Source organism: Candidatus Gracilibacteria bacterium, from assembly GCA_028687475.1.
In the GTDB taxonomy this organism is placed as follows: Bacteria; Patescibacteriota; Gracilibacteria; order BD1-5; family UBA2023; genus STC-74.
This window is the reverse complement of record JAQUAB010000002.1, coordinates 1-57,671: the sequence shown is the minus strand read 5'-3', so window position 1 is coordinate 57,671 and position 57,671 is coordinate 1. Positions and strand designations below refer to the sequence as shown.

Here is a 57,671-nt window from a genome sequence, read left to right as displayed (position 1 = left end):
TCCCCTTGTTTTATGTCTGAAAAAATCGAGAACATCGCCGATTATACCGAAGCTGATAGTGTTGCTCATGAGCTCATCGAGCTTGTTTCGGAGTACATGAATATCGACAAGCAGATTATCCATGACCGTATATGGAATACGTATATGTTCGCGAAAGAGGCGCATCATGGACAAGTGCGAAAAAGCGGAGAGCCGTACATCATCCATCCCCTTCTCGCAGCAAAACTTCTCCTCCATCTGAAGCCAGATCTCGTGACAATCCAGTCGTGTATTCTTCATGATGTTATCGAGGATACGGATCGGACAAAAGCAGATATTGCAAAGGAATTTGGCGACGAGGTGGCACTTATTTGTGAAGGACTCTCGAAGCTTTCTGCTATCAAGTATCGTGGAGAAGAGCGAAGTATCGAGAGCCTCCGCAAGATGTTCATCGCGATGGTAGAGGATCTTCGTGTTATCATCGTGAAGCTCGCAGATCGTCTCCATAATATGCAGACACTTCAGCATCATGCCGATCCTCAGAAACGTGAACGTATAGCACTCGAGACGCTCAATATCTATGCGCCGATTGCAGATCGTCTCGGTATCTTTCATATGAAGGAAATGCTTGAGACAGAGTGTTTCCATGTATTACACCCAAAAGAATTCGCAGAGATTACACGAGAACTTGCTGAACTTCAGGAAGAACAGGAATACTTTCTCTCGAAAGCGAAAACAATCATTCGTGAGATGATTCCAGAATCTGTTCCGATTCGGGATATTAGTTACCGTATCAAAGCGCCATACAGTATCTACAAGAAGATTTTTCGCAAGGAATATTCCTATACGCATGCGCGTGATCTCTATGATCTGTTCGCGATTCGTATCATCACCGATACGATTCCTCGATGTTATGAGATTCTCTGAGTGTTGCATAACGTCTTTGTTCCGATGCCGAAGCGCTTCAAGGACTATATCGCACTGCCGAAAGAAAATGGATATCAATCGCTGCATACGACCGTTGTCGGACTGTTTCCAGAGGTTCGTTCACAGCCGACAGAGATCCAGATTCGTACTCCAGAGATGCATATTCAGGCAGAGATTTGAGTGGCGGCGCATTTCGAATATTCGGAGAAATGAACTTCCGCGAAGTCTCAGGACAGTTATTGGGTAAAAACCATCAAAGGAATCGTCGAAAATGTGATCGAAGGAAAAGAATTCATGAGCGAGATGAGTGTGAATGTTTTTTCTGACCAGATTTTCGTCTTCACACCGAAGGGTGATATTATCACGTTGCCGAAGGGTTCGACGCCCGTGGATTTCGCATATGCGATTCACTCGAAATTCGGAAATGAACTCACAATCGCGAAAGTGAATGGACAAGTGGTTCCACTCGATTATACGCTTCGGAATGGAGAAAGTGTCCAAATCGTCACTGATGTTCATCGCAAACCGAATCCTATCTGGCTTTCTTTCGTGAAAACTGCGAAAGCCAAGGAACATATTCGTCAGTTCATGAATCGTGAGGAACGTGGATTTTTTCTCGAAAAATGACGATTTATTCTGAATTCGTATCTCGAGAAAAACTACGGAAAATGACTCGATAAAGAGCTTTCTCTTCTGAAAAATATGGATGGACATATTCTCGATACGAAGCAAAAAGAAGATGTGCTCGTACAGATAGGAAATCTGTCTCGAAAACCATCGAGTGTACTCAAGGCAATTCATGATGATGTGATTCTGGAAATGCTTGGTACGGAGAAAAAAATCGAAACAAAAGATGAGCCAATTCCGAAAGAAAAGAAATCAAGAATACATAATTCTTCCGATGAAGAAATCACGGTTCTTATCGGACAAGAACGCGATATTCCGTACAAATTTGCTCAGTGTTGCAATCCGGTTCCTCCAGATAAAATCATGGGATATATTGGAATGGGTGAGATTACGATTCACCGTTTCGATTGTCCGAATATCGAAAAAATTCAACCAGATCGTCGCATGCCAGCGCAGTGGAGCAATGCACAGACTGATGGTGTGACACTCGAAGTTGAATGTATATTTCACGACAAAATGGGATTATTACGACAAGTTACCGATATTCTCTATCAGGCAGGTGTCAATATCGAATCTCTCACGACGAGCAAGCTTCCGAATGGGGATGTTTCGGATAGATTTATCCTTCACTCTGATGAAGAAGACTATTATCTCTATGATCGATTAGTGGATCGTTTTCGTTTCGCGATTCCAGAGTTCATCGAGATGCGACTCATTTCTATGGGTTAGCTTTTATTTTCCATTCACGATAGTAGGATTCTGTACTTTTCCATTTGTATTGTCGAATGCACCAAAAGGCCATGCAGCACCGACTGCCACGAATCCCATCCCGATGAGGGTTATCGCGAGCACGGTTCCATTTCCTCCGAGGTATTTGAGTGCCCAATCCCAATCTCCAGTGAAGTTGTATATCTGGTAGCGATATCGCATGATCGCAATCCCGATAGCGATGAAGAAGAGTCCGATGAGAATTTTCATAGAAGAATACGATAAAAAAGAGAAGAATTTCCTTTCAGAAATTTGCATTTCCCGAGAGAATATGAGAGAATTATAGGGAAATATTTATTTATGCAAATATGCCACGTCAAATGGCTCTCTGGTGAGAGTGATACAATCCTGAACCGAAAAATATAACCTGAAATGAATCCATTAAACAGGTTGTATGAAAAAATACGGAGGAAGTTTTGGATAGGAAATGAAAGAACTTCAGAGATACTATAGAAACATTATCTGGGGTTTTTACGGTTACTTTTGATGCAAAAAAACTTTCTAGAAATCAAAATGGAAATATTACATATCTTGAATTGCAGATAAAAGATCCTCAGAATAAATTCCTTGGAAAGTTTACTGTATCTTTGGATAAATATGAATTCCAATCATTTCATGATGGTCCTACGGGCATTGAGTATCGGGTTATCAAAAATATGAAAATCAAGAGTATTACAAAAACAGATAGAGGTAATGGTGGTTGGAGGTATAAAAATGTTTCTGGTGATGATATTAACTCTTTCTCTTATTTTCGATACTGTCTCGGGAATGAAATTGTGGAACGCATGTGAAAGTCACTCAAGAATGCCATTCTATACTTCTCTGCAAATGAAAAAGAATAAAAAACTTGAAAAAATTCTGTTTTTCTCTATTATCCCGATGTTTTTCGTCTATTGGGATATCGCCAAGTGGTAAGGCTCCGGACTCTGAATCCGGCATTCGTAGGTTCGAATCCTACTATCCCAGCCATCACATCTCTCAAAAATTCCCCTCAATTTGAGGGGAATTTTTATGCTTCATCTTCGAGCAGACGAATGGTTGTAATCATATTTCGGATAACGAAGTCCACTGGCGGAGTTGTTCACTGGTACTTTCCTACCTTCCCTTCCACGGTTCCACAGAGGATGATACTCGGGATATTCTCATCCTGCACCATCTCGATGCTTCCCTGAATGTCAGAAGGGGCATAGATATCTGCTTCGTATACCAGCATGAGTTTCGTCATGAGTTCGTCGTTCATTTTTTCTGGAGCATTTTGTACGATGATTCCTCCGACTGAGAGCCCGAAATCTTCCACATAATAATCCTTCTGTTCTTCCAGGTGTGTGAGAAATTGTACTCATTCCATGAGGGAATCTCGGTTTTCTTCTGATATTTCTATGGATTCGATTCTCGGATTGTAGGAGAAAAATACATTCGGAACAATGATATCACCGACTTCGTGCATCACATCGATCGATGTTCCAAAATACGGAAGATAGATGCGATCAGGAATGTATGAAGAAGTGATCCAGTCGAGATCATCTTTTGAGAAATTTTCACGGAAGAAGATCAACACCCACTTCCCTTTCTGGTACATGATTTTTGTTGAAGTGTCTTCGACTTTTTCGAGAGAAAGCGCATTCGCGAATCCATCGCGCACGCGGACATCGTTCGTACAGATAACTGATATCATAATTTGATTTTTAGAGATGGGAGGATAATATGGAAAACAACAGATTAGTAAAGCGGGAAATAGTTATAAATAATTCATTTTTATCATGGAGATTCAGTATATTATTATCGGAACGGTATTCGGATTATTTCTTGGATTTTTTCTCGCGAAGATTGTTTTTCTCGGTCAGAAGAAATCCTTCCAACGCGATGCTATCCGAGGTTCGCGCAACAGTATCACGTGAGAAATATATGAGAAAATTCTTCCAGCACTTCCTGATTTTCCCTATACACCGAAAGATATGGTATTTATCGGGAAAGGTACGGATTATATTATCTTTGATGGACTCTCAGAATGATCTCTTCGAGAGATTATTTTTCTCGAGCTCAAGAGTGGCAGAGCCGTATTGAATGCGAATGAGAAAAGTATAAAAAATATCATTGCCCAAAAACGTGTGCGATTCAGTGAGTATCGTATTGGAAGTGTGAGGAATTAGATTCTTGCATTCTAGAGAGAAGTATGGTAGTATTTACCTGTATTATTTATTCTTTATTTTATGGAAGATATAGAAGCTCTTTATGGGAGTATTCCTGACGAAATCAAGAATGCACTCGAATCTGTGATAGGAATACAGGAATTACCCGCAAAGAATCCAAGGCTTATTGATTATAAGGCCTCTCTTTCAGGGGAACAATTTCTTTGGCTTTTTCTTCATGGGGAACAAAAAGATTGGCAATACTATTCGAATATGGATGCGAAGACAAGGGTACGAGATATTGATGATTTATTGGAGGAATTATATGCTTCTTTTGAGAATGCTGAATATAGAAGTGATAAAGATGGATTAAGTAAGGAACAATGAATGCTTTATGATTATATAATATCTCAATTATTAGATAATACTGAATCAGCTATGTCTCGAACTGAAGCTCGTGCCATGAGGACTCTGGGGGTATAGATACTTCATAAAAAAACCTTGAGGAAATTCCTCAAGGTTTTTTGTATATTATTCACTGATTTTTCTTTTCTTTCGTTCAGAGAATTTCCTTTTTATTTTTGTCCATATGGATTCGTGTTTCGCAACGTATATCTCATAGTAGATTCCCTTCACGACGAAGAGAGTGATAGCGGATGCGGCGATGATACCGAAGATGATCGTGAATCCCATACCAGACCAGAACTTATCACGAAGTGCAATCGGAAGGATACCGAGTGCGGTGGTCACGGTTGTGAGGAGCATTGGTTCGAGACGGCTTGATCCTGCCTCGACAAGTGCTGTTATTCATTCCATTCATTTATTCAGATTCTCATTGATAGCAGAAATCAGGATAATACCATGATTCACAGCGATTCCTGTGAAGGCAATGAATCCAATACCAAAAGGAAGAGAGAATTTGTTGTCTGTCAAAAGGAGTCCTATCATCACAAATGGTATCGACATGATGACTGAATAGAGGACAATCGCTGGTTGAGAGAAACTATTGAATTGGAGCGTGAGAATCGCGAATATGACGATAAGTGCGATGAAAAATGCTGACACAATCGCAAGTACGAGTTCACTATTTGACTCATTTTCTCATCCACTCGAATAGGTAATTCATTTTGGAAATGGATATGATTTCGCGTATTCTATGAGTTTCGCTTGATTCGTCACGGTATCGAGTCATTGTTCGAGATTGGCTTCCGCGGTTATCTGGATATCACCATCTTCTCGAGACACCACCGCTGTAGCATTGGTGATGGTGGTGTCTACAAAATCTCGTACCATATAACTCGATGTTCCGACGGTGATCGGAATAGAAAGTATGTCTTCCATTTTCACATCGTCTCAGAATTTGCTGGATCGGATTTTGATATCCATATCCTCATTGTTGTCCTCGATGGAACCTACAGTGATACCATTCACTGTCTGGGTAATCTGAGAGTATATGAGTGCTGGACTGATTCCATATTCTGCGAGGAGATCTTTTTTGAGCTTGAAGATGAATTGTCACGGGGTATCATTCGAAGATCGTCCAACATTTTTGGTTCCTGGCATTTTTTTCAGGAATGCCTCGAAATCTTTTGATACATTGATGAGTGTTGGAAGTCCATCAGTATTCTCTGCTAGGAGCTTAATACCGATTGCTTTCGATCCTGGAGGTCCTCATTTGAGTGCTTCGATGGCGACTTTGTATCCCATGGCTTCATATATCTTGAATTTTTCTCCGATGACTTTTTCGAAAGCAAAAACATCCATTTGGTTTTTGCTATCGCGAATCTTCTTTTTCTGGAGTTGAATACTGAGAGTGGCTGTATTATCTTGGATACTGACACTTGCATAGTCGACTTCGTCATATCCAGAAAGAATATTACTCATCCCAGAAAGTGCTTTTACGGTTGTCTCTGTGCGTTGTCCCACGGGTCATTCTATAGTTCCATTGAGGATGTTATTATCTGAAGCTGGGAAAATATCCACCCCAATTTTTGGTGCGAAAACAATGAATCCGAAAAAGAGAAATACAACAGGAGCGATAATTGCGGTTCTTCTGAGGTACGTGTGTTCGAGAAAATTTCTCAGGATTTTTTTGTACCATTCGGTGATAGTATGGATTATTCGGATTCGTAATGGTGCTCATTTTTCTGCAATTCTTGCTTTTCCGTCACGTTCAATAAGGAGAAGTTCTTTCTCTTCATCGGTGGCATATTCGAGCGCATGTGCATCATCGACATAGGTCTTTCTTTTTTTGACGAACAGGAGATAGAGTGCACTATTGACAGTCAGTGCGAGCACGAGTCCTGTAGCAAGTACTCAGAAAATCGTGACAGGAATATAGGCGAGGAATTTTCCGATAATTCCTGGAAGAGTCATCATCGGAATAAACACCACAATAGTCGTCATCACACCAGCAATAATCGGCACTGCATATTCTCTGAGAGCGAGCATGATGGCAGATTCTGGATTATATCCGACGCGGATTTTTGCACTTGCAGCCTGGACGATCACGATAATCGTATCTACTGCAATACCGAACGAGAGGATCAATGAAAAATTCGTCAGAAAATTCATCGTGTATCCGTTGTAATAGAGGAGCAAAAATGTCGCCAGAAATGCAAGTGGTAGGGTGATGGTTGCGAAAAGTGAATCCTTGAACCCAACGAATAAATACATCGCTACGAATACGAGCGACAGTGTGATCATCGCCTCATGTAACAATTCCTGATAATCATCATTGATTGTGTCGGCGAGGTCATTCCCATAACTGTATCAAAAACCAGAAAAATCCGAATTCTTGAAAGTATCTTCGATGACCTGTTTCGCATTTTTGCTCGCAGTAAAAATACTAGCGCTATCTGTTTTGTTCACTGTGAGTCCGACATATTCGTATGATTGAACTTCTCCTGTTCCTCAGAGAACGAGATAGTTTGTAGCATCACTGATATATTTTCTTTCTATACTAGCGATATCGCCGAGGAGAATAGTTCCTCATTTTGGGAGAGAAATAGGAATCTGGAGAAAGTCAAAGCTTTCCTTGTTCTTCCCTTCTATGCGGAAATCATAATTCTTGTCTCAGACAGAATAATTGCCTATCGGTTGATCTCGATTGTATCACTGAATGATACTCGCTATTGTGCCAATATTGAGTCCGAGATTACTGAGTTTCTCATCAGAAATAATAATATCTACATCATAGCTTGAATCATTTCCACCACCTCATACACCGACTGATTTTTGTGTACTTCCTGCAGAGAGATTCACTTTATTCACGCCACTTGCTTTCTCGATAGCATGTTGGAGTTGTATGGCACGATCATAGAGGAGAGCCTTGCTTGTATTCGGATTTTTCGAATAGAGAAAAACGGAAAATGTGCTATTAGTATCAGTTTCTATTTCGGTGATGATTGGTGTTTTGGCATCAGCAGGAAGTTGTACGCCACTCACTTTATTTCTGATATCATTGAGGAGATCTTTTGTATTCGCATCAGTACGAACGTTGACCAAAATGTTTGATGCTCAGAGCACAGAGTTCGAAGTGATAGTATCGATTCATTTGATATCTTTGATTTTTTTGTAGATCTTGTCTGTCACGAGAGAATCCATATCGACTGGACTGGTTCCAGGATAGAGAGTCATGATTGATATCATGCCGAGATTGACGGATGGACTCGATTCTTTTGGGATTTTGATAATGGCGATCATCCCCATGATGATGAGTGCAATGACAACCAAATAGGAGATTCGAAACTGTTTCACCCAGAAACCAAAGAATCCAGTGTTCAATTTTTCCCGTATTTCTTGATGACGATTATTCATAGTATTTTTGCATTATTTTATTGGAGCGTGAGTGTATTTCGGAGTTCATCATAGTTGCTTATATCTGTCGTTATGATAGCATCATTGATATTGAATTGTCCGAATACTTCGATGCTTGTATTGTTGACTTGCCCGAGTGTGACCGTTTTTTTCATGAGACCAGTTTCCGGAGAGAAAAGAGAAATTTCTCCTTCTTCTTCTGATATGATCTTCACGGCGTTAATAGGAAGAAGTATAGAACCACTATTATTGTTTGCTATAGAAGTGAATCTTATAGAAGCACTTTTTCCGATATATTTCTCTCCATCCTGAACCGCGATTCTGATAGTAGAAAGGAGGTTCGCATTCGCAATATGAGAAACGGCAGTTACTGTTCCTGTGAGAGTTGTATTGTCTACAGAAATATTCACTGTATTGCCAATTCCGAGTGAACTCGCGAGAGACGAATCAACATCGACGACAATCTGGGGTTGTTTTCCAGAAAATTCTGCGATAGCACTTCCTGCGTTCACGGTCTGTCCGACATTTGCGATCATCTTTGTCACAGTTCCATCGACCGGTGCTGAGATAGAGAGTTTGGCATAGTCACGACGAGCTTGATCGAGTGCGATCTGGGAATTTCTCTTCGTTGCATCGAGTTGTGTGAGAGTTGCTTCACGAGACTTGAGAGCATTATTATATGCGAGTTGCGCTTGATCGAGAGAAAGTTTTGCGTTGGTAATCTTGTCTTTGAGATCGATTCGTGCAGATTCATAGTTGACACGTATATCGGTTGATCCATTTATGATTGCATTTTCTTCTGCTGTGAGATTGCGCGAGAGGCTTGCGAGAGCGAGTTTCGTCGCGAGTTCACTATTCTGATAGGATTTGAAAAACACAGTTGTCTGTGATTTCCAGCCATTGAATGTTGCTTCTCCCGATTGAACCAATCACTTGTAGGTATTCCATGCAGTGACCCATCCACTCTGAAGTTCAGTAGAAAGCCCAGCTCCTATGAGATTATTCTGTATCATTAGAATCATAGCATCTGTGAATTTCTGAAGTTCAGTATACCCGCTTCCCACGAGTTCCAGATCATCATTGATTGTCTGTGTTTGGAGATAGGCACCTTTCTCCATTCGTGCACGAATCGCTCCGCGAACTTCATACATTTTCCCCCATTCTTCTTTTGCGAGTGCATAACTATCACCATTATGTACTCCGAGGTAGTGCTCCCAATTGTCATTCGCATGCTCATTTGTGGTAGTGATTCCGAGGATTTTGTCTCCTTCGAAAAGGAGTTGTGTCATCAGACGATCAACATCGGAAATATAACTCTTGTAGTTCTGGTTGTAGGCATCGAGAGTTTTACCATTGCTATTCACGAGTGTATCATACTGAATCGCATTTTTATCTGTGAGGGTGTCGTATGATTGCTGAGCACGTTCGAGTCCAATTCGAGCATTTTCGACAGCCTGATCGAGATTGATTTTCGTAGTTGCGATAGTTGCATCCTGCATCGTCACTGTATTTTCTGCCTGAGCGAGTCGAAGGTCGAAATTATTGATAGTATCTTTGAGAACAGCAATCGTCGTTCCAGCTTTTATTTTTTGTCCTTCTTTCACGAGAAGTTTTCCGATTTCTCCTGCTCATTGGCTCGTGAGTGTGAGGCTCGAACTCGCAGTGATACGACTCGTTTTTTCGACCTCTACTGTTCCGAGAGTATCAGAGACTTTTAGAGTGGATATGAGAAATGGAGTTTTGGTAACTCCTGTTCCTGTTGATCCAGAAAGCGTAGTAGTATCAGTAGTGTCACTTCAGCATGAGCTCAGTACGAGGCTCAATAATATGCCGAGAATAAAAATATTCTTTTTCATGATAAATGTTTCTAAATAGTAAAATCGTTCTATATGTTACACTCAGATTTGAGAAGTTCGATGAATTCTTCCATATCTTCCGCCTTGATGAATCCGACGAATTTTCCATATTTCGTCATCGTCATGAGTGTATCGCCTTCACCTATTTCGAGCATATCGCGAACATCTTTCGGGATAACGATCTGTCCCTTAGTTCCGACAGTGACAGAACCATGCATTTTGACTCCGATGCTTGCTTTGGCTGGAACTTCTTTTTTGGCTTTACCGAACATAATATGAAAAGTTAGAAAAGTAATACAAGTAGGATAATAAGGAATGATGCAATAAAATCAAGTTGATTTTTCATAGAAATTCATACAATGTATTCGTGCTCCATAAATGATAATGTTGTACCAATGTAAAGATAAGCAATCCTTATTTAATCTATAAATTATTCATACATATGTTTACCTATATCAAACGTATTTCTCTTTTTCTTCTCACGAACTTGGCAGTCCTTGTACTTCTTGGATTCGTCATGTCTGTGGTGAATTATTTCTATCCGAATCTTCTCACGGCATATGGTGACTTCACGAGTCTTCTTGCCTTTGCTGCGATATTCGGGTTCGGTGGAGCTATTATTTCTCTTCTTCTTTCTCGATGGCAGGCGAAGAAAATGTATGGGATAATTCTCCTGGATTCTGCTACTCTCCATCAGGAAGATGCTCGTCTCCAGCTCGTCTATCAGACGGTCGAGCGTATCGCGAAATCGAAGAATATCGACATGCCAGAAGTAGGATACTATGAATCGGCAGAACCCAATGCTTTCGCAACTGGTGCATCCAGAAATAGTGCTCTCGTCGCAGTCTCTACAGGACTTCTGAATACTATGGAAAATCGCGAAATCGAATGAGTCGTCGGGCATGAGATGGCACATGTGCTCAATGGTGACATGGTAACACTCACACTTATTACCGGTGTGATGAATACTTTCGTCATTGTACTTTCTCACATTGTATCCCGCATTGTTGCCGGTTTTCTCTCACGTTCTGATAGTGATGAAGGTGGTATTTCCCAGCTCTCATATTTTCTGGTATACAATGTATTACAAGTTGTATTCGGACTTCTTGCTTCTATTGTTATCATGTATTTCTCTCGTATGCGAGAATATCGTGCAGATCTCGGCGGAGCTGAGTTCACTTCGAAGGCAAGTATGATAGCTGGACTCAAACGTCTCCAACAACTCACGAAACTCCAAGATCGTCATGTAGATAACGGGAAACTCACGGCATTCATGATATCTGAGCCAGATTCATTCTGGTCGACGCATCCCTCGCTCGATAATCGTATCAAAGCACTCGAAGAAAACTACCAACTTCCATAAGTCCAGAATCCTTCTCTTTTTGTGAGAAGGATTTTTGTTTCATAAATAGTTCAGAAATATACATAGTTCCTATTTTTTATCTTTTAGACTATGTCTACGGCGGATACGATGTGTGAACGGTGTGATGGACTCTGTTGTCGCGTGTATGATATATTCGACCAGTCGACGGGGAAACTCGTGAAGCGCGCATGAGAAAAATGCGGATACCTCGATATCTCGAATCGGTGTCGTATCCATGCAACACGTGCACGACATCCTGGATTCCGTGATTCGTGTGATGTATATGATTGTCTCGAAGGTTGACCGATTGTGACGACTTTTTCTCGACGGATTCCACTCGATTCTCCTCATCGGACGAGTATCATCTCTTCCTTACTCGAGACTATCAGACTTCGTATCATCGAATCTCCAGAGTCTCGTGCTGCTATACTCCAGTTCGTGGCAGAGCTCCTGAATCATATATCTATAGATGATGGACTTCTATTGTCGGTGAAAGTTGCGCGGGTGAAGATAGAGAGGTGGGGGAAGTAGTTTTTTACTCCGTCACCATCTGATACTTCAGTCGGATATTTTGTGCGAAATACACTCCATGTGATGGTGCGGACATGAGAGCATTATATATATGATGAGGAACTCCTATATATTGGTAGATGCCACCACCATGGAATTCAATTTCGAGGAGTTGACGCTCGGGGTCATATCAGATGGATATGATATTTGAAGAATAGACTGATTCACGACGCATACTATTGGGAAATTATAGGATAAATGCGCCATTCATTATATGAACCAAATATTACAGAAATATTAAATTTTGAAAGATTTTTTCATTTTCTTTCACAAAAAATTCCCCATAATTGGAGAATTTTGTTTTATGCTTTTGTGAGTATTTCACATCATTTCTCTGTCACGAGAATAGTATGTTCCCATTGTGCTGAGAGAGATCAGTCTTTCGTTCGGACAGTCCATTGGTCTTTGTCGAGCTTGGTGGCGAATTTTCCACTATTGATCATCGGTTCGATCGTGAATATCATGCCTGGTTGCATTTTTGGGCCACTATTTTTCTCAGCTTTGTGATAGACGTATGGTTCTTCGTGGAAGTGGACTCCGACGCCATGTCCCGTGTATTCGCGGACAACGGAACATCCGTTTGATTCCGCATATTTCGCTATCTCATACCCGATATTGCCGAAATGATTTCCTGGACGAACTTCCTTTATACCGATTTCGAGCGATTTTTTCGCAACATTCACCACATGTTTCGCCTGTTCACTCACTTCCCCAACCGTATACATGCGGCTCGCATCGCCGAAATATCCATCGACAATCGTTGTGACATCGATATTGAGAATATCTCCTTCTTTCAGTACTTCATCTTCTCGAGGAATTCCGTGACAGATAACATCGTTGAGAGAAATACAAGTACATTTCTTGTAGGCACTTGGTCACTTCCCCCACTTATTATTCCCGAGGTAATCGATACATGCGGATACTCCCCCATTTTTCAGGATAAATGCATTCATGATATTATCGAGTTCGAGAGTGGATATTTCAGGTTTTACGTACTGTCCGATCATATCGAGTGTCATAGCTGTGAGTTTTCCTGCTTTGCGGATTCATTCGATTTGTTCGGGAGTTTTTATAAGGATTCGTGGCATGGATAGACTAAAAAGAAAGATTTTATAAAATTCACTTGCAGTATAGAGAGAAAAGTATATATTGCAAATTGTTGACAATTAATTTAATTATATATTAAAATATGTGACAAGTAGTTCAATTAAGAAATAATTTATGGGGAATTGATGTTCAGGGTCTTCCTGATTGTGAACTTCCAAAAGAAAAGATTCATCGAGCTATTCTTCGTATCATGTCAGATGAGAAACTTACATGAGTGGATATCGCGCAATTGTTTGATGAGTTAAAAGATGATGTGTGAGCTCTTCTATTATTTCTACAGGATAAATCTATAGACGATGCACGAAAACGTGCTCTCTGGATAATTGCAGGATATTATGATGAGGCAAAATGGATGACAGTTCCAAAAGAGTTTCTTCCTCATTTTGAATGTCAGAGAAGGGAAAAGGAAAGAACGAAAGCGTATGCTTTTTCACAAGCTTATCTTCTTTCCAAAAAAATAGCCAAAGAATATTTAGATACCAATAATCTTCAGGAGTTTTATAGAGAAATTCCTAATCTTCTCATTGCATGTATGCAACTTCATCAACTCTGAGTTTTTCCTAGGGATATAGGGAGTGGGTCAACCTGTGCGACACTTTTAGAAGAAGCATTAAGTTTTGCGGAACTTCTTCAGGATGGAATTAAGGATTTCTATATACAAAAAACTCCAGAGATTAGGAATTTACTGGACCAGGTACAGGTACGAAGGGTTGTGTAAGGGGTCAGTTTTTTATTCATTTTCTTATTAATATTATGTCACTTTCAGAAATCAATTCATTAGAAACAGTTGCAGAACATAAGAAACCAAAGAATCTTCCAGGTGTTCTTTTGTCAATAAATGATATCATGTATTCACTTCCTATGGATTTAGTGAAACGGTTGCCTCGATGAAAAACGGGACATTCTGCTATTGCAACAAAGTTGAGGAATTGAGGAATTGATCCAACCGCGAGAGAGTGAGATAATGTTCGTGGTGTCTTATTGTATTGTGCAAGCAACTTAGGACAGATACATCAAATCCTTGAGCAATCAGTTCGTCCACCACTTCCTGATGCAATCGAAAAAGCAGGATCAATGCAAGCGTATGAGCAACAATTAGCCGCGAATCATAGACGTTCAGATTGAGAATTTGTACCAACAATGGATGAGACTATCCTATAACCTCTCTCGGCTTACTTCCGTCCGCAGGTCCGACAATGCCGAGGTTTTCGAGAATATCCACGACACGAGCAGCTCGGCCATAACCGAGCTTGAGGTGTCTCTGGAGCATGGATGTAGAACATTTTCCTGCATTGCGTACGAGTTCAATCGCTTCTTCGATGATTTTTGGATCCTCTTCGAAGTTACTATTTCCACTATTGTCTCCACCGACACTTCCCTCCCAATTCCCACGATCTCCTTCGATAATAGAGTGATCATAAATATCTTCGAGCATTGCAGGATCGATCGTGCGCTTGATATGATTCACGACGCGTTCGACCTCATCCGTCTCGACGAGAACTCATTGGATACGAGTGGTTGCCATGGCACCGGTCGGGAAGTAGAGCATATCACCGCGACCGAGGAGATCTTCGGCTCCGATCTGATCGAGAATCGTGCGAGAGTCGATATTGGATGCAACAGTGAATGCAACACGAGATGGGACATTCGCCTTGATAAGTCCGGTGATAACATCGACGGATGGACGCTGTGTCGCGAGGATGAGATGGAGTCCGACGGCACGAGCCTTCTGAGCAATACGTGTGATGGCTGCTTCGACTTCTTTCTTGTTCCCGCTCATCATGAGGTCAGCGAGTTCGTCGATAATGATGACTATAACTGGCATTCTATCTTTATTGCCAACTTTCGCATTATACTCTTCGAGGTTGCGCACGTTCATTGGTTTCATCGTACTATAGCGACGTTCCATCTCGGCAACTCACCACTTGAGCGCATTGAGTGCCTTGTCTGGCGAATTGATCACTGGTGTAAGAAGATGAGGGATACCATCATAGATACCGAGCTCGACTTGTTTCGGATCTACCATGATCATACGGAGTTCCGATGGAGTGTTCTTATAGAGCATCGAGAGGATGAATCCATTCATTCCCACGGATTTCCCTGAACCGGTCTGACCCGCGATGAGGAGGTGCGGCATCTTCGCCAGGTCCCCGACAATAAAATCCCCATTGATATCTTTCCCTATTGCGAGCGCGAGTTTCGACTTGTGGTGTCTGAATGTATCATCTGTGAGGACTTCCTTGATTCCGACAATATCCCGTTTCTCATTCGGTACTTCGATTCCCACGAGTCCAAGTCCTGGGATTGGTGCTTGGATACGGATAGATTTTGCTTTGAGTGCGAGAGTAAGGTCTTTCTTTAGGGATTCGATTTTCGATAATCGGACTCACTCTGATGGACGGAGACGGTACTGTATCACTGTCGGTCATACACACTCTTCTTCCATCTCGACGTCGATGCCGAACTGGAGAAATGTCTTCTGGATGAGGATAGATTTCTCTTCGATCTCATCGGGTGAGACGGTATTTTTGTGTTCGATCTCATTCAGGAGTTTCACACTCGGGAAGTCCCACGTTCCGAAATCTACTGCCTTCGCAGGGGTTTTGGATTCTATTACTTTTCCATCGATGGTTTCGAGAGGAACTTTTTTCGTGAGTCCAGAAAATGCATTGGAAATAATTGCTTTTCCAGAGAGTGGTACTTTTTCTTCGCGTTTTTCTTTCGCCTTGTGGAGGTCAGCGAGTTTTTTCTCGAGTTCTTCCGCTTTCTTTTTGTAGGGATTATCTCATTTTACTTTTTTCGGGACTTCATCTTCTTCCTCGGAACTTGGAAGTACTACTTCTCGCATCGTAGAGAGCGAAGGTACCCTATCGCGAACTTTCGAAAGAATGGTTCTATAGGAGATTCGGAGTGTCATATAGAGGCTCGCGAAGAAGAGAACGATGAGTGTAAGTACTGCAGCAGATTGTCCGAGGAATGTTACCATATTCTTATGGAGATCAAAAATACCTATCGTTTTATCTTTCCACAGTCCGACTAGAGAAGTCGTTGCGATGAAATATATAAAAAGTCCTATAAAACGCGTCGAAGACCAAGAAGCCTTTTTCACGAGAATCATCGTTCCGAGCGCGACAGTAATCGGAGGAAATATCCAACGATATCATTCTGGGGAGAAAAGCTTGCCTCAAGCAATCGCAAAATACTGACCGATAACAGATGTCTCCTTGGTGGAGAGGAACATGAGGACTCCGAGAACGATCAATATTCCTCATGCGAGGATATTCTGGAGCTCTACAGTCATGAAGCTCTGGTGTTGTGTTTTCTTTCTTGCCATGGGCATAGTATATCGAAAGTGGTATTCTATGCAAAAGGAAAAAATAAGTATATTTCACAATAAAAATCGAGAATGTGTTGACTTATTTGCTAAATAAATAGAATCGTGATAGGAAAGTGGCTCACTAAGATTCTGGTAACCCCAGGTTTATGTGATCTGTGTAGGATAGGGCGGAGGCTATGAACCGCTTCGTATGGGTGTAGTTAGCTCGTATGAAGAATGTCTCATCTCGGGTGCTAACGTCCGGATGAGAATAAGCATCGCAAGGTGCCGTGGAGCCGACCTTGAAATACTCCCCTGGTCATGTGATGCCACTTTCCGCCAAACTCTGAATGCCCGCCTCTACTGAGTGCGAGGCATTTTTTCTTGAATTCTCCCCTTTTTTCTCTATACTCACTCCGCATTCATTATTTTCCAACTATGTTCAAACTTATCGAAACCATCCAAGCAAAACCTTCTGATAAGACGATTCGTCTTGTTCGCATTGTTTTCGCACTCGTGCTCATCCTCGTGATTACCTTCGGAATCCAGAAGACAACATGGAATTACAATTTCATTCCATCATATCTCATCTATATTCTCTACTTCTTCCCTCTTGTTGGACTTGTTCGTGGGATTCTCGATCCAGGACTCTGGCGTCGAAAAGTATGGAAATGGATAGTATTCGGACTCGGTGTTGCTATGATGATTATTTCCCTCTTCTTCATCGAGACGAATACTGAGAAAACTGTTGCTCCTGTTGTTCAAAATGTTTCTGGTGAGATTTCTCTCTCAAATCTCGGAACAACAAGTTCGTCTTCAGAATTCGTGATCGATACTGATTTCTGGGTTGGATTCTTCGGATTCTGGGTGGCACTCTTCGGATTCGCACTCACAAGCAAAAATATCACCAAGAAAAATGAACGCTACGGTGAGAAAGTGACAAAGATTCGGGTTTAGTTTTTCCCTTACACATCTTGCATATTTTGAATTCCAGAATCGTTTTGGAATTTTCTTTGAGAAAAAGTATCTCAATTTTTTGACATGAACAAAAAAGAATGCTAAGATACTTTTGTCTACTTCACAAGACATGGTGAACTTCACTCGCCGACTCTGAATCTTCATCGCTTAAACCGATTGAAGATCCAGAATCAATATAAATACACATACAAAGCACAATTGCTTTCTCTATACAAGTCGATTTTCCATAAAGGAAAGTCAAAAATACAAAAGCTGGTTATCCTCGTAAAACTGACCCAAGTGCAGTAGACATCGATTCTCATGAGAAGTGAAGAAACTCTGAGAACATAAAAATCCCCTCACAGGCTATAAAAATCTTTTCATGCCAACGTAAAGTGAAGGGGATTTTTTATTCAAAACCTTTTCTCATATGTCAAATGAATTATTTGAGGAAAATATAATTTGTAATCTTTGTCAAAGATAGTATATTATTATGCAAATAATATTATTGTTGCTATTATGTCTCAACTTGAAAAACCAAAATCAACAACTATAGAAAGATTATGATATAATTCTGAGCATCTTCCTGTTCCACCACAGGTATACTCATTTTATCAAAAAAATCTTCGTCAGGTTATTTTGAAATGGGAACAAACTTTCTTAGTAGAGTCAACTTTTATGACTCCAGATGGGAAAAGTTATGGAAAATATAATAATGCTGGAAAAAAAGAAGTGGATAGAAATTCTGATTTTTGGGTCCAGAAAGGAAATGATATAATCGAACAAATGTATAAGAGCATGCGTTCTGAATGAGTTCCGGAAGAGAAGTTGCAAGCAATTACTGCACTTATTAATAATGAAATTCGTGGAAATACTGAACTCGATCGTTTCCAGAAATATGCTCGTATGGAATCTCTTGTATTGGCATATTCTGAGTATTTTTCTCAAGAAAGAAAAATGAATCAGAAAAGAAATGAGCCAAAACCAAGAAATCCTTTTGGAGGATTGGATTTGTAAAAAGACCAGGCAACCCCTGGTCTTTTAGATTGAATAACTAAGCTCCGAACTTAAACAACATCACATCCCCATCCTGGACGATGTACTCCTTCCCTTCCATTCGGACTTTTCCCTTTTCGCGTGCTCCAGACCATCCACCGAATTCGACGAGGTCTTTCCAGTTCACGGTTTCTGCCTTGATGAATTTCTTCTGAAAATCAGTATGGATCACTCCAGCAGCTTCTGGTGCAGTCCAACCCTTGTGGATCGTCCATGCATGAACCTCGATCTCACCTGCGGTGAAGTAGTACTGGAGTCCGAGAAGGTCGTAGCAGGTCTTGATGATGTTATCCATAGGATTAAAGTTGATTCCCATATCAGCGAGAAACATTTTTTTGTCTTCTTCTGAGAATTCGAGCATATCCATCTCGATTTTTGCACTCACAGGGAGCACAGGAATCTGAGAATCAGTGATTCCTATCTTATCGCGAAGAGTTGCTATAGGTGTATTTACAGCATTCTCTTGCAGATTCACTGCGTAGATAAATGGCTTGTTCGTGAGGAGGTGAAGATCGGCGATTGCTTTTTTCTCATCGTCGGTCATCTCCATAAGTGACGCGATTTTTCCTTCTTCGAGGTGGATTTTGAGGCGATTGTAGATATCTTCACGGGATTTTGCTTCCTTGTCTCCAGCGCGAACTTTTTTCTGATTGTCTCCGATACGCTTGTCGAGTGTCTCGAGGTCAGCAAAAATCAGTTCGAGATTAATCACTTCGATATCACGTTTTGGATCAACAGAACCATTCACATGGTGAACATTCGAGTCATCAAAAGCACGAACGACTTGGAGAATCGCATCGACATTTCGAATATGGGAGAGGAACTTATTTCCGAGACCTTCCCCTTTCGATGCTCCTTCCACGAGACCAGCGATATCGACGAATTCGACCGTTGCAGGAATATTTTTCGCACCATTCACTACCACACGAATCTGTTCGAGACGGTCGTCGTTCACATTCACGATACCAGTATTCGGTTCTATAGTACAGAATGGGAAATTAGCTGCTTCGGCAGCATATGACTTGGTGAGTGCATTGAAGAGAGTGGATTTACCGACATTTGGGAGACCGACGATTCAGACTTGCATGAGAAAAAGAGAAAGAATTAAGAGATTTTTTTAGGAGTGTATATAGTATTAGAAATCCATCTGATTGAGATTCGTATTTCTATTGATTTTCGAAGGAGTGTAGTCGTTATATATTTTGTATGCACCAAATAAAGCAATCAGAATAACAATCACGAGATATATACGAATAACAGGCGTGAGAAATCTCGAATATTGACGAAAATTCCCAATATGCATAATGACGATTCCGACAAATGCAAAAAGAATAACAAGAACGACAAGATATATTCCGAGGAGAATGAGATTCATAGAGGAAATTATAACTGGCATCAGAATATAAAAAAAAGCAAATAACGCAAGTTGAGTCAGAAAGAATACGATTAATTCTGCATCTTTCCCAAAAAAAGAGACCCGATGTGGAGTCTCTTTTGAATTAGAAAAACGAGAAATTATTCGTTTTCGAGATTTGCATTTTCTGTATCTGCAATAGCTTCAGGAACTTTACATGTTTGTGCTTCGGCTCTGAATGTTGTCCATGCAGATTTTCGGCTTGCTCGGTCAGCTTCACGTGCAGTTTTGACTGCATTTTTCCATGTTGTCCAAGCAGTGTTGATAGCTGCCTTGCGCTCAGTCGAACCAGAAATTGTCCAAGCCGTATCGAATGCTGCAGCACGAGCAGTGAATGCATTGTTCAAAGCGGTAGAAAGCGAAGTGATAGCAGAAAGAACGCTTGATTCACGTTTTGTTACAGCAGCACGAGCACAAGCAAGTTGTTCTGTCGTGAGCACAACTCCAGTCTGTACACGTCCTGAACCATATTGAACACGTCCTGATCCAGTTCGATTCTTTCTCATTTCTTCGAGTCTTTTCTTATTTTCTTCACGTTTTTGTTTGAGTTTTTCTTGCATTTCTTTCATCATTTGTCCACGATTTTTGTATTGCCCAGATGCGGTTGCTGTTGTACCTGTTGATACTGTTGTACTGGCTTCAGAATCAGCATGCACAGATACGAAAGTTCCACAGATGACCGTTCCGATAACGAGAAGAGAATATATTTTTTTCATAAGAGAAAGAAAATAAAAAGATAAAAAGCATGAGGGATTGTATAGAAAATTTCAGAAAAATGCAAGCGATTCCAATCTGTACAAATCTCGAAATTCAAGAGAAAAATTATAAGAGTATCTCCGCACTTTCTTATCATAGAAAGAAAAATCCACCGTTTATCATCTTACTTTATTTAATAAAATTCTTTCATATTTTCACCATTTATTCACACAAAGTCTTTTCTTTCTTTCTCGATATTTTTTGCAAAAAATACTATTTTCTCTATACTCCAGAGAGCTTCTTAATCTTATTTTTATGTCCAAAAAGACTCTCACTTCTAAGCAGAAGAAAAAAACAATTTCTGATTTTCTTGTTCCTACTATTATCGATAAAATTGGTGGTCAGGAACGCGCGTATGATATTTACTCTCGACTTCTCGAGGATCGTATAGTATTTCTCGGTGATGCGATTGATTCTGCGGTTGCGAATACGGTGATTGCACAACTTCTCTATCTCGAAAAAGTAGATCCGAAAGCGCCTATTACACTCTATGTGAATTCTCCAGGAGGTCATGTGACAGCGGGTCTCGCTATCTATGATACGATGCAGTCGATCAAGCCAGATGTCATCACGGTTTGTGTTGGTCTCGCGGCTTCTATGGGTTCTATCATTCTCGCGGGTGGTGCGAAATGAAAACGCTATGCACTCAAGCACTCAGAAATCATGATCCATCAGCCACTCGGTGGCATGGAAGGTCAAGCTATCGATATCAAGATTGCCGCGGATCATATCATAAAAACCGGTGAAGTTCTCTACAAAATTCTCGCGAGTCATAGTGGACAAGACCTCGATAAAGTCCGAAAGGATTGTGATCGTGACAACTATATGACCGCAGAAGAGGCGATGAAGTATGGACTTATTGATAAGGTATTATAATTATGCAAAATTCTCAAATCCATAATCTCCTCACGAAGTGAGTGTCCAATGTTATCGACCGAGCCAATCTCGAGAAACGTCTCCTTGCTGGAGAAAAGCTCCGCGTGAAGTTCGGAATCGATCCGACCGCTGCGAAGATTCATATCGGGCATATGGTACCATTCTTGAAGCTCAAGGAATTCCAAGCGCTCGGACATGAGATTGTTCTCTTGTTCGGTGATGCGACGGCACAAGTCGGTGATACGAGTGATAAAGATGCAGAACGTCCGATGCTCACACGAGAGGAGACTCGTCGCAATTGTGAGGTATTCCTCCAGAAATTCTCGAAAGTCATCGATATTTCGAAGATCAATGTCTACTACAATAGTGAATGACTCGATGTAGTGAATTTTGCTTGAGTTGGTGAACTTGCGAAGAATTTCTCCGTGGCGGAGATGCTCGATCGTGATAATTTCTCGAAGCGCTACAAGGAAGGAAAGCGCATTTCCCTTCAGGAATTTCTCTATCCTATCATGCAAGGATATGATAGTGTCGCCATCGCGAAGAAATATGGTTCCTGTGATCTCGAACTCGGTGGGAATGATCAGTACTTCAATCTCTTAGCTGGACGTACGATGATGAATGCATTTGGACTGCCGAAGCAGGATATTATGACATTCGATCTCCTCGTCGGAACGGATGGAAAAAAGATGAGTAAAACAAGCCCAAACTGTATCCTCATCGATGATACTCCATTCGATATGTATCAGAAGCTCATCAATGTCGATGATAGTCTCATCGTTCACTACTTCACCTTCGCGACGGATATGACCATCGAACAGGTGGATGTCATTGCAAAACGACTGGAATCTGGTGAACATCCGAATATCCTGAAGAAAGAACTTGCTGACTATGTCGTCACGATGTATCATGGGAAACCGTATGATCCCCTCGATACTGGAAGTATCGAGAAGTTCCAAGTAACTAGTTCCAAGTTGCTAGACGGGAAAATGTTTATTGGAGATATTCTGAAAGAATTAAACTTCTGTGCAACTTCCTGAGATGTTCGCAATGCACTCGCTGGGAATTCTGTCCGAGTGAATGGCGAAGTGATTACAGATCCGAAATTTCTCGTTACAATTTCTCCCGAAGGAACTCTGGTTGAGATGGGAAAGAAGAAAGCAAAAAGAGTGTTTTTATAAGAATTCAAGTTTTATGAATGAACAAGACTTGGTAATAGAAAAATGAACATCTAAACAATATCCAAATCTTCCCTATATAAACTTCTTTGTTTCAAAGAATAATGAGGGGGAATATGATTTTGTTGGAGAGATTATCTATAATCATGTATGAGTAGGAGTAATCAAGATTATTCGATTACATACTGCAAACCTCGTTAAAAATACTCTCGTTAATCCTATAAGATTTCGAAATGCTTGATTACGGAAGTATCCATGACTTTGAATTTTATGTCTTAGTAGATTTATTCAGGAAGTGAGAAAAGATTTAAAACCCAAAAAATTATATTATTTTCAGTACCTGATGCTATCTGATTTTATCGGAAAGCAGCAACTCGATTATTGAAGGCTGGAGAAATTGTTAGCTGGAAACAATGAGATGGATTATTTTCAGTGAATAGGGTTCCTGTTTGGTTTATCCAACTCGTTTGAGATATTTCTGACTTGCATTTTGAATTAGAATTGTAGTCTGTGTATTTTTTTATCCTTCTTAATTAATGTTCAAAAAACTCACCAATCTCATCTTCGAATGTCTCCAGTTCAAATAAGGCAAAAAGAGTATTTATTTAATCTATCATATGCTTTCTATTATCCAGAAACTCATTATTCTCACAGAGAAACGTATACCATTTCTTATGAAACACGGTGACGGAAATTTTTTTAAGTGAAGTCAGACTTTTTTTGATGGAATTCTGGATGAAATGAATGAAGTAAAAGAAGAGCTAGAAAATGGAAAACAAGTATATCTCGAAGATGAGCTCGGAGATGTTTTTTGGGATTATATTTGTCTTCTCGAGAATCTAGAACAGGAATGAAAAATCAATAAAGAAAAAGTATTTGAACGATGTTATACAAAATTTAGCGAACGTCTCAATATAGATGGTTCTAATAATGGGAATTGGATTGAGGTAAAGAGAATGCAAAAAGAAAGATTGAAGCAGGAACAAGATACTCTTGATAATATCCTATAAGCTATGCTCAAAAAACTCACCAATCTCATCTTCGAATGCTTCCAACTCAAAGAAATCAAACATGAGGGTTGGAGAATGGCGGGCATTTCGAATCCTGACTCTGTCGCGGAACATAGCCTGAACGCTGCACAGATTGCCTATATCCTTGCCCAGATGGAGTGAGCTGATGCGAATAAGTGTGCGAGCATGCTTGTCTGGCATGATATTGCCGAGAGTCGAGTGGGTGATATGCACAAGGTAGCGACGCGATATATCACGAACAAGATGGAAGTCGAAGAACAAGTGATGCAGGATCAATTCCAGGATATCGAGTTTGGTGCTGATATTCTCGAGCTTTTTCATGAATACGAGCATCGGACGACACTTGAAGGAATAGTTGCGAAGGATGCTGACTATCTCGAACAGGCGTTTCAGGCGAAGAAATATATGGAACTCGGATTCCATGAGGCTGAGGATTGGATCATCAATGTTGGGAAAGCGCTCAGAACGGAGAGTGCGAAAAAACTCTGGCAAGAGCTCCAGAAAACGGGATTCACTGACTGGTGGAAAAAATGAAATCTCAAGAAAATCGATGCGAAGGAGATTTATCAGTAACTTTTCATTGTTGTACTATTATGGAAACAGAAAAACAATCTTCAACTAATTTTATCTTTCTTGATATAGATGGTGTTATGTGTCCATTCATTAGTCTTTCGGATCATTGGAGACAGATTTTTTGGAGAAATTACTGGACAAAGATTGGAAGATATGATCTTGTCTTGCAAACCATTTCTGAGGAGAAAAAGCGAGTGCTGAATAGTTTCATTCAGAGCATTTGATGAAATGTGAAAATAGTTATTTCTTCTGATTGGAGAAAGACTCTTCCTGAAGAAATACTTGCTAAAGCTATATGACAAAACTCTGTTCAAAAGACTATGTACAAACCTAGAAATATTGCTAATCCATTTGAGTGGAGGCAGTGGCTCTATGAAGCAACTCACAAAAAAGATTTACGATTGGAGCAGATACGAAAGTTTTGTGAGGATTTTTGATGAAAAATTAATAGAATTATTGTAATAGATGATTCTTCAGTAGTTCCGTCATGATCTGTTATATGATGAATAACTATAGAATTTATCCAACCAACATCTTCTACTGGTCTGACAAACACCTTTCTTTCTTAAATAAATTTCTCTGAATCAAATGTGAACAAAAAACTTTTAATTCCTTATTTTTTACCCCTATGTCCAAGCTATTTCGTCTCCTAGTAATCAGTTTTTCTACGTCATTTTTGTTTGCCAATACTTTTGCTGCAAGTGAATTTCTCCAATATGCCAAAACACTTTCTGCAACTGGCGTTATCAATGCACAAAATTTCGAAGTCGGATATCGACTCACTGATAAACTCTCTCGTGCTGAGTCTGCGAAGCTCGTCGTCAATGCTATGAAAATCCCTTCAGGAGAATGTTCTGGAACGGTGTATGCTGACGTTTCGGCTGCACTTGGGAATCTCTGTGGATATATCGAAACTGCCAATTCGAATGGATTGATTGCGAGTGCGAGTTATTTTCGACCGAATGATCCTGTGACTCGAGCGGAATTCGCAAAATTCGTAGCCAATGCAGCAAAACTCACTCTCACGTCAACTGCTACTGGATTTTCTGATGTTTCAGAAAGTAATACTCTTTCTGGCTATATCAATGCACTTGCTGAAGCAGGAATTATTAATATAACAACTCATTTTCGACCGAATGATAGCATCACACGAGGTGAAGCGTTCAAAATGCTCGTCGGAGCGATTGAGTATACGATGATACCAGTGAGAGAATCTATTGTGAGTGGTGAAATGGGGAATTAATAAGAATTGCTATTATTTATTGTTTTGGAAATATGTCATTCACACTTATATACGTCACACATCCATCGAAGCCTGAAGCAGTACGAATCACGAGCGAATTGCTCAATAAACATCTCATCGCTTGTGCGAATTATATGCCAATCGAGAGTGTTTTTTGGTGGGAAGGATTTCTCACCAAAAGTGCTGAAATAGTCACTATCTACAAGACTCGGAATGAGAACTGGGAAATCGTGAAGTCAACGATCGAGGCGACTCATAAGGATACAACTCCATGTATTATCAAGCTCGGAATTGTTGAAGCGAATGCTTCGTATGAGGCATGGATCCAATCCGAATGTTCTCTTCCTCCAACTCTTTAGAGATTTATGCGCATTTTTTTCCTCACCATTTCCCTGTTCTTCTGTATTGCTCTCGATATGGGATCGAAGATTTTTGTTGAGGATACGGTTTTCTGAACATGGAAAGAAATATGTGTTCATCCAGAAATAAATAGTGCTGCGACAGTCGAATATTGTCGTGATAATATTATTTCTTTCACGGATTTTTTCTCTCTCCATCTCTCGTATAATTCTGGAATTGCCTTTTCCCTGCCAATTCATGGAATCATGCTACAAATCATTACTTTGTTGCTTATCGGAGGGATTCTGTACCAGTATTTCTCTGTAGAGTATCCGAAAAAATCGAAATTGCTCGATGCTGGATATGTTCTGATTCTCTCATGAGCCCTTTCTCATGCCTATGAACGGATTTTTGTCGGGCATGTGGTGGATTTTATCGCGGTGAAATATTTTGCCATTTTGAATATTGCGGATATATTTATCTCAGTTTGAGCCTTTCTCCTTATTCTTGCTTATGTTATCTTCCGAAAATCTCGATAATCTCAGTCCTGAAGAGATTCTCACACCACCAAGATATGACGGACTCGGAGTTACGATGTCTATTATGTCGGCTTTCATTGTTTCTATTGTTTCTGGAGTGATTATACTCACTTTTTCTTATTTTCTGATTGGAAATCTTTCATTGGAAGTTGGGGTATCCCCACTCCTTTTAGCGATGATTACATTCTTCTGACTCATTATTGGGAATATTATTTATATTGTTTTGCTCTCGAAAATATTCCCAAATATTTACACTAGAGGACGAACGACATTGGCTCAGATTGCTATCATGTCTATTATTCTCTATGTATTCTTCGCACCTGTTTATCTGATTATTTCCAATCTTTGACTCGATTCTTCGACTATATTGATTATATTTGCATTACATGTCATATTGAATGCTTTTTGTTTTCAGCTCATTATCGGATTGACGACACAATATCGATATATACTTCTGACACTGTATTCTGGAATCGCGAGCTTTCTCGTGACAATAATCGTCGTAGCATTAGCTTATGTTTCATTTTCCGTTTCGAGTAATGCTTTATTTCTTCTTCTTGGTCTGGTGATTGTGGTACAGACATTGGGTGCGATGATATCAGGCGTTATTTTCTGGGCATATTATCGTATGTATACTGTGACTGGTGCTGACCCGATTGGTTCTATTTTTGCTCGCATAGAGCAAGAAGAAAAAGAAAGTGAAAGGCAGGCTACCGAAACTCTTACTCATTTTCATCAATAAGAATTTATGCAAAATCTTGTTCGTAAAACGCTCGAAATCTACCTTCGTGAAAAAAGAATTATTACTCTTTCTGATATTGAGTGAACTCTTCTCGAACATACGAAGACAAAAAAATCTGTATTTGTGACATTGTACTACCAGGGAAAAGTTATCGCTTCGAGCGGACGAATCCAGTGTAAAAAAGAAAATACACTCTATGAATGTATCGATAATACTCTGCTGTGTTTGAAGGATCCTCGTTTTGCTATAGAAATCCAGAATCCAGAAAAATTGGCTGATATTCGGATTCGAGTGGATATTTTTTCTCTCTCAGATCGGAGAATGCTTCAGAAAATCGAAGACCTCGATACTCGGAATGAAGGAATAATATTTCTCTCCCAGAATCTCGGGAAAATGTCGATCATTCTGCCTCATATGGTACATCTCGATTCTGCACCGAAAAACTATTTCAATCTGGCTTGTCGAAAAGCAGAACTTGATCCAACGCAGCTCAATCCGAATGATTATGTGATTTTTGGTATTAAAACCGAAAGTTTGAGTGACATATAGTTCTATTTAATTTTCTTGATGGTGTGTTTATAATAGGCACACCATTTTTTTATACTACAGGTTTCACATTTCGGATTTCTCGCGATACAAGTATATCTGCCGAACAGAACACACGGATGATGAAAATTCTGTTTCTGAGTCTGTGAAAAAAGAATATCCACTTCCCTATCTGTCTGTTCTGGGGTTTTCGTTGTCACGATTCCTATCCGATTCAGCACTCGATGAATATGCGTATCTACACCGATATAGGGCATATCATAGAGCACGGAGAGTATTACTTTGGCTGTTTTGATACCGATTCCTGGGAATGTCTGTAGGAGCTTGATATCATTCGGAATGACTCCATGGTATTCATTCGCGAGGCGAGTTCCAGTTTCCTTGATATATCGAGATTTATTCCGAAAAAAGTTCACATATTTCAGATCGGATTCTATCTCCTCAAGAGAAATATCTATAATATCTTTTGCTTCGCGAACTTTCGCGAAAAATGGTGGACTGACTTTGTTGACTTGCTTATCGGTTGTCTGTGCAGAAAGTATGACAGCACAGAGAAGTTGAAATGGCGTCGTATAGTCTAGCTCTATTTTCTTGCCTCCGTAGAGCCGTATAATTTCCTGAATAATATCATCAAGTATAGATTTCTTCATTATTGCGAAAATTATTTATATCTATCACCATAGATAGAATCCAGATTTTTTGTACAAACATCTTTGATTTTGCAGACAAAAACCTTTCCAGGAATACGAACATCAATATATATCAGACCATCAGATTCGAACACGGCATGATTTTTCTCGATATATGTTTTGAGAGTCAGAAGTTGATTCTTGAGATTTTTATAGATATCTGCATCTTTTGTCTTGTTTACAGAGAAATCCTGGAGTGCAAATAGTATTCTTCCACCATTCTCGAGTGAAACATGGAATTCATTTTCTTGTGTGAGAAATCGCGTTTTTCCGAGTTTTATTTCACTCCATTCTTCTTTGAAAATCTCAAATACTTTATTGATAGCCGCAAGTTTGTTTTCATCTATGATACTTTTGTAATCCAGTAATTCATCTTCTCCAATGTTCGTTATGATATCAAAAGCAGGAAGGCTCTCGATTTTTTCTTTCGCAAGTGGGATGAGAACACCATTCGCAGTGAGTCACCATATTTTGTTGGTTCTACCAGACACACTTGCTCGATAGAGTATCGGATGACTCTTTATGATAATTTTGAGTCCATTTGGATAGAGACGGTCGATACTCACAGTTTCGATATTGTTCTGATATTTCTTGAGATTCTGCGCGAGTTTTTCCTCATCGAAGAAGAACAGATTTTGTTCATAGATATCTTCTATGGAGCGATATGCAATATTTATATCGATACCATCTGTCTCCGCACTAATAAGTACTTTCGAAGGGGATATCTGAAAATATGGAGAAAACAAGAATATATAGATACAGAGTACTATCAGGATCGCTCCGATGTATCAGAGAATTCGCTTGTCTTCATAGAGAAAGGCAGTGTTGTTATAGATCTTTTCTTGGAAAAAATTCGTGAATGGCTTCAAGGCTCGTTTTTTTTCACGAAAAATTCCTCATCGTTTTGTCTGAATCTGACTTCAAGAATCACGAAACAAATATTTTTGTTGTTTTTCTTTTTTGACTTCCGATTGAAAACCACGATTTTTATATTTTTTCGAGAAGTTACGAATCCATCTGAGAAAGTCCATATTGATGATCGAGCGTATTGATAAGTTCTAGAATATTTGTTTCCTTTCGTGCTTCTTTTGGGAGCTTGAATCGTATGCGCGGAGTTTTTCTCAGAGAGAATTCCTTTCCGATATGTCGTTCAATGTCGTGTGCTACTGGTGCGATGAAGTGTGGCAATTCTTTCTCGTTCGTCTGAGCAGTGACGAATATGTCAGCATAAGAATAATCAATACTGATATCAACATTGGTGACAGATATAATCCCGAAATTATGAGGTTGCATCTGTTCGTAGTTGAGAATTGTTTGGCTTGCATAGCTTCGTATGGCGTCAGCAAGGCGTTTTTGTCGGATATTCATAATTGCGAGTTGCTAGTAGGATAGTTTGTCTAGTTTTTCTGTCACTCAGTATAGATAGAATAGGGAAAAATGGAAATCATTATAAAAATTTCTTGAGGTCATCTTTGAGTTCTCACTCGAAGCTAAAATCTTGCCCAAAAAGATTGAACTTCAATCTCCATGCATGAAGCCATTGTCGTTTGAGTCCATATTTTTCTTCCGCTTCTTTATTTTCTTTTTCATTTCCGTAGATTTTATCTCCCACAATCGGATATCCGATAGATGAGAGGTGGACTCGTATCTGATGTGTACGCCCTGTGAGAAGATCTACTTCGAGAAGTGTATACTTATTGCCAAAAAATCATTTATTGCTAAATTTCGTTTTAGCGAGTTTTGGGTTTACTGGATCAAGCGTTGTCATCTTTTTTCTGTCGTGCGGATCGCGTCCGATGAAGGACTCGATATATCATTCTTGATCTTTCACTTTTCCGACAACGAGTGCGAGATATGTTTTATTTATAGTGCGTTTTGCTATTTTGAGTTGGAGCGCGTGCATGGCACGATCGTTTTTCGCTATCATGATGACACCACTTGTGTCTTTGTCGAGACGATGGACAATTCCTGGTTTTTCGACGCCATTAATTATTGAACTCGCTTGCTCATCACTCCTGATTCCAAGAGTCTTGAAGTGATGCAGAAGAGCATTCACGAGACTTCCCTTTCGTCATTCTTCGCCTGGTGTGGGATGAGTATTCATGCCCGCATCCTTGTTGATGATAGCGAAGTCATCATTCTCGAAAATAATATCGAGAGGAATATCCTCTGCTTCGAGATGCATTGCTTCGACCTTCCATCGCATTTCGATGACATCTCCACGGTAGATTTTCTTATTTTTTGTGAAGTGTTCGCCATTCGCTGTGATATTTCCCTCTTCAATCATCTTCTGGATGTAGCTGCGGGATTTTTCGGGAAAAAGAGCCGACAGGTAGGTGTCGACTCTTCGAGTTTCTCGAGGATCTGCAAGAACGCAGAAGAGAGATGTTGTGTAGTTATTGGAGGAACGCATTGATTAGATAGCCTTTCTTTCGTAAGAACAAATCTCAGAATCAGCGAAGAAACGCTTGATTTCTACTTCAGCATTTTCTGCACTATCAGAAGCATGGATAAGGTTGTAACGGATAGTAGTTGCATAGTCTGCACGGATTGTACCCATCTCAGCCTGAGCTGGATCAGTCGCTCCACAGAGTTGACGCATACCACCAACAGCATTATCACCCTCGACAATCATGAATACAACAGGACCCATAGTCATGTATGCAACGATCTCAGGGTAGAAAGGCTTAGATGTGAGGTGTCCGTAGTGTTCATCGAGCTTCTCGCGAGATACGAGAGCCATCTTCATTGCAACAACCTTGAATCCGCGTTGTTCGATGCGAGTAGTAACTTGACCAACGAGACCGCGGTGTACTGTATCAGGCTTCAAGATAATAAGTGAACGTTCTGCCATAGAAAAAAGTTAGAAATTAGGAGTTGTGACCTAGTATAAGGGAAAAAATAAAAAAACAACTTTTTCGAAAAAAAATTGAATAGAAAAATTGTACAGTCCGAGAATCGTATCTTTTTTGTATCCTATGTCTCATCGAAAATAAAAACATCCTCAATACTCATATCAAAAATCTTCACAATATCATAGGCGAGTTTCAGTGACGGATTATATTTTCCTTGTTCCAAAAATACTATAGTTTCACGTCTGACACTCACTTTATTGGCGAGATCTTCCTGAGTAAGTCCGAGTTTTATTCTGTATTCTTTTATTTTATTTTTCATAAGTATTAATTACAAATAGTATTTGGAGCAGGAAAATCAGGATGTCCGTGTTCTACCCAAACACCATTTTGACAAACCCAATTATCTTCTCCAGAGAAAAAGCGAATGGAAAAAATACCGATAAAAAGAGCGAGAATAATAGCAAAAACAATAAATTTACTTCTATGTTTAGAAATACTTTCCTTGCTCTGAAAGGTAAAAATCATGCTGTACATAATCATCAAAAGACATACTGAATAAGCTAGAGTCATCCCGATATATTCATACGCTGGATTGAGATGTTTGAAATAAAAAAGCACAAACATCGCCAAGACGGCGATCCAAGAGAAAATTTGCATACTCAGTAAAGCGGATTTTCCCGCTAAAAGGTAATCTCTTTCATCAGCGATAATATCCTTGACCTTGCCTCGGAAAAATAAAAGAATCAGTGTCGAGATAATTATCGCGACGATAGGAAGTATAAAATTCTCAAAAATAATGGATTGAGAAATGGTCATTGCTAGGAGTATAGTAACGCCTATACGAATATTTCTATACGTTTTAAGTGTCATATATAAAAAGTTAAATGTTAAATATTTCACACATTTGCATGTTATATTTTTCTAACTTTCTGTCAAATATTTATTTATTTTTTGGTATATAGACTTTTGAACGATTGTTATTTTTGTTGTCAGAATCGAAAAAGTCCCCTACTTCAGAGGAAGTAAAGGACTTGGATTTTTAGTGTTCGAGACAATACTTGATGAGTGCCATTCTCATAGGAACTCCATTTCGCGCCTGTTCAAAGTATCGTGCTTGTGGAAGATTATCAACTCCGAGTGTGATCTCATTCACTCTCGGGAGAGGATGCATGAGGATGGCATCAGACTTCATCTTCCCTACTGTATCCTCATCGAATATGAATGCATCTTTCACTGCTTCATACGATTCGAGATTTGGAAATCGTTCTTTCTGAACACGAGTCATATAGATGACATCACTTTTTGAGAGGAGTTCATCGGAGAGGGTCTCACTGACGAAATCTTCTTCTTTTTTGTATTCTTCTGGGATATTGAGATTTTCTGGTGCTATGAACGCTATCGATACATTCGCGAAATTCCGCAAGAGAAGCGAAAGTGAGTGTACGGTGCGACCATAGCGGAGATCTCCGACAAAAGTAACCTGCATTGGCTTGTCTTCGAATATCTGTGGAAATGACTTCGTGATGGTATAGAGATCGAGGAGTGACTGAGTCGGATGTTCTCCTGAACCATCACCTGCATTGATAATAGGAACACTGGAGTATTGGCTTGCGAGGAGCGCATCTCCTGTGTTTTTCGAACGTATTGCAATGATATCCGCATATCCAGAGACGATACGGATGGTATCTGCAAGTATTTCTCCCTTCGATTGGCTCGAAAAAGTGACATCTGTCTCAGAGATTACCTTCCCACCGAGTCGATGCATCGCTGATTCGAATGAGAGTCGCGTACGGGTCGATGGCTCATAGAAAAGCGTTGCCATGATTTTTTCGTCGAACATTCTGCTTCCTCATTTCGAGAGGATAGTATCCATCTTCCGTGCCTCAGACATGAGGTAGTCTATATCTGCACGAGAGAACTGTTTCGAAGAAATAATATGACGCATAGAAATATGAAGATTAAAAATAAATACGTATTAAAACCAGAAATCCAGAACTTTTACTTTCTCACTCCCTTGGAATCTCGCATGATTCTCAGGAATAGTATCAGTGGTATAGAATGCATCGAATGCATCGAGAAAACTAGACTTCACTCCCTCTGCGAACACTGCATGCGGAGCAAATGCTGAGACTCTGGGAGCTCATTTTTCACGTGCGTATCGACAGGCTTCGACGAGTGTCCCACCACTTCTGATATGATCATCAATAATGAATACTTCCCTTCATTCGAGATTTCCTCATTCGAAATACATTTCTATCTCCGTTGGTGATTTTCGTACTTTCGCACAAGTGACAATCTCATAGTCAGAGAAAAATCGAGAAAATGCTTTTTTTGCTCCTGCATCAGGAAAAAGAATGACGGGGTTTTTTCATCAGGAAAGAATCTCTTTTTTGAGTATTGTGCTCGTTGTGTGGTGATGAATCTGGAGATTGGCAGGAAAATAAAAAATCTCACGTTCATCATGGATATCATAGAGATGAATCTGAACTCTTCCTGGATGTCGTTCTCCGATAGTTCCGAGGAGTCGTGCGAAGACATTTGCGATCGAGAGTTCTCCACTCGGAGTATCTCTCTCCATAGAAGCCGCTGGAAAAAATGGAATGATAATATCCATTTCTTCCGGGCTATATCGTGCCACTCCATCGAGAAATGCGATCTGTCAGAAAAAATCATCAACATATCGGAAATCTCCAATATAGGTGATTTTCGATCCTGCAATTTTTTCTTTTTCTTCGAGGAAGATCCGAGGCCATCCATCTGAGAATTTCTCGAATTGGATAATCTTTGCGCCCGGGATTTTCTCTACCAGATAGGAGAAATGAGGATGAAGAAAAGTGATCATAGATTATCTATATAAGTTAATAATATCTCGTGTTCGAATTGCCTCTTCCCTGCTTGTTCCTGTCTTCGGATAGAGTATTGCTCGTGCTGAGTTGATGATCATACCACTTCATTCACTATTTTTTGCAGCCTTTACTGTGGCTTCGATATCGCCCCCTTGTGCACCGATACCCGGTATGAGAAAAAACATATCATCTCCGACAATTTCTCTGACTTTCTTGATTTCTGCTGGATACGTTCATCCAACCACGAGAAGTACTTGATCTTCTTTATTCCATTTCTGACTTGCTCGATAGGCAACTTCTTCATAGAGTTTTCGGCCATTTGTGAGTGTGAGATCTTCGAAATCTCCACTTCCAGGATTCGATGTCTTGCAGAGAATGATGACACCTTTGTCTGGGTAGTTGAGATATGGCACAATCGTATCACCTCACATATATGGATTTACGGTGATAGCATCAGCCCCATACCTTTCGAACACTTCTTTGGCATATTGGTCTGCAGTACTTCCGATGTCACCTCGCTTCGCATCGAGGATAACAGGAATTTCTGGGTAGTTATTCTGTATGTAGTGGATGATATTCTCGAGATCTCTTTCTCATCCATAACTCGCGAAGTACGCTATCTGTGGCTTATAACAAGAGACGAGGTCATATGTCTCATCGATGATATTTTTGAGAAAATCGAATACTGATATTCCATCCGGAATCCGAGAAATATCAGGATCAAGGCCAACACAAAGAAGAGAATTATTTTTTTCTATTGCGTGTTTGAGTTGTTCATAGAATCTCATGAGAAAATTTTGGATTATTTATTTGGAAAATGGATATATTCCATACGTTTCATGGTATGTATCCATAGCTTTACCTATCGAAACATCTCCGACAAGATTCTCCTCTATAGCACTCCTCACATCAGTACGAGAGAGGCTCGATACGATTGTGACGTTGTTCTCTTTCTCGGCTTGCATGATTGCAGATATTCTCTCACTCTCGGGGTTCGGTATACTCGCATCACCTGTGATCTCTTCCCGGTCAAGAAGAACCACGAGTCATCGTACCGTTCCGCCATCTTTTTCTATATCTTCGACTGATTTACGGAATGCGGTTCCTGCAGTGATGACATCGTCGAGGAGAATACATGACTTCCCTCGTACATTCATCCCGAATCCATTTCCTCCCTCACCATGATCTTTGATCTCTTTGCGATGCGATGAGAAACCAATACTTTTCCCTGTTCGATTGTAGTATTCTTGTGCTACGACCGCAGCAAGAGGAATTCACTTGTAAGCGGGTCCATAGAGTATGTCCGCATCGATGTTACCATCACTATCACTAAAATTCGCGATAAGTGAATCCGTATAGATTCTTGCTATTCTTGCGAGTCATTCGCCATGTTGCATGAGATTACCAGCATTGAAGAACCAAGGGGATTTCCGTCCAGACTTCAATATAAATGGTGTTTCTGTATTGAATTGGAGTACTCAGTTATTTGCACAGTAGGCAATAAATTCACGTTTTGTAGGTGTAAGCATAATGTGAGTAGTGTTATAAAACTTCTAGTTTTCCCTTCGCAGCCTCTATATTTTCCCATCCTTGGGATTGTGCATATTCCCTCGCCTCAGATTGTATTTTTCAGAAAATACTAGGGCCTACTCGGTCGAATTCTGTAGCTATCTGTATAGCACTCGCACCACAGAGTGAATATTCGTATGCATCGATACCATTGACTATTCCACCACATCCAACAACTTGAATCTTGTCTCCAATCAGCTCATAGAATTTTCTGGTGTTCGCGAGGGCAACAGGTTTTATGATTGATCCTCAGAGTCCACCGAATCACCCTTTTGGCTTAATGACTGGTTTATGATTTACTGGATCGAGCACAAGAGTGTTTCCAACTGAGTTTACGCATGTGATGAAATCGATAGGAAAGTCGAGAAGTATTTTTGCCATCGCTTCATAGTGGGCAAAATCAAAATATGGCGGAAGTTTGATTCCGAACGCTGTATTTTTCTTGAATTTGCAAACTTTCTCAAGGATAGTCCGAGAGTCATCAAAATCATATCCAATCTGTGGTTTACCAACAACATTTGGACAAGAAAGATTGATTTCTAGGGCTTGAACTTTGCTTCGTAATTCGAATGCTTCTACGATTGTGGGGAAATCTTCAGGTTTCATGCCAACAATGCTTGCTATGATTGGTTTGTGATATTTTTCGGAAAGTATATGCGAAAACTCAATATATTTCTCATATCCAAGATTCGGAAGTCACATAGAGTTGATAGATCCATTTTCGAATGCATGGTATCTGGGCTCTGGATTACCTTCACGTGGTTCAAGAGTGCAGGATTTCATGATAACATAATCTGCGTCAGATTGTGCAATGAGTTCGAGTTCCTCGAGAGTTGTGCAGTGCGGGCCAGAAGCATTCATGATCGCGAACGTATCGAAGAAAGGCATAAGAGAAAAATTATAAATTATAAATGGTGAATTCTGACTGAGAGATACTCGTACTGTAATCAAAAAAACTAACTCAGTTCGAAAAATGGCAAAAGAACGAATCTTTTGCCATTGGAGAAAATTATGTTTTGTATTGAATTTCCATGAGTCTGGATTATAGGATAAAAATGTATTATCGCAAATTTTGTTTTTGATTTTCTGAGGAATTCTCTACAATTTTTCTTACTCTTCCTTTTCTATTTTCTCCTATGAATACTATCACACTTCGCTCACCGTCAGATTTCCATACACATCTGAGAGGCTATAATGGACCTGCTACTGATGAGGCAGGTCAGAAGCCGAATGCTATTCTCGAGGCAGTTTGTGCATTGCAATCACCATTTGCTCAAGTTTTGGCAATGCCGAATCTTCTTCCTCGACATATAGAGAATGCAGATGATGTGGATCGGTATCACGCGCAAATCATAGAACTTCTTCCTGAAGGCGTGAATCCAATCATGACTCTCTCGTTGAAACCTACAACAACCCCAGAGATGATCCGGGCTTGTGCTGGAAAAATCGGAGCTGTGAAATATTACCCAGGTGGGGTGACTACAAATTCGGGTGGAGCTACAGGAGATATCGACCCTGATGATGCGAAAACGAGAGAGATATTCGAAGTGATGGCAGAATGTGGTATCGCACTCTCGCTTCACCCTGAGACAACGGTTACCAGAGATATCGTCGGAAGGATTATAAAAGGTTTTGTTCATCGTGCGGAACGGGAATTTCGGCCACTTGCTGAACGCATAGCAGAAAAATATCCATGACTCACAGTTATTATCGAGCATATTTCGACTCGTGAGATGGCAGAACTTGTTGGGAATGAGAAATACCCGAACCTCTATGGAACAGTCACTCCTCAACATCTCCTTCTCACAGCGCATGATAAGGAAGGCAGCCATGCATTCGACCCACACCTCCATTGCAAGCCGACACTGAAGGATCCTGAAGATCTGCAAGCCATACAGAAGCTTGTCTATTCTGGATGTCGAAAAGTTTTTTTTGGATCTGATTCAGCACCACATCCGCAGAGTGCAAAAGAGTGTGCTCATTGTGCGAGCGGAGTTTTTTCTTCGCCTATAGCACTTCAGGTTGTTACCGACTGGTGGATGTCAGATACGACCGATCTCTGGTGGCAGGGTGAGATGGGTACTTCTCTTTCATTCGAAGAGAAGACCGAGAGGCTCCAGCGTTTCTTCGCTGATAATGGTGAAGTAGTGTATGGAAAACCTCAGCAAGAGAAAATGGTTATCCTTGAGAAAACACCATTTGTTATACCAGATGCATACCAGACTTCCCTTTCTGATGTTACTATTGTGCCAATGTGGGCCGGGAAAGAGGTACAGTGGAGTATTCAAGGATAGATATTGTGTGGATATTATTTGAATCTACCCCCTTTCTTGTATAAGGGGGTTTTTCCAAAAAACTTTTGACTTTCTCATGTTCTTCTATAAGTTTCTCCCGCTATGTTTTTATCCGAGAATCTCCTTCTATCACATTTCCGAAAACCAAGAAGAAAGACTTCACAGTATCTTTCTTCTTTTATTGCTATTGCCTGTGCGGGACTCCTCTCTGGAAGTTCCGCAAAAGATGGACTCTATAGCCCTATCTCTTCCACTGAAGAATATAAAAAAACACCGTTTTCTCTCTCAGTTGAGGCTCGTGAACTGGTCGAGCATATTATTACTATAAAGGAAGCTGAACGAATTTCTCTTGAAAAACAACAAGAAAGAAATATGCACTCTCTATCGAAGGTTCCTATGAATGATCGCGGAGTTTTCTGGATGTGCGTATTTCATGACCTATACCTTGATACAGAGACTATGATGAATCTGATTCAACGTGAATCAAGTGGATTTTCTGACCGGACATCATCGAAATGAGCTAAGTGACTCATGCAAGTGAAAGATATTGTGCTTGATGATATGCAAGGAATTGATTGAGTAAAAAAGTACTGATCACTCTTTCTCTCTCTTCAGAATGATACTATCGGGAAGATAACATATGATGAAGATAAAAGAAAAATTATTCTTCTCAAGAAGTTTGTTCGTAGTATTCTTCTCTCTCTTCGATCAAAAAACAAAGAAAAACTCTGAAGCTCAATAGCTGCATATGACAATCTTATATCTGCACTCAAGGTAGAGCTCTACAATCCAGATATCAATATTATTTTTGGTTCAGTATACATGAGGTATCTTCAACAATTCTCAGATTCAGCACAGAAATATGAACAAGCAGAAACTATCGTAAAAAATCTGAATGATGATGATATTTATAGAATCAATCAGCTTCGTCATGCAAACAAAAAAGATCTTTTCCCGCCGGAGTATGATTTTTCTATTTTGGATGTCAGCAAAATTATACCTCTTGCATTGTATAATGTATGACCTTATGCGAAGAATATGAGGCCAGGGGTTCTCTATGCAATTGCGATTCTTGGGTAGAGAAATATAGTATACGATAAAATATAAATAATTAGTTGACAGATTAATATTATCTGTAATATAGTAGAATATTATTTATATTTTTATGGAACTTCATCTTGATTGTCGTCTTGATCCAGAAGAGCAAGAATATACGGAAGCATCTCTTGATTCAGTAATGAATGAAATCCGATCCAAAATAGATATTATGGAACTTGCAGTGATAAAACTCAAAATGCAAGTAGATACACTCCCTAAAGATTCTGGTGAATATAAGGAATATCTATCATCTGACTGAATATATGTTGCAGACTGTCCACGGTGTCAGGTAAAATGAGGATTACGTATTTTTCAGTGCCAACAAACATTTGGATGTCGTGAATGTAATTGGGACGGTGATTATTCTGATCAAATGGATATATTCCGATTCTTGATACATTGTTGAGTTATACAAGAAACTTTTGATATTGATGAGAATCATAAAAATGGAATATCTAAGCTTTTTGAGTTATTTCCACGGGAGCTTGCCCATCTTGCATGAAGAGATTTATATCAATATACATATAGCTGAGATTATTTCGCTGAAGCGGATAAATACTATCCAGGAATAAAGACGAATTATGAAGAATTAGATTGGAGAATTAAAAATGTTCCAAAAAGGAATCGTGTCTATGAAATTCTTGAGCCGTTGCGTCAGGAAAGGGGGAAACTTGGTAGTATTATCCAGTCACATGCAATTGTCTCCAAAATCTATGCTCGTCAAGCAAATATACAGGCGATTCTTTTTGGAAAACCAATTTCCGAAGTTCTCTGACATGAGCTGGAAGATGAATTCGCGGAATGAAATATGAAACTTCATCCGTTTTCGGATTTCGATTCTGATATAGATCCTGAGGAGATGGATGATCTAGTAGCTGAACTCTCAGAAACAGATGATTATTTAGAAGATTGATTGAATGAATTTTATGGAAAATCTCTTACAGAAGTTCTTGGAGACTTTGAGGAGCTAGAAACTGATAATATTACCACCACCCCTAATGATACCACAGAGTTAAATCACTTTAACTTTGGTTGACTTGATGATGATTGAAATTGGAGAGAAGGAGATAGTTGAGTGCATCAAGAGGAAATGACTGAAGAGCAAATAAGGTTAGCGGAAGAACTGAGGATTGCTCGAGAAGAAAATCCTCATAAACTTTTACTCGATTTGGGTTGATACAAAGATGAATTGAAGGTGTTTTCGCAGGAAAGAGATACATTTTTCGAATCATGCGAGTATACGTGTGTCGGAGAAAAGAATGAATCACTTTCCGTTGGAGATTTTGGTAAGTTGGTCCTTGTCTATGGAGGAGAACAGAAAAAATTCTCTGTTGTAATAGGTTCTCGTAAATCTCAATCCGCTCCACCAAGTACTATCAAGGCTGCAAAAAGCAAAACATATACAAGAGAGATGCCAAGTGATGTAGGAAATCATAAGGATATAAATATTCCAAGTGGATCAGAAAGATTTGGATGAGCACAATATATTGTACTGCCAGAAAATACGATTCTTATTGGTGGACAGAGTGGTGATTATGGAAGTGTACCTCGTGAGATAGTAGAAAAATGCTTCGAATCCCTTGGATATTCTGTATTTTTTCTCGATAATACGGAATATGTGTCTATAGATGATGTTTATAGAGGTATCAGAAATTAACTTTTTAGAAAAATACCTCACTTAATTATGAGGTATTTTTCTTATTTCTTCAGTATATTCACGAATGTTTCACTTGGAATAGAGACTCGTCCGAATTGTTTCATCTTTTTCTTTCCTTCTTTCTGTTTCTCGAGAAGTTTTCGTTTTCGAGTGATATCACCTCCATAGAGCTTCGCGGTCACATCCTTGCGGAGGGCGGAGATATCTTCACGAGCGACGACATCATTCCCGACGACGGCTTGGATGGCGATGGCGAATTGGGCTTTCGGGATATTGTCCTTCAGTTTCTCACAGATACGTCCACCGAGATAGCGGACACGACTGCGATGTGCCATCATCGAGAAAGCATCGACCACTTCCCCAGCGACACGGATATCCATCTTCACGATATCGTCTTCCTGGAATCGGAGCGGCTCATAGTGGAGACTCGCATATCCAGAGGAGAGAGACTTCAGATCATCATAGAAATCCCCAACAAGTTCACTCATAGGAATCTCATAGTGGAGGACGACACGATTCGCATCGAGATAGGTCTGATTCTTGAAGACTCATCTTCTCTCTTGTGCGAGACTCATGAGGTTTCCGATATATTCATTCGGAGTGATCATCTCGACTTTCGCAATCGGTTCTTCGATGCGGATATAGGTTCCTGGGCGTGGGAGATCTTCTGGATTCGACATCCAGATATAGGTACATTTTCGATTCTCGAATTCTGTGAGTTCAGGACTATTGCGTGGATAATCAGCGCATTTATCGCCGTTGATGAGAACCTTGTAGGTTACCTGTGGACTCGTGATGATGACGTCCATATCATGTTCTCGCCAGAGACGCTCCTTCACGATATCGAGATGGAGGAGTCCAAGAAATCCACAACGGAATCCGTATCCGAGTGCTGGCGATGCTTCATGTTCAGTGACGAGCGAAGAGTCATTGAGCATGAGTTTTTCCATAGCGTCTTTCATCTTCGGATATTCATCGGTCTCGACTGGATAGATTCCTGCGTAGATATACGGAGTGATGCGTTTGAATCCCTTGATAGCTTTCTTGGATTCTGGATTCCCTGCGAATACGGTATCACCGACACGAGCTTCGGCGATTGACTTCAGTCCTGTTACTACATAGCCGATTTCGCCTTCATAGAGTACATTCGTCGGTGAGTATTTCGGACGAAAACATCCAACTTCAAGGGCTTCCACCTTTGCTCCTGTGTTGATGAATTCGAGTTTGTCTCCTTTTTTGATTTCTCCCGAGAAGAGCTTCAGGTATACAACAACTCACTTATAGCTATCATACTGAGAATCGAAAATGAGAGCCTTCGTCACTCATGATTCATTCGCTTCTGACTCATGTGGAAGAAGTTCAGAATCGGGTGAGAGTTTTTTTGGTTCAGGTACTCGAGCAATGACAGCATCGAGAATTGTTTCGACATTGAGTCCGGTTTTTGCAGAGACAGGGATAATATCCTCTTTTTTGCATCCGAGGAGGTTCATGACTTCTTCACTCACACGATCCACATCGGCTGATGGGAGGTCAATCTTATTGAGTACTGGGATAATTTCGAGATCATTCTCCATTGCGAGATAGACGTTTGAGAGGGTCTGCGCTTCAATTCCTTGACTCGCATCTACGACGAGAATTGCTCCTTCGACTGATGCGAGAGAGCGCGATACTTCGTATTGGAAATCCACATGCCCTGGAGTATCGATGAGGTTGAGTTCGACTCATTTCCAGTCCATACGAACGGGAGTGAGCTTGATAGTGATGCCACGCTCGCGTTCGAGATCCATATTGTCGAGCGTCTGAGACTGGAGTTCACGTTTTTCGAGAGTTCCCGTGATTTCCATGAGGCGATCAGCAAGAGTCGACTTCCCGTGGTCGATATGGGCGATGATACAGAAATTTCGGATAGAAGATGGTTTCATGAATTGGACGAGAAAAATTAATGCCGACATATTACAAAAAACCATTGCAAAAGCAAAAAGTTCTCGTATTTCTTCTGTGTAAAACTTGATTTCCAGAGAATACTGAATACATATATCTTATAAATTTCTTTTCTAAAGCATGAATAGATTTACCATAGAAAATGAATCATCAAAAATATCTTTCCAAGAATATGGAAATATAACTTTGAGTCAGGCATTACATCAAGAATGATGAATTGCCTTGACTCTCAAGAGGGTATCTCTATATCTTTGACGAGTGATAGGCATTCTTGAACATATTGATTCCAATGTGTTTTTGAAGAATAAATACGAAGAAATACATAATTATTTCCAGAGAGTGAGTCTCTTTTTTGGTTTTGTAAAAACTTATCATGAAGGTCGAGAGCGATTTATTGACACAAATCATCCTACTAATAGCATTGAACGTCTTTCTCATATACTTGTTCGAGTTATTTCTCATGGTGACTTATCACATGCTCATACGCTTCTTATATATCAGCTTTTTCAGTTTCATTCACGTTTTTGTGATATCCTGAATCAGATAGAGGGAAAATCTCTGATTCCACAAGAGCTTCCTGAATAATCCAAAATAAATCCCCCGATTTTTCTCGGAGGATTTTTCTTTTTAGAAGTCCCAGCTTCCTGCCATATTCGAGCTCTGTGTGTAGTTGATAACCGTTGTCTCGAAGAAGTTTCCTTTGTCAGCATTTGGGTCCTGAAGACGATCGAGATGCTTGTATGGATTCACGATGGCTTCTGGGTAGAGTGGTTCGAGTCCGAGCATCGAGAGACGCTGATTGGCGAGCCAACGAGTATATCCTTCTGTAGTTTCTCCATTGAGTCCAGGGATTTTGTTTCCGAGGATATGTTTTGACCATTCGATTTCTTGTTCGACGGCAGTTTTGGTCATCTCACGGAGAAGTTTCTCATCATAGACTTCTGGGAATTCTTTTCGGATTTCCTTGATGATGTTCGCGAAAAGTGTCACATGTGTGAGTTCATCACGACGGATATAGGCAATCATACGTCCAGTTGCTGGCATCTTCATGTGGTCGACGAGCGTATCGAAGAAAGCGAATCCGTTGTAGAAGTAGAGGCTTTCCAATAGGAAATTCGCGACGATTCCACGGAAGAAATTGTGATCCGTTGGTTCGTCGATGAAATCCTGATAAATTTTCCCGATATAGGCGTTGCGCTTGAGGAGAATCTCATCTTCTCTCCAATAATAGTATATAGCATCACGATCTTCAGAGCTCACCACTGTCTCGAGAATAGTCGCGTAGCTCTGTGAATGAATGGATTCTTGGTAGGCTTGGATTGCGAGAATGAGATTCACTTCCGGACTGGTGATATAGTCAGAAAAATTCGGAAGATTCACGGTCTGGATAGAATCCAAGAAAATGAGAAATGAGAGAATTCCTTTGTAGGCGCGTTGTTCTTCAGGTGTGAGAACACTATGAAAATCTCGTTGATCGTCCTTGAGTCCAGAGACTTTTTCTGGTACCCAGAAATTCCCAATCATGACTTGGTACATCGCTTTTGCCCATGGATATTTCACATCATTGAGATTGAAAATTCCTGTTGTGGAAGCTTTGATAATCGTTCGAGCAGAAATAAGATCATTCCCTTCTGGGTTGAATATAGGATTTCTCTGAACAACATTTCCTTTATCTTGTGTAGACATATGCTTAATAGATACAATATATTGTGGAAATCATTGTACGAAAAAGTTTCAAAATGCAAGAGAAAATTCCTATATTTTTTCCGCGATAATCCATGCAACTCCACTTGCCAGAAGACATCCTGTCATAGAACCAATAATAATTCACTATTTTTTGAGAGGTGTATCCTCGATGATACGCTCAATATCTTTTTCTGTGTTGCAGATATTTCTTTCGAATAATTCCTCCTGTTCATGAATCTTCTGGAGTTTCCCTTGAAATATCAGGGTCATAGAATAGAGAAAAAGCGGAACGTAAACAAGCATACATCATGGTGAGAATCTTTCCAGCTATTGAGTGAGGAATATAGTCTCAGAAGCCAATAGTTGCAGTTGTGATGACTGTGAAATAGAAGGCATCAAAGTATGACCAATTTTGTGCTGATTCAAATTGATGGATCAGAAATGTTCCAACAAGCCAGCTCACCAGAAAAATCACGATAATAATCTGAAGCTTTCTGTGCGGATGAAGATGAATAAATGATCTCATAAATAGGAAGTTAACTTCCAGAGATTCTATGTCGAAATCGGAGAAAATCAATGCAATGTTTTTGGTTCGGAAAGTAACACAATTGCAACAAATAGCATGTATAAAAAACGTGCTATTTTTTTACCTTTATTTTTATGAAAAACTCAGCGTTGGAGATTGAGGCTGTAGAAAATCCTCAGAACTTGTCAGATTCAGTGATTCAAGAAATTCAGATTGTGAGTCAGGATATTTGGTCTAGAATGAATTCATTGTGAGAGCTGTGTCAGTGTCCAGATTGCAAAAAAATATATGCTGCTGAAGATATATTTCCAGCGGAACTTCTTGCTGAGAAAATGGTCTGAGAATTGATACAAGAAGAATTCTGAGATTCTGCTATTCCATGTCCAGATAAGGAATGTGGAGGAATGACGAAGTTTTTGTTTGGTTCGCAACATGTAACAGATATTCGTGCACGTTATACAAAAAGTGTGAATGCTTTTCTTGTGCTCTGTCGAGAAAAAGAAACAGGAAAAATTGTTGGGCTAGAAGATGGGTATATAGGAAATATTCGGGAAGCAGCGTTCCGGGAATTCCAACATTATAATCCATTGTGAATCGATCATAATGGCTCTCTCGGTGATGATTGGTTGGATAGATTAGAAAGAGAAGCGCGTGCTGTACTCTGATATTCTCCAGAACGGATATTGACGCTTTCCTCTATAGGAATCATAGAAAAATATCAAAGTCCATTTGTACTATTTGGAATATTAAAAAGGTTTGCAGAAATATTGCCAGAAAATTATGCAATTCCATGAATAACGGAAGTTGATAAAAGAAACACTATGTATAAACTCTCTCTTGGTATTTGATGAAAATGTGTTTCTCTGAATGGGAATCCAGCGAGAATGCAACAGATGTATGATTCGAATCTTATTGTATATCCTGATCCGATCACAATGTATAAAGAAAGATTTACTCAATGACCTAAATGATTTGTGAAGCTCATTCGGGAGTACTGTTAGTCTAGCTCTTTTCAATTCTGTAAAAATTTATGAGTTATTATACATTTATTTATCTTTTGTCTACTTCCCTATCGATTCTTTGATGAATTGTTTTGTGGCGACAATATAAAAATCTCTGATGATTTTTCTTTTTCCTTTCTTCCATTGGATCATCACTATGGTTCCTTGCGTATTTCTTATTCTTTTCTTGATTTTATTGAGAAGGGACATTGTTATTCTTATCCAGATTTGCCTTTGCCATAGGGGTTGTATGGGTGTATAGTTTATTTCTCTTTGTTTATTTCTTTTCTCACAAATCTCAGGCTACTTTTTCATCGAAGAAATTATATTTAGTTCTTTGTGGCTTTGCAGCAATCCTATCATTATATCTCTTCACTGACACTATTATTGCTAGACTGGTAAAGGAAGGTGATGTATATCGTGAAGTTACATGAATATTATTCCCAGTCCATCTTCTGCTTCATAGTATTTTTATTGCTTTATTTATATATTTTTCTTTCAGACAAATCAGAAGACAAACGTATTTGAATCGTGTACGTCTTAAAAATATACTTCTCGGGGCTTTTCTTCTTATATTTTCCCTTATTGTTCTACAACTCATTCTTCCTATTTTTGGAATCTGGATACTGGAAAAAGAGATAGTGTTATTTTTTGGATTCTTTGCACTCTTTACCATTTATACGATTAAGCGATACTATTTTCCACAGTTCTGATACTGATACGGAAAAATAGGTATACATTTTCTTTCTCTCGCGATGAGTGTTTGATTATTGAATCTTGTGAAAGAATTTTCTTTTTCGACTATTGAGAATTCTCTTTCTAATTTCTGGACATTGCAAGATACTTATGGAATCATTGATTCATTGATTGCGATTACGTTTTTTTATATTATATCCAACATTCTATCACGGATTTTCCTGGGAGATGCCAACGGAGAAAAACTGCGTTTCCATATTCAGAGATTGGAGAAAATTATCCCAAATATTACAAATCTTGAAGAATTGAATTTTTTCTTGAAAAAGGAATTTTCAAAAATATTCATGACCGCCACATCATATATTCAGCTTTTTGATTCCTCAGAAAACATTGGAGAATTAGGAAAATTCCTGTCTACTGATAAGGAGAAAATTTTTATCAATGATGTTGTATTTATCGAACAAAAATGCCGCAAATACGACATGGAAAAAATTATGTCAGAAATTTCCCCGAAATATTCTCTGATTTTTCCATTGTTTGACAATAAAGATAATCAATTGAAAGGATTATTTATTATTGGTTTTAAGCCATTTGGTGAATTCTATACGATTAGTGAGATTCGTTTGTTACGTGATTTTGTTACATTTCTCGAGCTTCATACGAAGTATCTAAAAACTTATCAACAGCTCCAAGATTTCTCCCAAAATCTCGACAAGAAAGTGGATGAAAAAACGATAGAATATAACGATCTCATCAACAAGCAAAAAGAATTCATCAGCATGATTTCTCATGAGATAAAATCACCAATTGCTGGCGCGATACTTCAGGTAGATAGTATTATGGATGATATTTCTGATACGCAGATTTCTCGTGAAAATGTCTATGAAGAACTCGAAATTCTTAATGCGCAACTCGTGAAAGTGGGAGATCTTCTCTCGAAACTTTTTTCTGTACAGTATTATGATACTCGATCTGTGAGTCTTTTTAAGGAACGCATTCAGATCCAGAACTTGCTTAATATGGAATTGGATATCTATGAGAAGATACATGAAAATGTCCATTTTGTTCGTCGAATCGATTCGGGTATGGGATTTATCTCTATCGACAAGATTCAGTTCCAACAAGTCCTCACGAATCTGCTCAATAATGCTCTCAAATTTTCTCAGTCAGACGAACCAGAAATATATATCGAAGCATATGTCCGAGACCATCAATTCCACTTTGCGATTGAAGATAACGGCAAAGGATTTTCTGATATTGATATACTGACTATTTTTGACAAATATACTACGGGAATATCTGGTTCGGCAGGACTGGGCATTGGACTCTATCTCTGCAAACGTATCGTAGAAATGCACAATGGAAGAATTTCTGCAAATAACTGAACGTATTTCCACGGTGCACGCATTGATATTATTATTCCCGTATAGTTTCTATGAATATTCTCATCATTGAAGATGATTGTTTTTTCGCTGAACACTTGAAGAAGGCATTCCAGAAAAATTCTCTCGTGAATCGTGTTGACATCGTGCATTCATTTTCGGAATTTCTTTGCATGTTTTCCCTGATTGAAGGATATGATATCATACTTACTGATATTCATCTTGCTCCCAATACTTCGGGAAACCCATATGACGGATTTCATATTATCCAGTCCATTCGTGAAGCGGGAATCACTATTCCTATCATTGTGATTAGTGGAAGAGATGATATTTCGAAAATCCAAAATGCGTTCACCATAGGAGCGAATGATTATATCGTAAAGGGCGTTCGTATGAGAGAACTCGAGATTCGCGTGATGCATTGGTTCAAGTACTATCACATGGAATGAAAAAGTTCCTGCACAGACAATGTGTATATGTACAAGAAGATTTGTTTCGATGTTGATAGGAATGAATTTTTCTTTGAAGATTCACTAATCTCATTAACCAAAACCAACAAATATATTTTCTCTCTTTTTTTTGTGAATGCAGAAAAACTCTTGAGTGAACCTTTTTTGACAGGGAAAGTTTGGTGAGATATTTGTTTCGATACGAGACGAAACATACGGATTCATATACTTCGTCTCAGACGTTCGCTCCAGCCTTTTTCCCTCCATACATGGATACGCAATATTCGTGGTGAAGGGTATATTTTTATAGAAAATAATTCTTCAAAGGATTCTCTACTTTAGTACAAAACCATGGTTGTATACAGTCTCGAGGAGGAAATTTTCTCCGAATTTTTTTCTTATTCTCGAGAGTGTGACATTGATTGTATTATCTGATACTTCCAATTCTTGATATGATCACCAGACTTTTCTGATAAGTTCAGACCGTTCTATTATTTTTCCTGGCGCTCTGAGAAAGAGTTCTAGAATGAGGAATTCTTTTTTTGAGAGAGAAATGATTTCTCCATCTACTTCGACACTTCCCTCAAAAACATTTAGGTGAATATTTTTATAGGAGAGAATTTCTACAGTTCGAATCATTCGTGGTCGACGCAGAAGTGCATGGACTCGAGCAAGGAGTTCTTCTGGAATAAATGGTTTTGTCAGGTAATCGTCCGCTCCGATGTTGAGTCCATAGATGATATTATCACTATCTTCATATCATGATATGATCATGACTGGAGCTATACATTTATGTTTTCTGAGATTTTCTATGATGTCGAAACCGTTCCCATCTCAGAGTGAAATATCGATAATATAGAGATCAGAATGATGATCTCATTTTTGTATGAATTCCTTGTATGAGGTAAAAGGACTCACAGAATATCCATTATTCTTGAGTTTTTTTGCGACATTTTTTGTGAGGATTTTCTCATCATCGATGATAGAAATATGCATATTTCCGAGGAATCTTTAATATTGTAGAGATTTTTTATTGTATGTTTATGACCACAATCTCGCTGCGTGTTCCGATTCTCTGTGGTGGTCACCAGCTTCCGACACCGCTTGTCGTGATAGAAGTGAGTGTATTATCGATATTCATACCATAAGAATATTTCTTGTATATCAGATCCGTGATATAAGAAAAAGGCCACATCTGTCCGCGGTGCGTATGTCCTGATACCACGAGATCAATCGGATATTCTTGTATCGTCGTGTAGAGTGTTGGCTTGTGTTTGAGGAGAATTACTGGTTCATCTTTTTTGAGATTGAGTGTATCGAGATTGTGCCCCAGTCCTGCGGCACTTTCGGATGCATGATACGTGACACCTGCGAAAGTCATTCCATTCAGAGTCACTTTTTTATTGTTGAGAATAGTGATTCCAGCATTCTCGAGCGATTCGATGATGACTCCAGTATTTCTGTATTCTTCATGATTCCCATTGGCAAAAAGTGTTCCCAGAGGTGCTTTGATATTTCTGAATTCTTGAGCTACGGCTTCATAGTCGATTTTTGGGCCATCGAAAAAATCCCCAGGAATAATAACAATTTCTCAAGAAAGTGAATTGATTCTTTCTACGAGTCTTCGAGCGTCTTCTCGACCATAAATGTTTCCATAGTGAGTATCAGCCACCATAATGATTTTCTTCCCATGCCAATCATGATTTTTCTCTATGTTCACGCTGTATTCGGTGATTCTCGGAACATAGCTCGCATAGATTCCCCAGATATTTACTGTCAATGCTAAAATAATGAAAAGTATGAAAAATCCAACATGCGTATACGTAAGCCCAAATATTTGCGCTATAATCATAAATACAATAGCGATTCCACCCGTGATCGTCAAGGCTCAGAGCCATATGGATCCGATTCGATATATCACACTGATAATCTCACTCTGGAATACATTTCCTGCCATGAGTCCGACGATGAAGAGAGTCGTACTTGAGAGAGAAAATAGCATCCAATGAAGTGTGAATGCAGAAAGGAATGGGAATAGTCCTATAATCAGAATACTCATAGCATACGCCCATCAGAAGATGATACTGGTGAAGATAGCGAAAAATACTAAGAGTTGGAGCATGTTCGGATGAAATAAAGAATTCAATTATCGCATATCATATGGGAAAATGACGAAATGCAAAGAAAATCTTCCAAGTAAGTTGGAAGATTTCCTATTTCTGAGATTTATTTCTCTATCTGGATTGTGAGAGTGATTCCCTCATCGATTTCTACTTCTTTCTGGAGGTCAGGATTCACCATGAGCGGAGCGATTGTAGCGAGCGTTTCGGATTGGATCATTTCTCCGAATGATGCGAGGATTTCTTCGTGTTTCTCACCGAAAATATGGAGCGATATACGATCTGTGACTTGGTAGTCAGCCTCTTTTCGCATCTCTTGGATGGCACGGATAAGGTCGCGAGCATATCCTTCGAGCTTCAGTGATTCTGTGATGTTCATATCGAGAGAAATCACCATACCATAGCCACCTTCGACGTCGCCGACACCTTCGAGTGGAAGGTATTCCATTGTGTATTCCCCTCTTTCGAGGATGAATCCACTAACATCGACGATACCATTTTCCTTTTCTACGAAATTTCCATTCTTTGCTTCCATGATGACTTTCTGTACATCTTTTCCGTATTTTGGACCAATCTTTCGAGCATCAGGTTTGCAGATTTTTTTCGCGAGTCTTTCTGGATTCTCGAATCGGACTTCCTTCACATTGAGTTCATCGCGGATGATGGACTGGTAGTATTCGTCGAGTTCTTGCGTGATCGTGACAGACTGGAGTGGCTGACGGACACGGATATTTTTGCGTGAGCGAAGCGCGAGTCCGAGGGAGACGATATGTTCACAGATTTCCATATCACGATTCAGATCACTCGATATGAGATGACGATTTGGGAAGGTTACATATTCGAGGTGAACAGATTCCTTTCTAGTCAATCCTTGGAAAATACTTTCCGCGAGGAATGGCATATATGGAGCGAGGAGCTTCGATACTTCCACGAGTACGGTGTGAAGTGTCTCATATCCGGATTTCTTATCATCAGTCATATCTGATCCCCAGAAACGTCGGCGGGAAAGTCGGACATACCAATTCGTGAGCTCATCCATATAGTCGACGATGGCACGACAGGCACGAGAGATGTCGTATCATTCCATGGCGTCGTGTACTTGTCCGATGAGAACCTGAAGTTTCGAGAGGATCCAACGGTCGAGCGGATTTACGATTTTGGTCGTTGCGAGTCGGAATGGGTCAGCATTGTGGATAGTAGTATTGTAATTCGCTGTTTCTTTGTCCATTCCCATATAGTTCGCGAGAATCGGACGAGGTGTTCCTGCATGAGCTATTATGAGTACTCGTTTTCCTTTGTATTTCGCGAGGACATCTTCATAGGCTGCAAGGATTCTTTTCTCGAATTGTTCGAGATTTTCTGCAGAATTATTTTTGTAGATTTTTCTGAGTTCCACATGACTCGTATCGGTTGGAAGTCATTTCATTGTAGCAATTTCTTGGAGCGTCTTGTTCGCATATTCCCCAGCTGATTGTTCTGCGAATCCATCATGGACGATATATTCTCCTATGAATCCAATTTCTGTGCCAATAATACGAGCAGTATCGTATGTACGAACGCGATCTGTATAGATAATGACATCGAAATTCTTCCCTTGTTCACGGAGTTTTTCTCCAGCATTCTTTGCTTGCTCTCTTCCTTTTTCTGTGAGTTTCGGATCATCAGTTCCATCACTCATTTTCTGTATCACATTCGATTCACTTTCCGCATGACGAGTGAACCAGATTTCTGTCTCATCTTGCGTCCAGCCGTCGATGTTTGCATATGTTGTGAAGAATGAATACGTGTTCCAGATTGGGAGCATCACACCCTTGATCGTCTCCATAATTCCCTCTTCTTTGAAGTCCATATCTCCGCCTGAGAGGAGTGGAGAATTGAGCATATAGAAACGGATCGGATCAGCTCCGTATTTCTCGATCGTCGCACGAGGATCAGGATAATTTCCGTATGATTTACTCATCTTGCGGCCATCATTTCCATTGATGACACCGGTTGTGATAACATTCGTGAATGATGGAGTTGGAGTCGGTTCATTGTTCGGATTGAGGAGTACTCCGAGAACGTGCATCACATAAAACCAAGCACGAACCTGACCGACGTATTCCGCGATGAAATCCGCTGGAAAGCTCGCCTCCATCTCACCCTTGTTCTCGAATGGATAGTGCATCTGCGCGTACGGCATAGAACCTGAGTCCATCCAGACGTCGAGGACTTCTGGTATACGTGTGAGAGTATTTCCTGTTTTTGGAGATTTGAGCTTGATAGCGTCGATATATGGACGGTGAAGGTTGAGAAGGTTTTTATTGGTAACGTCGAGGATAAATGTTCTCGCGTCAGCATTCTTTGTTGTTTCTGATGCTCGTTTTCCAGTAAGATATTCTGTAGCTATTCTGACAGGGAATCCATGACTCACGATAAACACAGTTTTTCCAGGATATTTTTCACATATTTCTTCTATTACGGTTTTTACTCGCATTTCGACATCTGTATATGATTCTCCTGTTTCTCAGAATTTTACGCTTTTATCTGTAAAAATTCTATCTCTTTGTTCGCGAACAAGTTTCCGAGTATTTTCATTGTTGTAGTCTGCATTTGCAAATTTTCCATGATCAGTTTCTTTCAGTCTATCATCTGTAATAATTTTAATTCCAAGTTCTTTTGCGAGAGGTTCTGCTGTCTGGATTGCGCGAAGAAACGGTGAAGTGATAATGATATCAATTCATTTATCTTTCAGTTCTGCCATGAGTTCTTCAGCCTGTCTCTTTCCGTTTTCTGAGAGCGGAGAATCCCCAGTATCGTCATAGTGTTTTTCTACATTTGCAACACTTTCTGCATGGCGAGTGATGATGAGCTTCGTGAGTTGTCCAAACGGCTTGTTGAGTTCGAAAATCTCTTCACGAGAACCGATAACGAGTTGCTCGCCGTCTTCTCCCATCCACACTGGCATCGGTGCTCACCAGAAACGAGTACGAGAGATGCACCAGTCTGGCGCGGATTCGATTCCCTTTGCAAATCGACCTTCCTTCAAGTATTCTGGGAACCAGTTAATCTGCTTGTTCGCTTCGAGGAGCTTGTCTTTCTGTGATTGGATATCGATGAACCATGATGATTGTGCGCGCTGCATGAGTGGAGTTCCAGAGCGTGGACAGAATGGCACGCGGTGTGTGATTCATTCAAGCTTGAAGAGTGTATTGTTCGCCTTCATGCGTTCGATATTGATCTTGTTGGCTCATTTCTCAGGATTCTCGAGGTCGAGGTAGTGAGTCCCTTCGTAGTCGAAAATCTCTGCCGTGTACTTCCCTGCCTCGTCCATTGCCTCTGTCACGGGGATTCCGTACTTTTTCGCGAGACCGAAGTCGACATCTCCGAACTCTGGCGCGATATGTACGATACCAGTACCATCGGTATCAGTCGCGAAATCCGCAGCATAAACTTTGTGATAAGTTCTAAGTCTTCCTTCTTTTAATCAATCAAAATACGCTTTAGAATTGGTTAAATGTTTTAGAATTTCTGATTGAACTCACTCAGGAGATAAGGCATCCCACTTATTCTTATAGTACTCTGGAAATGGTGGAATATATGAGAGTCCGACGAGGTCAGCGCCAGAGAATTCACGAACAACCGTGTATTCTCCTTTTCCTTTGAATACGGTCTCCGCACGAGTTGCAGCAACGATATAATTCTCACCATTATTTTCTACGAGAACGTAGGTAATCTTCTCCCCTATTCCGAGCGCCATATTCGCAGGTATTGTCCATGGAGTCGTCGTCCAGGCGAGGATAGAGGTATTTTCTGGGAATTTATCATTAGCCTCAAGTCGGAACTTCACCGTAATCGCTGGGTCGTTCACGTCCTGATACGTGTCATCCATCGCCACCTCAAAGTTGGAAATCGGAGTCGAGAGCTTCCAAGAGTAGAGCGAAACACGCTTTCCCTCGTAGATGAGACCCTTGTCCCAGAGCTGCTTGAACACCCACATCACGGACTCCATATAGTCCTGATCCATGGTGCGATACGCACGATCCATATCCACCCAACGACCGATCTTGTCGATATACCAATCCCACTCTGCAGAGGTAGATTGAGTATATTCATAACAACCGTCGATAAATGACTTTACCCCGTGTTCCTCGATTTCGCGATTTGACTTGAGACCGAGCTTTTTCTGGACTTTTTCCTCTATCGGGAGACCATGACAGTCCCAACCCCAGACGCGGTCGACACGCTTGCCGCGCATCGTCCAGTATCGTCCGACCACATCCTTCACGATACTTGAAAGAAGACTTCCATAGTGCGGAGTTCCGGTGATAAATGGAGGACCGTCGTAGAATCGGTATGGATTGTCCTCTGGACGGGATTCGATGGATTTCTTGAAGGTATTGTTCGCTTTCCAATACGCGAGAATCTCGGATTCGAGAGCTGGGAATGATTGTTTTGGGGAGATGGATGGGAAAGGCATAGAATGAAAGTTAAAAAGTTTTGATTTTTAAAGCTATTTATTTTTGCCTCTTAAGGCAATTTGATGTTTTACATACTCGTAGGAATCAGTTGAAGTATTATAGATTATATCTGGATTTTCAGGAGGTTCAAAGCTAGTTTTTTGTTTGAGATGCAATTCTAACCATACTTCTGGATTATCCCGATTTTGTAAACGATGATAAAGCTCTTCCTGGTTACAAGTTATATATATGATTATCGGTTTTTCAGGCAGCAACTTAGCTATCCTAGATCGTATCTTTTCAGTTTGATTTGCAGCATCAATCACCATATTTTTTCTTCTTGATTGTAAAAGTATCTCAACTTGTTGATATACTTTTGTTATAAGTTGAGTTATTTTATATTCCGGAGAGTTAATATCCAATTCACCCTGTCCTAAAAATCAGAAGTTCTTACGAATCCATGTATGAATATCATCACTTGATGTACTACAAATCAATCAAAAATCCTTACTTAACTGTTTTGCAAGTGTTGTTTTTCATACTCAAGATATGCCACAGAGAAGAACGTGCATAAAAAATACATAAAATAAATCTAAAATTCGAAAGCTGGGAATGATTGTTTTGGGGAGATAGAGGGGAACATGATAATTCAAAATTAAAGATTAAAAATTCAAGATTAAAAACTAGGTGAGAAGATTGAGAATCGAATCAATATCAACTACTGAAGGAATCTCATATTTGTCTATTCCAGAATTTCAGATATGGATGAAGTCGATTCATTTTTCTCTGGCGAAGTCTCTGTCTGAATTCCCATCGCCAATGTAGATAGATTTCTGATAGAACTCTTTGTCTTGGGAATATCATTCGAATATTTCCAGATGTTGGTGTCATTTGAGTATTTTTTCACTTCAGAGAATGACTGCGAAATACTCATAGATTCCCGATTTTTTGAGGTGTTTCTCAGCTACCGGAGTCGAGTTTCCTGTGGTGAGAAAAAGCGTATATTTTCCTGCCAATTCCTGGATCTTTTCTCGAACTCATGGGAAAAATTGCCAATCAAATGTGAGAAATTTTGTATATATTTTCTCACTTAATTCTCGGGAATTTATATTTCTTCATGTATAAAATTCTTCAATTTGTTGAATCAGTGGTGTTCATGTACTTTTCAGGAAATATTCATTTGCCTTGTCGATGTTCGTGTCAGGAACTTCAGAAAGTATGCTGAGTATGGTTTTCCCAGTATCTCATAGACTATCCACGAGCGTACCATCGAAATCGAAGATGAGGTATTGTTTTGGCATGAGAAAAAAGTTGGTTTAAAATTCGAGGGCTGGAAAGGATTGTTTTGGGGAGATGGAGGGGAAGGACATGGGAGAATAGTTATTATTTAAGATCAGATTCGAGGGCGATGAATAATTCATTTATATATTTAAAAGATCATAACTCTTTAATATCTTCTTTTGTATGTTTTTGTATCATTTTATGGCAATCATTAATGGTTGGATATAACATTAAAAGAAAATCTTTCCAACTTATCATTCAATACTTTTTTTCTTTAGAAAATTTAAAAAATCCAATATTTCAACTTAGTGCTTTCAAAAAATAAATATCAAATGCCTTAGCATCCTCAAGTTGATATTTATATCAATATCTATCACTATAGCCTGCTCGACCTTCGTCTATATAAATGAAAGTGTCTGATTTAATCCAATATTCCCAATCATTCCACAAGCTATCAGATATATATCATTGTTTCCATAAATGGAACTCACTATACCAAAGATTAATTAATTCAGAAAATCTTGCTATCATTAAATCTTCACTGTATTCTTCCGCATTCTTTATCTCATAGTTTATTTTATTATATTTCTCAGAAAAATATTGTATTAATTGAATTTCTTTATCTCTTTCATAAGTTTTATATCAGTACCAGAATACAAGTATTGCTCCTATAGCAGTTAGAGTAAAATTCTTCTCTATATTTCATAAGATTCCATGAAACCCCAGAATCATAATTAGCAGGAAACATGCTGTTGTAAGATTCTTTAAGAGGAATCTTTCTAAATCTTTTGCTGTTTCTTTGTGCATCAAAAATAGTAACCATATAAGAAAAATTGATCCAATGGACATTGTAATAATAAGAATACATCAATTTATAAGATTAATCCATGATTCTCAGATCATTTTTGTATTCTGAATAAGCTCAAAATTAACAATAAAATGTACTACTACTAAAGTGATAACTATTCATAAAATAATTCTTCATAAATGTTTTTTCAGGAATTTCTTCATAAAACCAAAAAAGCCCACGAAATAAACGTGTGCTTAGGGCTTAGATTTTCTATTGCTGGATTGCTTCGTTCCTCGCAATGACGAATCCAAGAGGTACCACCGAAAGCGGATACTTGATTGGTAGATTTTTTCACGAAGTGTTACAACTCCGGAGGATTCTACTTTGTTGCTGGATTGCTTCGTTTCTCGCAATGACAGAAACATTTCTTTCCTCAGCTCGCGGGTGATAGCCGCTCGAACGCTTTTGACTAGAAGTCAGTATATGAAAAACGTGGAAAATGCAAGTTAGACTATTGACGAAATACTTCATATCGCTTTACCAAATCTCCAGTAGTTTGTGATTGACGATCTTTCACTTTTTGGATAAGTGTTGCAACTGAATCGAGTCTTTGCTCGTATTCTCTGAGAATAACGCTCATG

61 protein-coding genes and 1 tRNA gene are annotated in these 57,671 nt (G+C 39.6%); 29 read left to right on the top strand and 33 right to left on the bottom strand.

Annotation, left to right across the window (positions count from 1 at the left end; all coding sequences use genetic code 25):
- Positions 1-12: 12 nt before the first annotated feature.
- On the top strand, positions 13-2,262 hold the full coding sequence (locus PHY14_03115; protein ID MDD2693898.1) for a RelA/SpoT family protein: 2,250 nt from the start codon (positions 13-15) through the stop codon (positions 2,260-2,262).
- A gap of 3 nt (positions 2,263-2,265) precedes the next feature.
- Here the strand turns inward: PHY14_03115 and PHY14_03110 are convergent, their stop codons facing one another.
- Entirely contained in the window at positions 2,266-2,511 is a 246-nt protein-coding gene (locus PHY14_03110) for a hypothetical protein (GenBank protein ID MDD2693897.1), read from the bottom strand.
- Positions 2,512-2,609: 98 nt separating this feature from the next.
- On the opposite strand from PHY14_03110, the gene PHY14_03105 reads away from it, so the two are divergent.
- Together PHY14_03105 and PHY14_03100 are read left to right on the top strand one after the other, a co-directional pair.
- On the top strand, positions 2,610-3,143 hold the full coding sequence (locus PHY14_03105) for a hypothetical protein (protein ID MDD2693896.1): 534 nt from the start codon (positions 2,610-2,612) through the stop codon (positions 3,141-3,143).
- Positions 3,144-3,195: 52 nt separating this feature from the next.
- A tRNA-Gln gene (locus PHY14_03100) sits at positions 3,196-3,270 on the top strand.
- 40 nt (positions 3,271-3,310) lie between these two features.
- On the opposite strand, the gene PHY14_03095 is transcribed toward PHY14_03100, so the two are convergent.
- Positions 3,311-3,976 (bottom strand): hypothetical protein, encoded by a 666-nt coding sequence (locus PHY14_03095; GenBank protein MDD2693895.1) that lies wholly within the window; start codon positions 3,974-3,976, stop codon positions 3,311-3,313.
- Between the two features lie 85 nt (positions 3,977-4,061).
- Between PHY14_03095 and PHY14_03090 the strand changes: the two genes are divergently transcribed.
- Together PHY14_03090 and PHY14_03085 are read left to right on the top strand one after the other, a co-directional pair.
- A complete protein-coding gene (locus tag PHY14_03090; protein MDD2693894.1) occupies positions 4,062-4,451 on the top strand; it encodes a Holliday junction resolvase-like protein in 390 nt (129 codons plus the stop codon).
- A 60-nt stretch (positions 4,452-4,511) separates the two neighbouring features.
- Positions 4,512-4,913, top strand: coding sequence for a hypothetical protein (locus PHY14_03085; protein ID MDD2693893.1), 402 nt, complete (start codon positions 4,512-4,514; stop codon positions 4,911-4,913).
- Positions 4,914-4,961: 48 nt separating this feature from the next.
- Here the strand turns inward: PHY14_03085 and PHY14_03080 are convergent, their stop codons facing one another.
- Genes PHY14_03080 through PHY14_03070 form a run of 3 tightly spaced genes read right to left on the bottom strand, consistent with a single transcriptional unit; the run spans position 4,962 to position 10,377 of the window.
- A complete protein-coding gene (locus tag PHY14_03080; GenBank protein MDD2693892.1) occupies positions 4,962-8,249 on the bottom strand; it encodes an efflux RND transporter permease subunit in 3,288 nt (1,095 codons plus the stop codon).
- A gap of 17 nt (positions 8,250-8,266) precedes the next feature.
- Positions 8,267-10,105, bottom strand: coding sequence for a biotin/lipoyl-binding protein (locus PHY14_03075; GenBank protein ID MDD2693891.1), 1,839 nt, complete (start codon positions 10,103-10,105; stop codon positions 8,267-8,269).
- A gap of 29 nt (positions 10,106-10,134) precedes the next feature.
- Positions 10,135-10,377 carry an AbrB/MazE/SpoVT family DNA-binding domain-containing protein gene (locus PHY14_03070; protein ID MDD2693890.1) on the bottom strand — a complete coding sequence of 81 codons (243 nt, stop codon included), beginning with the start codon at positions 10,375-10,377 and terminating at the stop codon, positions 10,135-10,137.
- 170 nt (positions 10,378-10,547) lie between these two features.
- Here PHY14_03070 and htpX point away from each other — a divergent pair, with 170 nt between their 5' ends.
- Together htpX and PHY14_03060 are read left to right on the top strand one after the other, a co-directional pair.
- Positions 10,548-11,468, top strand: coding sequence for a protease HtpX (gene htpX, locus PHY14_03065; GenBank protein ID MDD2693889.1), 921 nt, complete (start codon positions 10,548-10,550; stop codon positions 11,466-11,468).
- A gap of 90 nt (positions 11,469-11,558) precedes the next feature.
- Positions 11,559-11,999 (top strand): hypothetical protein, encoded by a 441-nt coding sequence (locus tag PHY14_03060; GenBank protein MDD2693888.1) that lies wholly within the window; start codon positions 11,559-11,561, stop codon positions 11,997-11,999.
- A gap of 4 nt (positions 12,000-12,003) precedes the next feature.
- On the opposite strand, the gene PHY14_03055 is transcribed toward PHY14_03060, so the two are convergent.
- Both PHY14_03055 and map read right to left on the bottom strand, forming a co-directional pair.
- Positions 12,004-12,213 carry a KTSC domain-containing protein gene (locus tag PHY14_03055; protein ID MDD2693887.1) on the bottom strand — a complete coding sequence of 70 codons (210 nt, stop codon included), beginning with the start codon at positions 12,211-12,213 and terminating at the stop codon, positions 12,004-12,006.
- A 127-nt stretch (positions 12,214-12,340) separates the two neighbouring features.
- A complete protein-coding gene (gene map, locus PHY14_03050) occupies positions 12,341-13,126 on the bottom strand; it encodes a type I methionyl aminopeptidase (GenBank protein ID MDD2693886.1) in 786 nt (261 codons plus the stop codon).
- Positions 13,127-13,335: 209 nt separating this feature from the next.
- Between map and PHY14_03045 the strand changes: the two genes are divergently transcribed.
- The gene (locus PHY14_03045) at positions 13,336-13,863 is read left to right on the top strand and encodes a hypothetical protein (GenBank protein MDD2693885.1); all 528 of its coding nucleotides are present in this window, start codon (positions 13,336-13,338) and stop codon (positions 13,861-13,863) included.
- 35 nt (positions 13,864-13,898) lie between these two features.
- The gene (locus PHY14_03040; GenBank protein ID MDD2693884.1) at positions 13,899-14,306 is read left to right on the top strand and encodes a hypothetical protein; all 408 of its coding nucleotides are present in this window, start codon (positions 13,899-13,901) and stop codon (positions 14,304-14,306) included.
- Here PHY14_03040 and PHY14_03035 read toward each other — a convergent pair.
- Positions 14,296-16,479, bottom strand: a complete 2,184-nt coding sequence (locus PHY14_03035) for a DNA translocase FtsK (GenBank protein MDD2693883.1) — start codon at positions 16,477-16,479, stop codon at positions 14,296-14,298. The genes PHY14_03040 and PHY14_03035 overlap by 11 nt on opposite strands.
- A gap of 420 nt (positions 16,480-16,899) precedes the next feature.
- Here PHY14_03035 and PHY14_03030 point away from each other — a divergent pair, with 420 nt between their 5' ends.
- Both PHY14_03030 and PHY14_03025 read left to right on the top strand, forming a co-directional pair.
- The gene (locus PHY14_03030) at positions 16,900-17,418 is read left to right on the top strand and encodes a hypothetical protein (protein MDD2693882.1); all 519 of its coding nucleotides are present in this window, start codon (positions 16,900-16,902) and stop codon (positions 17,416-17,418) included.
- Positions 17,419-17,937: 519 nt separating this feature from the next.
- Complete coding sequence (locus tag PHY14_03025) at positions 17,938-18,435, top strand: hypothetical protein (GenBank protein MDD2693881.1); 498 nt, start codon at positions 17,938-17,940, stop codon at positions 18,433-18,435.
- A 37-nt stretch (positions 18,436-18,472) separates the two neighbouring features.
- Here PHY14_03025 and ychF read toward each other — a convergent pair whose 3' ends face one another.
- The 3 genes from ychF to PHY14_03010 all read right to left on the bottom strand — a co-directional run bounded on the left by ychF (position 18,473) and on the right by PHY14_03010 (position 20,604).
- Positions 18,473-19,561, bottom strand: coding sequence for a redox-regulated ATPase YchF (ychF, locus tag PHY14_03020; protein MDD2693880.1), 1,089 nt, complete (start codon positions 19,559-19,561; stop codon positions 18,473-18,475).
- A gap of 48 nt (positions 19,562-19,609) precedes the next feature.
- The gene (locus tag PHY14_03015) at positions 19,610-19,849 is read right to left on the bottom strand and encodes a hypothetical protein (GenBank protein ID MDD2693879.1); all 240 of its coding nucleotides are present in this window, start codon (positions 19,847-19,849) and stop codon (positions 19,610-19,612) included.
- 140 nt (positions 19,850-19,989) lie between these two features.
- Positions 19,990-20,604: a hypothetical protein gene (locus PHY14_03010; GenBank protein ID MDD2693878.1), complete on the bottom strand. Its 615-nt coding sequence runs from the start codon at positions 20,602-20,604 to the stop codon at positions 19,990-19,992.
- Between the two features lie 295 nt (positions 20,605-20,899).
- Between PHY14_03010 and PHY14_03005 the strand changes: the two genes are divergently transcribed.
- From PHY14_03005 to PHY14_02960, 10 genes are all read left to right on the top strand, one after another.
- Positions 20,900-21,520 (top strand): ATP-dependent Clp protease proteolytic subunit, encoded by a 621-nt coding sequence (locus tag PHY14_03005; GenBank protein MDD2693877.1) that lies wholly within the window; start codon positions 20,900-20,902, stop codon positions 21,518-21,520.
- A gap of 2 nt (positions 21,521-21,522) precedes the next feature.
- Positions 21,523-22,701 carry a tyrosine--tRNA ligase gene (gene tyrS, locus PHY14_03000; protein MDD2693876.1) on the top strand — a complete coding sequence of 393 codons (1,179 nt, stop codon included), beginning with the start codon at positions 21,523-21,525 and terminating at the stop codon, positions 22,699-22,701.
- A gap of 614 nt (positions 22,702-23,315) precedes the next feature.
- Positions 23,316-23,708, top strand: coding sequence for a MazG nucleotide pyrophosphohydrolase domain-containing protein (locus PHY14_02995; GenBank protein ID MDD2693875.1), 393 nt, complete (start codon positions 23,316-23,318; stop codon positions 23,706-23,708).
- A 3-nt stretch (positions 23,709-23,711) separates the two neighbouring features.
- Positions 23,712-24,302 carry an HD domain-containing protein gene (locus PHY14_02990; protein MDD2693874.1) on the top strand — a complete coding sequence of 197 codons (591 nt, stop codon included), beginning with the start codon at positions 23,712-23,714 and terminating at the stop codon, positions 24,300-24,302.
- 20 nt (positions 24,303-24,322) lie between these two features.
- The gene (locus PHY14_02985; GenBank protein ID MDD2693873.1) at positions 24,323-24,871 is read left to right on the top strand and encodes an HAD domain-containing protein; all 549 of its coding nucleotides are present in this window, start codon (positions 24,323-24,325) and stop codon (positions 24,869-24,871) included.
- 59 nt (positions 24,872-24,930) lie between these two features.
- Positions 24,931-25,545 carry an S-layer homology domain-containing protein gene (locus PHY14_02980; protein MDD2693872.1) on the top strand — a complete coding sequence of 205 codons (615 nt, stop codon included), beginning with the start codon at positions 24,931-24,933 and terminating at the stop codon, positions 25,543-25,545.
- A gap of 32 nt (positions 25,546-25,577) precedes the next feature.
- On the top strand, positions 25,578-25,904 hold the full coding sequence (locus tag PHY14_02975) for a divalent-cation tolerance protein CutA (protein ID MDD2693871.1): 327 nt from the start codon (positions 25,578-25,580) through the stop codon (positions 25,902-25,904).
- 6 nt (positions 25,905-25,910) lie between these two features.
- Positions 25,911-26,423, top strand: a complete 513-nt coding sequence (locus PHY14_02970; GenBank protein MDD2693870.1) for a signal peptidase II — start codon at positions 25,911-25,913, stop codon at positions 26,421-26,423.
- A complete protein-coding gene (locus PHY14_02965; protein ID MDD2693869.1) occupies positions 26,398-27,165 on the top strand; it encodes a hypothetical protein in 768 nt (255 codons plus the stop codon). Before PHY14_02970 ends, PHY14_02965 begins: the two co-directional genes overlap by 26 nt.
- Positions 27,166-27,171: 6 nt before the next feature.
- Complete coding sequence (locus tag PHY14_02960) at positions 27,172-27,714, top strand: AMMECR1 domain-containing protein (protein ID MDD2693868.1); 543 nt, start codon at positions 27,172-27,174, stop codon at positions 27,712-27,714.
- A gap of 2 nt (positions 27,715-27,716) precedes the next feature.
- On the opposite strand, the gene PHY14_02955 is transcribed toward PHY14_02960, so the two are convergent.
- From PHY14_02955 to PHY14_02900, 12 genes are all read right to left on the bottom strand, one after another.
- On the bottom strand, positions 27,717-28,361 hold the full coding sequence (locus PHY14_02955; protein ID MDD2693867.1) for an endonuclease III: 645 nt from the start codon (positions 28,359-28,361) through the stop codon (positions 27,717-27,719).
- Between the two features lie 11 nt (positions 28,362-28,372).
- Positions 28,373-29,431, bottom strand: coding sequence for an FtsQ-type POTRA domain-containing protein (locus PHY14_02950; protein MDD2693866.1), 1,059 nt, complete (start codon positions 29,429-29,431; stop codon positions 28,373-28,375).
- Positions 29,406-29,768 carry a ribosome-binding factor A gene (locus PHY14_02945; protein ID MDD2693865.1) on the bottom strand — a complete coding sequence of 121 codons (363 nt, stop codon included), beginning with the start codon at positions 29,766-29,768 and terminating at the stop codon, positions 29,406-29,408. Before PHY14_02945 ends, PHY14_02950 begins: the two co-directional genes overlap by 26 nt.
- Before the next feature lie 79 nt (positions 29,769-29,847).
- The gene (locus PHY14_02940; protein MDD2693864.1) at positions 29,848-30,813 is read right to left on the bottom strand and encodes an RluA family pseudouridine synthase; all 966 of its coding nucleotides are present in this window, start codon (positions 30,811-30,813) and stop codon (positions 29,848-29,850) included.
- A 3-nt stretch (positions 30,814-30,816) separates the two neighbouring features.
- The gene (ndk, locus tag PHY14_02935) at positions 30,817-31,254 is read right to left on the bottom strand and encodes a nucleoside-diphosphate kinase (protein ID MDD2693863.1); all 438 of its coding nucleotides are present in this window, start codon (positions 31,252-31,254) and stop codon (positions 30,817-30,819) included.
- A gap of 122 nt (positions 31,255-31,376) precedes the next feature.
- Positions 31,377-31,574, bottom strand: a complete 198-nt coding sequence (locus PHY14_02930) for a helix-turn-helix transcriptional regulator (protein MDD2693862.1) — start codon at positions 31,572-31,574, stop codon at positions 31,377-31,379.
- 5 nt (positions 31,575-31,579) lie between these two features.
- Positions 31,580-32,125 (bottom strand): DUF2178 domain-containing protein, encoded by a 546-nt coding sequence (locus PHY14_02925; protein MDD2693861.1) that lies wholly within the window; start codon positions 32,123-32,125, stop codon positions 31,580-31,582.
- 169 nt (positions 32,126-32,294) lie between these two features.
- The gene (pyrB, locus tag PHY14_02920) at positions 32,295-33,200 is read right to left on the bottom strand and encodes an aspartate carbamoyltransferase (protein ID MDD2693860.1); all 906 of its coding nucleotides are present in this window, start codon (positions 33,198-33,200) and stop codon (positions 32,295-32,297) included.
- Positions 33,201-33,230: 30 nt separating this feature from the next.
- Positions 33,231-34,097: a ribose-phosphate diphosphokinase gene (gene prs, locus PHY14_02915; GenBank protein ID MDD2693859.1), complete on the bottom strand. Its 867-nt coding sequence runs from the start codon at positions 34,095-34,097 to the stop codon at positions 33,231-33,233.
- 3 nt (positions 34,098-34,100) lie between these two features.
- A complete protein-coding gene (pyrF, locus tag PHY14_02910; protein MDD2693858.1) occupies positions 34,101-34,889 on the bottom strand; it encodes an orotidine-5'-phosphate decarboxylase in 789 nt (262 codons plus the stop codon).
- Positions 34,890-34,907: 18 nt separating this feature from the next.
- Entirely contained in the window at positions 34,908-35,630 is a 723-nt protein-coding gene (gene pyrE / locus PHY14_02905; GenBank protein ID MDD2693857.1) for an orotate phosphoribosyltransferase, read from the bottom strand.
- 13 nt (positions 35,631-35,643) lie between these two features.
- Positions 35,644-36,558 carry a dihydroorotate oxidase gene (locus PHY14_02900; GenBank protein MDD2693856.1) on the bottom strand — a complete coding sequence of 305 codons (915 nt, stop codon included), beginning with the start codon at positions 36,556-36,558 and terminating at the stop codon, positions 35,644-35,646.
- 248 nt (positions 36,559-36,806) lie between these two features.
- Here PHY14_02900 and PHY14_02895 point away from each other — a divergent pair, with 248 nt between their 5' ends.
- The 3 genes from PHY14_02895 to PHY14_02885 all read left to right on the top strand — a co-directional run bounded on the left by PHY14_02895 (position 36,807) and on the right by PHY14_02885 (position 40,719).
- A complete protein-coding gene (locus tag PHY14_02895) occupies positions 36,807-37,964 on the top strand; it encodes an amidohydrolase family protein (protein MDD2693855.1) in 1,158 nt (385 codons plus the stop codon).
- 102 nt (positions 37,965-38,066) lie between these two features.
- A complete protein-coding gene (locus tag PHY14_02890) occupies positions 38,067-39,044 on the top strand; it encodes a hypothetical protein (GenBank protein MDD2693854.1) in 978 nt (325 codons plus the stop codon).
- An 85-nt stretch (positions 39,045-39,129) separates the two neighbouring features.
- Positions 39,130-40,719, top strand: coding sequence for a hypothetical protein (locus PHY14_02885; GenBank protein MDD2693853.1), 1,590 nt, complete (start codon positions 39,130-39,132; stop codon positions 40,717-40,719).
- Positions 40,720-40,760: 41 nt separating this feature from the next.
- Here the strand turns inward: PHY14_02885 and lepA are convergent, their stop codons facing one another.
- Positions 40,761-42,671, bottom strand: a complete 1,911-nt coding sequence (gene lepA, locus PHY14_02880) for a translation elongation factor 4 (GenBank protein MDD2693852.1) — start codon at positions 42,669-42,671, stop codon at positions 40,761-40,763.
- A 109-nt stretch (positions 42,672-42,780) separates the two neighbouring features.
- On the opposite strand from lepA, the gene PHY14_02875 reads away from it, so the two are divergent.
- Positions 42,781-43,245 carry a hypothetical protein gene (locus tag PHY14_02875; GenBank protein ID MDD2693851.1) on the top strand — a complete coding sequence of 155 codons (465 nt, stop codon included), beginning with the start codon at positions 42,781-42,783 and terminating at the stop codon, positions 43,243-43,245.
- Positions 43,246-43,287: 42 nt separating this feature from the next.
- Here PHY14_02875 and PHY14_02870 read toward each other — a convergent pair whose 3' ends face one another.
- A complete protein-coding gene (locus PHY14_02870; GenBank protein MDD2693850.1) occupies positions 43,288-44,346 on the bottom strand; it encodes a ribonucleotide-diphosphate reductase subunit beta in 1,059 nt (352 codons plus the stop codon).
- Positions 44,347-44,490: 144 nt separating this feature from the next.
- Positions 44,491-44,649, bottom strand: a complete 159-nt coding sequence (locus PHY14_02865; GenBank protein MDD2693849.1) for a hypothetical protein — start codon at positions 44,647-44,649, stop codon at positions 44,491-44,493.
- 357 nt (positions 44,650-45,006) lie between these two features.
- On the opposite strand from PHY14_02865, the gene PHY14_02860 reads away from it, so the two are divergent.
- Positions 45,007-45,873 (top strand): hypothetical protein, encoded by an 867-nt coding sequence (locus tag PHY14_02860; GenBank protein ID MDD2693848.1) that lies wholly within the window; start codon positions 45,007-45,009, stop codon positions 45,871-45,873.
- Positions 45,874-45,933: 60 nt separating this feature from the next.
- Here the strand turns inward: PHY14_02860 and PHY14_02855 are convergent, their stop codons facing one another.
- Positions 45,934-46,083, bottom strand: coding sequence for a hypothetical protein (locus PHY14_02855; GenBank protein ID MDD2693847.1), 150 nt, complete (start codon positions 46,081-46,083; stop codon positions 45,934-45,936).
- A gap of 980 nt (positions 46,084-47,063) precedes the next feature.
- Here PHY14_02855 and PHY14_02850 point away from each other — a divergent pair.
- Together PHY14_02850 and PHY14_02845 are read left to right on the top strand one after the other, a co-directional pair.
- A complete protein-coding gene (locus PHY14_02850; protein MDD2693846.1) occupies positions 47,064-47,999 on the top strand; it encodes an ATP-binding protein in 936 nt (311 codons plus the stop codon).
- Between the two features lie 5 nt (positions 48,000-48,004).
- Positions 48,005-48,742 (top strand): response regulator transcription factor, encoded by a 738-nt coding sequence (locus PHY14_02845; protein MDD2693845.1) that lies wholly within the window; start codon positions 48,005-48,007, stop codon positions 48,740-48,742.
- On the opposite strand, the gene PHY14_02840 is transcribed toward PHY14_02845, so the two are convergent.
- The 6 genes from PHY14_02840 to PHY14_02815 all read right to left on the bottom strand — a co-directional run bounded on the left by PHY14_02840 (position 48,734) and on the right by PHY14_02815 (position 57,050).
- Complete coding sequence (locus PHY14_02840) at positions 48,734-49,396, bottom strand: response regulator transcription factor (protein MDD2693844.1); 663 nt, start codon at positions 49,394-49,396, stop codon at positions 48,734-48,736. The genes PHY14_02845 and PHY14_02840 overlap by 9 nt on opposite strands.
- 34 nt (positions 49,397-49,430) lie before the next feature.
- Positions 49,431-50,522 (bottom strand): metallophosphoesterase, encoded by a 1,092-nt coding sequence (locus tag PHY14_02835; protein MDD2693843.1) that lies wholly within the window; start codon positions 50,520-50,522, stop codon positions 49,431-49,433.
- 104 nt (positions 50,523-50,626) lie between these two features.
- Positions 50,627-54,979 carry a class I tRNA ligase family protein gene (locus PHY14_02830; protein MDD2693842.1) on the bottom strand — a complete coding sequence of 1,451 codons (4,353 nt, stop codon included), beginning with the start codon at positions 54,977-54,979 and terminating at the stop codon, positions 50,627-50,629.
- 33 nt (positions 54,980-55,012) lie between these two features.
- Complete coding sequence (locus PHY14_02825; GenBank protein MDD2693841.1) at positions 55,013-55,531, bottom strand: ATP-binding protein; 519 nt, start codon at positions 55,529-55,531, stop codon at positions 55,013-55,015.
- Positions 55,532-55,642: 111 nt separating this feature from the next.
- Positions 55,643-56,260 carry an HAD hydrolase-like protein gene (locus PHY14_02820; protein MDD2693840.1) on the bottom strand — a complete coding sequence of 206 codons (618 nt, stop codon included), beginning with the start codon at positions 56,258-56,260 and terminating at the stop codon, positions 55,643-55,645.
- Between the two features lie 82 nt (positions 56,261-56,342).
- Complete coding sequence (locus PHY14_02815; protein MDD2693839.1) at positions 56,343-57,050, bottom strand: hypothetical protein; 708 nt, start codon at positions 57,048-57,050, stop codon at positions 56,343-56,345.
- Between the two features lie 261 nt (positions 57,051-57,311).
- On the opposite strand from PHY14_02815, the gene PHY14_02810 reads away from it, so the two are divergent.
- Positions 57,312-57,503: a hypothetical protein gene (locus PHY14_02810; protein MDD2693838.1), complete on the top strand. Its 192-nt coding sequence runs from the start codon at positions 57,312-57,314 to the stop codon at positions 57,501-57,503.
- The last annotated feature ends 168 nt before the right edge of the window (positions 57,504-57,671 follow it).